This is a genomic window from Actinocrispum wychmicini, assembly GCF_004345645.1.
Classification (GTDB): Bacteria; Actinomycetota; Actinomycetes; order Mycobacteriales; family Pseudonocardiaceae; genus Kibdelosporangium; species Kibdelosporangium wychmicini.
Genome location: NZ_SLWS01000019.1, coordinates 115,344 through 162,005, shown reverse-complemented (window position 1 = coordinate 162,005; position 46,662 = coordinate 115,344). Strand labels below are relative to the sequence as shown.

The following is a 46,662-nucleotide window of genomic DNA, read 5'->3' as shown; positions in this document are numbered from 1 at the left end:
AGACCAAGCTGGACCCCACCTGACAGATGCGATTCCCTTGGGCAGGCCACACGGGAGGGAGACGCCACGATAAAACAACCCAACCACAGCAGCAAAAATACGACAACAGGCTCCCTCTTGGCGGCCTGCCCGAGCGGCGAGCGAACATCTTTTGACAGTCACGAAAGGAGGTCCACTCAGGACCGAACAAAAGAAGCCACGAAAGTAGCGCCAGGCGAACGGTCCGAAACGACGAGTGTCCCGCCGTTGGCATGGGCGATCTCGCGAGCGATAGCCAGGCCGAGCCCAGCCCCGCCGCTGGCCGAATCCCTGGACTCGTCAAGCCTGGTGAATCGTTCGAACACACGCTCGCGGTCCTCCGGAGCGATTCCGAGTCCATCGTCCGTGACTTCGACGGTGACGGCAAGGGGAGTGGACAGGACGGACACCGTCACCTCGGTTGCCGCGTGCCGTTCGGCGTTGTCCACCAAGTTGCGAAGTAGGCGGGTGAGTTGAGCGGGGTTGCCGGTCATTGTGGCGGGACCATTGGTGTTCAGGGTGGCGCGGCCCGCTGCCTCCGACTTCACCAGCTCAGTCAGGTCCAGTTCGGTGACACGTTGGGGCTGCGCGGAATCCAGTCGGGCCAACAGTAACAGGTCTTCGGCCAGGTCCTGGAGGCGTTGGGTGTCGGTCACGGCGTCGCGCACCACGGCTGGCCAGTCCGCGCGGTCCGGGTGGTCGGCGGCGACTTCCAACACTGTTCGTAGGCTGGCGATGGGGCTTCGCAGTTCGTGTGCCGCGTCCGCGATGAACTGGCGTTGTGCGGCAACTGACTTCTCCAGGCGGTCCAGGGTTTCGTTCAGGGTCACCGCCAGGTTGGTGATCGCGTCCCGGGTTGGCGGTACCGGCACGCGCACGTCCAGTTTGTGCGCGGTGATCACCTTGACCTGCTTGCGGATCCTCTCCACAGGCACCAGGGCGCGAGTTGTCGCCGCCCACGCGGTGAAGCCGACCAACGCGACCCCGGCAGGCACGCCGGGCCACAGCACCCGGTCGAGACCCGGCGCTGGGTTGACTGTCCGCCGCTCGGTCACGACACCGCCGGTGATGACGTACGAATCCGATGGAGGGATCGACTTCCCCAACGGCGAAGCGACCGCCAAAGCCTCGCCGGCGGCGAAGAACGCCTCGCTGTTGGCCATCATCCGCGCGGTGTAGATCTCGTCGATTGTGTGCCGCAGCCACAGGACGCCGCCGATGAACGGGCCCGCCGCGATCAGGCCCGCCGCGACAGCCGCGCGGGCGCCGATCGACCACCGGCCGAACCACGAGCGCGGCAACGGGATCCGTCGGTCCAAGGACGTGGCTGTGACCGCCGCGGTTTGCAGGCGGATCCGTTCGATTGGACGAAGTGCCTGCCGTGCGGCGATCCAGGCGACGAAGGCGATCAGCAGGGCCGCGCCCGGCACGCTCGGCCACAGCACGCGGTCCAGTTCGGGCAGGGGATTCTCGTCCGGCCGGGTGACGAACACGTTGATCCGCACCCGGTCGCCGAACCGTTCGGTCTGACCCGGCGGTGTCGGGATGGTCTCGGTCACCGCCGTCCACGCCGGCCACTGGTAGCCCTTGGTCTCGGTGACCACGTCCAGCCCGGCGGTGCGCACCACCTGAACCCCGGGGAACCCTTCGCCGTACCGCACGACCGGCTGGCCGAAGATCTCCTGCAGGTCACGCACGTCCCTGTTGTTCGACGGCAGGAAACGGCCGTTGGCGCCGACGATCTCATACGGCGTTTTCAGATCCGGCAACGGATTCCCGGCCCGCACTGTGTCCTCAAGCGCGGACAGCACAGCCCAGCCGCCGTCGATCCGGGCGGTGACCCGCGTCTGGTCCATGTCTGCGATCGACGCGCGCAGCCACAGCGCCCCACCGGTCAACAGGACCAACGAGATCATCCCGGCGGCCACCGCCGCCCGAAACTGGACCGGCAGCCGCGCCCACCACCTAACTGGCACGTCCCACCAATCTGTATCCCATCCCGCGCACGGTCTCGATGCTCCGCCGGCCGAACGGCTGGTCGATCTTCCGCCGCAGGGCGCTCACATGCACCTCCACCACGTTCACGTCGCCTTCGTAGTGCTCGTCCCACACGTGCTGCAGGATCTCCGACTTGCTCAGCACCAGGTTCGCCCGCCGGGCCAGGCACTCCAGCACGGCGAACTCGCGCGCCGTCAACAGGATTTGCTGGTCAGCGCGTACGCAGACACCGCGGGCCGGGTCGACCACCAGGTCGTCCACGCGCAGCTGTGCCGGCGCCGCGTGCCCCCGACGCAGCAACGCCCGCAACCGGGCCACCAGGACCACGTACGAGAACGGCTTGGTCATGTAGTCGTCCGCGCCGGTGTCCAGGCCTTCGGCCTCGTCGTACTCGCCGTCCTTGGCGGACAGAATCATGATCGGCGTGGTCACGCCGGCCCGGCGCAGCTCGGCGCACACCCGGTAGCCGTTCATCCCGGGCAGCATGATGTCCAGCACGATCGCCGAGTACGGCCGCTGCTCGGCCATCCACAACGCGTCGCTGCCGTTGTGCGCTAGGTCGACAGCGAAGCTGTTCGCCTCGAGGCCGCGCTTCAGCGCCGCGGCCAGCCGCCGTTCGTCCTCAACCACCAGTACCCGCATCGCGTCCCACCCTGCCACGGTCTCGATCCCGTTGCTGAAGCCGTCTTCAGCAACCTTCAGGTCCGGCTCAGCACCCCCTGGGCAGCCTGTCGGCGTGCAGCTCGCCTCACCTATCCGCATAGACGTGTCCGCCGCGCCGGAAAGTTGCCGGCCGCGTTCGCTGCCGTGGGCAGTGGGCGGTGTGTTCTTCGTGATCTACACCCTGGTCTCGGTCACCAACCATCTGAGACTCGGCACCACCGGGTACGACCTGGGGATCTTCGAACAGGCGATCCGGGCCTACGCGCACTTCGAGGCGCCGGTGTCGGACCTGAAGGCCCCGGGCTTCGTCCTGCTCGGCGACCACTTCCACCCGATCCTCGCCACCATCGCGCCGGTCTACCGGCTCTTCCCGAGCCCGATCACGCTGATGGTCGCGCAGGCTGCCCTTCTGGGCGTGTCCGCGGTGCCGATCGTCCGCGTGGCGCAGCGGCGGTTCGGCGCGCGCACGGCGACCGCCATCGGTGTCGCGTATGGACTGTCGTGGGGTTTGCAGACCACTGTGGACTTCGACTTCCACGAGGTCGTCTTCGCCGTGCCGCTGCTGGCGTTCTCGATCGAATGCCTGCTCACGCAGCGTTGGCAGGCGGCCGTGTGGTGGGCGGCGCCGCTGGTCCTTGTCAAGGAGGACCTGCCCTTCACCCTCGCCGCGATCGGCCTCTACGTGTTCTGCAAGGGCCAGCGCAAGCTCGGCCTGTGGACGATCGCCGGGGCGCTGGCCAGCTTCCTGCTCATCCTGCTGGTGATCATCCCGTCGATGAACCCCGCCGGGCAGTACGGGTTCACCCACGACCTGGGCAGTGGCGGCGGCCTGTGGGACCTCCTGACGAGCGCGCCCGAGCGCCTGGTGGCGCCCCAGCAGAAGCTGTTCCTGCTGGCCGCGCTGTTCGCGCCGACCGCGTTCCTGGCGTTGTTCTCGCCCGTCACCGCGCTCGTCATCCCGACGCTGACCTGGCGGTTCATCTCCGTGAACCAGAGCTACTGGGTGGTCGGCTTCCACTACAGCGCGGTGCTCATGCCGATCATCTACTTCGGCCTGGTGGACGCGCTCACGTCCGGGAAGCGGATGCTGCCCGAAGGGACCTTCCGACGAGTCCGCCGGGTCGCCGTCGTGGCATGCGTCGTGATGGCGGTCGTCGGGATCACCGGCGAGCCCGTCGGCAAGCTGCTCAAACCGCAGACGTGGCAGGTGAGCCAGCGCGCGACCGACGCCCAGCGCCTGATGGACATGATCCCGGACGACGCGGTCGTGGCCGCGTCCAACAACCTCGCCCCACACCTGACGAACCGTTGTCGGATCACCCTCTTCCCGCACCTGAACGCCAGCGAGCCCACCGAGGAGTGGATCGTGACGGACACGCGTTTCCCGAACTGGCCGTTCAGCGCCGAGTGGATGGCCAACGACCTGGCCCGGGTCCGGGCGACGACGTACCGGACGGTGGCCCAGGCAGGTGACTTCGTCCTCCTGCGCAGAATCTGACGCCGGCGGCTAATCGAGTTGACGGAGTGAGCGCTCACTCCGCACACTGGGGGCATGGAAGACACTGACGTAGGGGAGCCGCCGCGTCGCCGTGCGCCCGGCATGAGTCCGGAGAAACGCCGCGAGATGATCGTCAGCGCGGTGCTCCCACTGCTGGTCGAGTACGGCGCGGCGATCACCACCAGCCAGATCGCCCGCGCCGCCGGAATCGGCGAGGCCACGGTGTTCCGGGCGTTCACCGACAAGGACGAGCTGCTCGACGCCTGCGTGGCCGAGGCGGTCCGGATGGATCACGCACTGGACGCGATCGCCGCCATCCCCCTGGACATCCCGCTGGACGAACGCCTGGTCGAGGCCGCCTCCGCGCTGGCCGCCCACATGGCCCGGATGGGTGCGCTGTTCGGCTCGCTGCACGCGTCCGGCTACCACCGGGAACGCCGTGGCCGCCCGAAGGACGCCCGCCGCGAGTCGCTGCACGCCGTGCGGGACGCGTTGGCCGAGCTGTTCGAACCCGAGGCGGGCCGGCTCCGGCTGCCCGCGGCGCAGCTGGCCATGGTGCTCACCAGCCTGATGATGAACCGCGGCAGGTCGCCGGAGAACGCGCCGAGCACGGCCGAGTTGATCGACCTCTTCCTGCACGGAGCGCTCACATGATGCCTGGCGGTGGGGGCGGCATCGAGCAGTTCCTGATGCGCGGCAGGCGGCGGCGCCCGCCGAACGCGGTCCCGGACAGCGGCCTCACCGGGCCGGTCGGCGTCCCGGAGCCACGGCCGACGGACCAGCCCACCGACCTCAGGTCCCGGCTGAGGCGGATGCGTGAGTCGGTCAGCGGCACGGTCCGCGGGTTACCCAGGGTGTTCCGGCTGACCTGGGGCGCCAGCAAGCCGTTGACCGTCACCATCGTGGTCGCCACTGTCGTGAGTGGACTGGTGCCGACCGCGACCGCCTACGTGGCGAAGCTGTTGATGGACGCGGTCGTCCAGGCGATCCAGGTGCACACGACCGGCCGGCCGGACCAGGCGGTGCTCGGCGTCCCGCTGGTCGGCGACCTGTACCTGACGACCGAAGGCAAGATCATCGGGGTGGCCGTCATCCAGTTGGTGATCCTGACGGTCAGCTCGGTGGTCCGGTCGGTCATCACGATCAGCCAGCAGCTGCTGCAGGAACGGATGACGTTGACCATCCGCCACCAGGTGATGGCGCACGCCGCCCAGATGCACCTGGAGTTCTTCGAGGGCTCGACGTCGTACGACCTGATGCGCCAGGCGTCCCAGGAGGCGCCGTCGCGCCCGATGTCGATGATGAACTCGGCGCTGGGCCTGGTGCAGACGGCCATCACGTTCGCCAGCATGATCGCCCTGCTGGTGGCGGTGAGCCCGGTGCTGGCGGTGGTCGCCCTGCTCGCGCCCCTGCCCGCGTTCATCTCGCAGTCCCGCTACGGGGCTCGCTCGTTCTTTCTCAACACGCTGCTGTCGCCGATCAGGCGCCGGATGGACTATCTGTCCTCTTTGGTCACCACGGACACGTATGCCAAGGAGGTCAAGCTTTTCGGCCTCGGCGGCTACCTGACCGACCGGTTCGACAAGCTCGGCAAGGCGCACTACGCCAGGGAACGCAAGCTGATCCGCCAGCGGACCGTGGCCAGCACCGGCTGGAGCATGGTCAGCACGTTCGCCGGTTCCCTGATCTACCTGTACATCGCCCTGCGCGCGGTCACCGGCGAGCTCACCCTCGGCGACCTCACGCTGTTCACCACGGCCACGACCCAGGTGCAGGCCGCGGTCGGCGGCCTGTTCTCCGGGTTCTCCGGGATGTACGAGAACAACCTGTATCTGGACACGCTCTACAAGTTCCTGGCGACCAAACCGGAGATCACCGCCCCAGCCGAGCCGAAGCCGATGCCGGAGCCGCTGCGCGGGCACATCACGTTCGACCGGGTGTCGTTCGCGTACCCCGGGGCGGACGAGCCGGCGCTGCGGGACGTGAGTTTCGAGATCAGCCCGGGGGAGACGGTCGCCGTGGTGGGGCGCAACGGCGCCGGCAAGTCCACGTTGATCAAACTGCTGTGCCGGCTCTACGACCCGACCGAGGGGCGGATCCTGCTGGACGGCGTGGACATCCGCGACCTGGACCCGGCCGACCTGCGGGCCCGGATCAGCGCGATGTTCCAGGACCACGTGAGCTACCAGGCCACCGCGGCGGAGAACATCGGGCTCGGCGACCTTGACCACCTGACCGACCGGCCGCTGATCGAGGACGCTGCCCGGCGGGGCGGGATCGCCGACCGGATCGAACGCCTGCCGCGCGGGTTCGACAGCCCACTGGGCCGGTGGTTCGACGAAGGGGTCAGCCTGTCCGGCGGCGAGTGGCAGAAGATCGCACTGGCCAGGGCGTTCATCCGGGACGCGCCGATCCTCGTGCTGGACGAGCCGACCTCGGCGCTGGACGCCCAGGCCGAACACGACCTGTTCGCCCGGCTGCGCAAGCTGGCGGAGGGCCGGACCACGCTCTACATCTCGCACCGGTTCTCCACCGTGCGCCAGGCCGACCGGATCCTGCTGCTGGAACTCGGCCAACTGGCGGAACAGGGCACCCACGAGGAACTGATGGACCTCGACGGCGGCTACGCCGAACTGTTCACCCTGCAAGCCGCCGCCTACCTCGGCTAGGGCGTGTCCCGCCCTACGGCTTGCGGCCGACGCCGCCGAGGAGGAGGTACTCGCCGGTGGCCGGTTCGGTCATCCGCGGCCCGTCCGGCCACCACTCGAACAGGTACGTCAGGCCTGGTTCGACCATTTCCAGGCCGGTGAAGTAGCTCGCGATCCGCTCGCGGGTACGGAAGTGGCAGGAGCCCATCATCGCCATGTACTTGGCTTCGGACTCCTTGGCCAGTTCGGCCCGGTCGCTGCCGTCGTCCGGGTTGTGCAGGTGCGAGATGGCCACGTACGACCCGGACGGCAAACTGTCGATGTACGCGGCCATCACCTGGTTGGGCTGGTACTCGTCGGCGACGTGGTGGACGGTGTTGCTCTGGATCAGGCCGATCGGGCGGGTCCAGTCCAGGTACCGGGACACCACCGGGTCCTTCAGCAGTTCGGCCGGGTGGCGCAGGTCGCCGACGACGAAGTGGGTGCGGTCGTTCTCCTCAAGCAGGGCGCGGCCGTGCGCGGCGACCATGGGGTCGTTGTCCACGTACACGACCTGGGCCTCGGCGTTGATCCGCTGGACCGCCTGGTGGGTGTTCTCCGCGGTGGGCAGGCCGGAGCCGACGTCGAGGAACTGGTCGATGCCGGCGCTGGCGGCCAGGAACCGGACCACGCGGATGAGCCACGCGCGGCACTCCCGGCCGATCCGCGGCGCCTCCGGCGCGATCTTCAGGATCTCGGTGAGCACCTGCCGGTCCACCTCGTAGTGGTCCTTGCCGCCCAGGAACGCGTCGTACACGCGGGCGATGCTGGGCACGGTCGGATCGATGTCCGGCAGATTACGTGACACATCTTCAGATTAGCCGGAGGTCATGGTCATCTGTCCACGGGCATAAGGTGGGTCAATGAGTGAGGAACGGGACGGCGTGCCGCTCACCAACCTGGACCAGCCGGTGTTCGGCGGCGCCAGCAAACGGGACCTGGTCGACTATCTGGACGCGGTGAGTGACCGGATCCTGCCGGTGCTGGCCGACCGGCCGCTGACCGTGCAGCGGATCCTGCGCGGCCAGGAGCCGTTCATGCAGAAGAACCTGCCCAAGTACACGCCGGATTTCGTGCAACGGGCGACGCTCTGGGCGGACAGTTCCAAGCGGGAAGTGTCGTACGCGCTCTGTAACGACCGGCGGACGTTGATCTGGTTCGCCAACCAGCGCGCGGTCGAGTACCACCCGGCGCTCATGCCGGCCGGCTGGGACCACCCGACGCACATGATCCTCGATCTCGACCCGCCCGAGGGCGGCGGGTTCGACCTCGCCATTCGCGCCGCGCATCTGGTGCGAGAAGCGCTGGCGAACGACGGGTTGCGGGGCGCGGTCAAGACCAGCGGCGCCAAGGGCGTGCACGTGTTCGTGCCGATCCAGGCGCACGCGATCGAGGACGTGGCCGCGGCCACCCGCGCGGTCGCGGCCAGGGCCGAGCGGATCGACCCCGTCCTCGCGACGACCGCGTTCATCCGGGAAGACAGGCACGGCAAGGTGTTCCTGGACTCCACCCGCGCCGGTGGAGCGACTGTCGCGGCCGCGTACAGCCCGCGGCTGCGGGACGGCCTGCCGGTGTCGTTCCCGGTCGGCTGGGACGACCTGGACTCGGTCACGCCGGCCGACTTCACCGTGCGGACCGCGCCGGGGTTGCTGGGTGACCGGGACCCGTGGGCCGAGCACATGCCGCAACCGCAGGAGTTGCCCGCGGACCTGATCGCCGAGGGCCACACCATTCCGGTGGCCCGGGTGCAGGCGATGCACGAGGGGAAACGCCGGGCCCGCGCCCGACGTGAATGACCTAAGTGGACTCCCGGCGGAGGATCCAGGTCTGGCGCAGCGTCTTCTCGTGCGCCTCGGTGGTGCTGTAGTTGTCCTTCAGTCCGACGACGGCGAAACCGGCCGTGTTCGCCGCCGCGGTGATTTCCTCGACGTCGTACAGGCGCTGTTCGTGGACTTCCTCATGCCGGTCGTATCCGCTGTCCGCGGCCGTGAAAATCGTGATGAGGAAACGGATCCGCTGGTCCGCCAGCCGGTTGCGCCACACATAGGCGAACTCGCCGAAGTCGTCGCCGAAGTTGTTGTTGCCGTAGAACTCCCTGAGTTTGTACGGGGAGTTGGTGTCGAACACGTACAGGCCGCCGGCACGCAGTGAGGCGGCGACGAACCGGAACAGGCCGAGCAGATCTTCGTCGCCCACGAAGTAGTTGACGCTGTCGAAACAGGAAATCGCGGCATCCGCGACCGGATCCTCGGGCGGTGCGCCGGGCAGCCGCGCGTGGCGTAATCGTGTTCCCGGCGCGACATTCGCTTTGGCTTCCGCCAACATCGCCGCCGAACCGTCGACCCCGGCGACCTGGTAACCGAGGCGCTGCAACGGGCCGATCATCCGGCCTGTCCCACAGCACACGTCCAGAACTCGCGTGGTCGAGCCGGAACCGGTGAAACATTCATCGAGAAAACGGGCCCAGCGTTGATAGTCCGCTCGGGCGTTCCATCGGTCGTAGACCTGGGCGAGTGCTTCGTAAGGTGCCGTCACGGCCTGACGCTAACACTGGCGCGCGGCGACTTCGGCGAGTTGGGCGTGCGTTGCGAACCAGATGTCCTGGTGGGCAACGATATGGTCGATCAGCTCACGCAGGATCACCAGGCGTGACCGGTGTCCGATCACATGGGGGTGCATGGTGAGCTGGAACACGCCACCCGTCCGATAGGCCGCGTCGAACTCGTCCGTCCAGATCTCCAGGACATCCCGCGGTCGGGTGTACGGCCGCGACGAGCCGAACCTGTCCATCGTGAAATACGGCGCGTCGTCCCGGATCCAGTCCACCGGGATCTCCACGAGTCCGGTCGGTTCACCGTTCGCCAGCACCTCGTACGGTTCGTCATCCGCCATCAATGACGAGTCATAGTGGAAACCCAGCTCCAGGATGGCCGGCAGGGTGGTGGCGGAGAAATCCCACGACGGCGTCCGGATGCCGACCGGGAGCTGGCCGGTGATGTCGGCGAGGGTGTCCCGGGACCGTTCGATCAGTTTCTTCTCGTCCGCGCCGGTCAGTTGCGTGTTGCGCTCGTGAATCCAGCCGTGCACCCCGATCTCGTGGCCCGCCTCGACATATCCACGGGCTTCCGCCGGATGCAGTAACGCGGACACGGCCGGCATGAAGAACGTGGCCGGGATGTCGTGGCGCGCAAGCAGTTCCAGCACACGCGGCGCCGCGGTCCGTGATCCGTACTCGCCCGCGGCCAGCAGCCCGGGACTGGTGTGCCCGTCGCGCAGCGGAATTGTCTCGTGGTCCGAGTCGAAGGACAGCGCCACCACCGCCCTGGCGCCGTGCGGCCACTGTTCGGGCACAAGCGAACGACCCGCGCGGACCGCGTCGACATGCCCGCGCCACTCCGCTTCGGGCCATTGCCACGACGGCGAATTCTCGTTGCTCATTACAGTACGCTCCAGTCGTTTCCCGCCGAAGAATGGAGAACTCCACATGGGAGTCCCGCTTGTCGGGCTGGCCGTCTCGACAGCCCTGTCGTTGACCATCGCGGCGGCACAGCCCGTGTCGGCCGCGGAAGCTCAGGTCCTCGGCGCCGGCCGGGCCGGTGCCGTGCCGAACAGCTACATCGTACGGATCAAGGACAGCGCGTCGCCGAAATCCAGATCCTCGCTGACCGCGAGTGACCTGACCGCCAGATACGGCGGCCAGGTGAAGGTCGCCTGGCAGAGCGCCCTGAACGGATTCGCGGTCAGCATGAGCCCCGACCAGGCGCGCCGGATGGCCGCCGACCAACGCGTCGCGTTCGTCGAGCAGGACGCCCAGGTGCGGGCCACCGACGTCCAGCCCAACCCGCCGTCCTGGGGACTTGACCGCGTCGACCAACGTGACCTCCCGTTGGACAACTCCTACACGTACGACAACACCGCCGGCAACGTCCACGCGTATGTGATCGACAGTGGCATCCGGGTCACGCACAGCGCGTTCGGCGGCCGCGCGACCTGGGGGCACAACTCGGTCGACACGACCGACACCGACTGTTTCGGTCACGGCACGCACGTCGCCGGCATCCTCGGCGGCGACCCGTACGGTGTGGCCAAGCGCGTGCAGCTGGTCGCCGTGAAGGTCCTGGACTGCCGGGGCAACGGCACGTTCGCGCAGGTCGTCGACGGCGTGAACTGGGTGACCGAACACGCGGTCAAGCCGGCGGTGGCGAACATGAGTCTCGGCGCGGAAGGCGGCGACGCGGCCACCGAGGACGCCGTGCGCGCCGCCATCGCGTCCGGTGTGACGTTCTCGATCTCCTCGGGCAACTCCACCAAGGACGCCTGCAACTTCACCCCGGCGAAGGTGACCGAGGCGATCACCGTGAACGCCTCGGACCGCACCGACGCGCGGGCCTGGTTCTCCAACTTCGGGCCGTGCACCGATCTGTACGCCCCGGGCGTGGACATCGTGTCCGCGTGGAACACCGACGACAACGCCACCAAAGTCGACGGCGGCACGTCGATGGCCGCCCCGCACGTCAGCGGCGCCGCCGCGCTGTGGCTGGCCGCTCACCCCACCGACTCGCCCGCCGCCGTCCAGGCCGCCCTGCTTGATCACGCGACCGCCGGCAAGATCACCGACCCGGGCGTGGGCTCCCCGAACCGCCTGCTGTTCACCAACCCCGCCCTCATTCCCGTGATCGTCGTGCCCGGCCCGCGGACCGCGACCGTCGGCGCCCGGTTCGACCTCCAGCTCACCGCTTTCGGCGGCGACGGCGGGCCGTACACGTGGACGGCCGGTAACCTGCCGGACGGCCTCACGCTGAGCGACACCGGGTTGCTGTCCGGCACACCGACGACCCGCGGCACGTCCACGATCACTCTCACCGCGACCGACTCCACCGGCAAGTCGGGCACGGCCACGTTCCCCCTGACGGTGAAAGTGCCCTGCCAGGCCGGTCAGCTGATCGCCAACCCGGGCTTCGAGTCCGGCGCGGACTCCTGGATCGCGACACCGGGCGTGATCGTGCCGGGCACCCCGGCGCAACCGACCCACGGCGGAACCCAGTTCGCCTGGCTCAACGGCTACGGCAGTGTGCACGTCGACACCGCGGCCCAGGCGGTGACGATCCCGCTCGACTGCAGCGCCACGCTGTCGTTCTGGCTGCACATCGACAGCACCGAGCCGTCCACGACGACCGTGTACGACACGATGACCGTGCAGGCCGGGACCTCGATCCTGGCGACCTACTCCAACCTGGACAAAGCCGACGGCTACCAGCTGCGGACGTTCGACCTGTCCCAGTTCGCCGGCCTGCCCGTGACCTTGACCTACACCGGCACCGAGGACATCTCGTTGCAGACGTCGTTCGTCGTCGACGACGTGGCCTTGGCCGTCCGCTAGGTCGTGTTTCAGGTGTCCCGTTCGATGAGAGGCGGGATCGGGGCGGTTCCTGGCGTCGCCGCCGGTACGCCGCGAATACTGGTTGTCTTTGGGCGTGCCGGCGGTGGCGTCAGGGACCGCATCCGGCCCGGCTATCGCGATCGGGACACCTGAAACACGGCCTAGGCCGGGCGGCGGGGCCAGGAGGCTCGGCGCAGGATGTTCGTGAAGGCGTTGGTCCTCGGCTGGATCTCGGCCACGTAGTCGTCCAGGAGCCTGGGGTGGGCGGCGGGGTCGGGATCCAGCGGGCGGCCCGGGGTGATCCAGGCCAGGCCGTGCATCCGGACCGCCACTTCGGCCCACCAGCCCCGGATCTCCTGCTTGACCTTGGCCTCGGTGTCGGTGGCCGCGGCGATCGCCTTGTCGGCCGCGCGGATCTCCGCGACGAGCTCGACTGTCCGCTTGCGCTCGCGTTCGGCCAGCTTCCGGGACGCCTGCCTGGTGGCGTCCAGGATTTCCTTGTACTCGGCGACGGGGTCGGTCACGGCAGGTCCTGGGTGTCGAAGGGGATGATCACGTCCGGCGAGCTGTGCGTGGACTTGTCGAAGAAGATCGCCCGGCGCGGCCGCGGCGACCAGTCGATCACCTGGCCGGCCGCGAGCGTGCCGAGTTCGGCGCCCTGGACGTCCAACGCGACCCAGGCGCCGATGTCGTCGCCGCCGGCGAAGCCGAGGGTGTCCTTCAGCCGGCCGATCCCGCGCCACCAGCCGATGGTGTGCACGTGGTTGGCCGGCCCGTTGCGCAACAACGCGCGGAGATCGTCCAGTTTGGCCTTCATCAGCGGCGGTTCCTTGTGTTCCAGCCACTGGTGCGCCGCGTCCACCGCGAAGAACAGCACGAACCGCGGCCGTTCGGCCGACGCCGGTGTCAGGTCGGCGATGGTGGCGTCTGTGCGCAGGTCCACGGAATGTCCGGCGAGGGACAGTTTCGAGGCCAACGCGCAGACGCGGGTGGTCAACGCGGGCACCGCGCACCACACCGAGAAGTCGCACGAGCCAGGGGAGTGCTTGCGTGCCAACGACAGCGCCGAACTCTCCATAATGGACATCGCGTCCTCGGTCGCGGTGCCGATCACCGCGAGGTTGCGGCCGGGGACCGCGTCCAACGAGATCGTGGCCGCCCGGCAGGACACGTCGATGATCTGGCCGAGCAACGGACCCGTCGGGTTGGCGAAGTCCAGGGCGTCGGCCAGTGGCGGCTGGTGCGCGCCGTCGAACAGCTTGGGCGCCATCGAGTTCCCGGTCGCCCACAGCCGCGCCTGCAGGCTGTCGAACGTGCCCTTGGCCGAGGCGTCCGGGATGTGCGCGACCTGGTTGCCGTGCGCCACACCGGAATCGTGGTTGATCACGGCGTGCCAGCGCGGCAGGCTGAAGGCCGCGTTGTTGGTCTCGGCGAGCACCCGCTTGGCCTTCGGCATGGCGATCCGCAGTGTGCACTGCTCGAACACGGCCGGCTTGCCCCAGAACGCCTCGATCCCGGCGATGTCCTGGCTGGCCAGCACCAGGTGGATGCCCTGGGACCGGCCGCGCCGGGCGACGTCCTCCAGCAACACCGTGGCCTGCTGGGTGATCCGGTCCCGGCCGCTGAACAGCGCCTGGAACTCGTCGATCACCGCCACGATCCGCGGCCAGTGCCCGTCCGGGTCCGCCTCGCGCAGCTCGGCGAGCTTGGTGACCTCCTGCTGCTTCGCCGCCTCCGCGCGGCGGGCCAGCTCCTGGGTGAGGAACCGCAGCAGCGCCAGGCCGAACTCCCGGTCGGTGTTCACGTTCACGCCGACCAGCCGGGCCTGCGGCAGCCAGCTGGGGTCCTTGCGGCCGGGCGCGAGACCGGCGAACGACACGCCTTCCTTGAAGTCCAAAAGGTACAGTTCCAGCTCGGCCGGGGAGTACCGCGCGGCCAGGCCGCCGAGCATGGCGTAAAGGAAGTTGGTCTTGCCCGACCCGGACGGCCCGGCGATCAGCGCGTGCGGGGTCGCGTCCCCGAGCACGACCTCCACCGGCGCGCCGTCGGCGAACCCGACCGGCGCCCGCAGCTCCTCGTGCGAGGTGAGCTGTTCCAGCCGGGCCGGCAGCAGGTCCTCGAACGTCCGCGGCCGGCCCCGGCGGGCCACCAGGTCGGCGGCGATCGCGGTGGCCGCCCGGCTGGCCTGGGTGCTGTCCAGGGCGGGGTCGGGCCGGAACAGCACCCCCGGGCCGGTCAGGCTTGTGGTCGCGCGGTGCGGCTCGCCGAAGATGATCGTCTCCAGTGGACAGTTCGCGGACAGTGGCACGTCCACCGCGATCAGGTTCACCCCGGCGTCCAGGCCGGTGCGCGCGACCCGTTGCAGCTCGCGGTGCTGTTCGTCGGGGAGCCGTTCGCCGTTGCCGAACAGCACCACCACCCGCCACGGCTCGACGCGTTGACCTCGCGCGACGCAGACGGACCGCAGCGACGTCTCGCCCGCGCGCATCGCCTGGGCGTGCACCCGCCGGATGTGGCCGGCGAGGTCCGCCAGCAGGTCGTCCAGCCGGGTCGGGTCGTGCACGGTCAGCAACCCGGCCGACGTCAGCGGCTGCAGGTTCGGCAACGAGCCGGTCAGGTGCCCGATGTCCCACAGGTGCACCCGGACCAGGCCGGGGGTGAACGTGCTCAGCAGCCGCAGCAGCAGCGTCTCCACCAGTGAGTCCACAACGGACCGGCTGTCCGGTCCGGAATTCACCCGCAGGTGGGCGCGGTCCAACAACGGCACCGCGACCGGGAAGTCGTCGTCGCGCGGTGCCTGCTCGACGACCGCGGTCCCGATCCGCCACATCACCGGGGCGGTGCCGCCGGCGTCCTGGCCGAGCCGGCCCAGCCAGTCCTGCCACGGCCCGCCGGCCGTGCCCGGCGCGGACTCCGCGACGATCCGCCGCAGCCGGTTCGGGCCGTCCGGATGCCAGCCGGTGTAGATCTCGTCCCGTTCGGCGATGATCCGGTGCCACGTGTCGGCCAGCGCCGGCCGGCCACGGGCGTCCGTGACCTCCGGGTCGAGCCGGGCCTTGGCCAGGCCGAGCCGCAGCACCGACTGCTCGAACTCCAACTGGTCCTTGGCCGTCTGCGCGGCCACCCGACCGCCCTCGGCCGCGCCGAGGGCAAGCCGAAGGACCGCGCGCAGCTCTTCGAGCGCCTGCCGCGCGCGCTGCCGGCGTTCGCCTATGCCGAACATCTGGTTACAGCCTCATCAGGTAGTCCATGACCGACTGCCGGGCGCGGGCGATGAGGTCACCGGCCGTGCCCAGCTCCGCCATGGCGTGATCCAGCTCAACAGGGTTGTACCCGTTCGGCTCCTGTCGCACCACAAGCAGGGCCGCTTTGGCCTCCGCGAGTTGGGGCACGACACCCGAGGTGGTGGCCCGGGCCCGCTCCATCATCTCGGTGACGGCGCGCAGCGAGTCGGCCAGCTCTGAGATTGTCAAAGCCTGGCCGCGTAGCCCTCGGCGGAATTGATGCTGGCCTGGATCGACTGCTGCGCCCCGGCCAGCGTCTGCAGCGCCTCGGTCAGCAATCCTTGCGCCTGCGCGACATCGGCCTGGCTGCTGCCCTGGGTGGCCGCGAGCAGCGCGGTCCGCGCCTCGTCGAGCTGCAGTGAAGCCTGGGTGATCGCAGCGATCCCGGCCAGCGACTTCTCGTTCGCCAACGCGATTCCAGCTCGGATTTCCTCAACGCCCGCCATGCCCCAACAGACTAGTGATGATCATCTCCGGGCCTGCAACCGGGGCGGGCGTTAGGAGAGTTGATCGAGCAGGTGAGAGACTTCTTCGGCGGACCGTCGGTCGCCGCTGCGCAAATGGGCGTCAAGCGTAGTGGTGAGCAGCTCGTGCGCGCGTTCCCTGTCACCCGTTCGCAGGCATAGCTCTGCTGTGTGTTGTCGGGCGTACGCAACGCAATGGTCGTCACCCAGTTGTTGGAACGTCGCCGTGACCTCAGCGAGATGGTCGAGGGCGCGTTCCGGGTCGCCCTGCTCACCGCGTAGAGTCGCCAGACGCTGCAACGCGTGCGCCTCGCGGTGTTGGTCACCGATGTCCGCGGCCAGCTCGCGGGCTCCCGTGAGCCAGCCTTCGGCCGCGGGAAACCGTTGCTGCGCAAGCAGATCCACGCCGATGGCGATCCTGGCCACGGCTTCGAGGTTCGGTTCGGCCACCCGGACGAAGATCCGCCGCGCCCGGTGGTGCAGCGCGAGCGCGCCGCGGTACCGGCCGTGGTTCCGCAGCGTGGTCCCGATTCCCGCGAGCGTGATTCCCACGCCGCTGGCATCACCTGCTTCGGTGAACAGCCTTAGGGCTTCGTCCAGCGCGTGTTCGGCCGCGGGATAGTTGTCCTGGTACAGGTGGAGCTGGCCGAGGTTGCGCTGGACGATCGCCTCGCCGTGCCGGTCACCGGCCCCGCGGGCGCCCCGCAGCGCGATCTCGTGGGAGCGCTGCCAGTCGTCCCACCGGCCGCGCAGGTCGAAGAAGGGCGCGTAGACGGCAGGTATTCGCCACGCGTGGTCGTGCAGGCCGAGCTGGTTGGCGACGGACAGCAGGGCGGTCACCGTGGCACGTTCGGCGGCCAGCCACTCGACCGGATCGCCCGCGCCCGCCACGCTCGTCCCCGGCCGGGGCAGCAGGCCGAAGAACGGCACCGGGATGCGTTCGGCCGCATGCGTCGCCAGTGCGAGATAGGCGTCCAACACCCGCCGAGTCGCCGCTTGGACATCGTGCCGGGACTCGGTGTCAAGGCGCTCACCGGCGTAACTGCGGAACGGGTCGGGCAGGCGGTACCTGGGGGTGCTGCCGGCGACGTCGAGAAGGTTGGCGTCCACCAACGTGTCCAGCACGTCGTCGGCGTGCGGGCGGTCGAGCAGCGCGGCGAGTGCCCACCCCGGGAACGGGTCCGGCCCCAGCAGCCCGGCGAACCGGAACGCCCGGGCCGCCTCCGGCGCGAGCCGTTCATAGCTGTCGGTGACGCTCGGCCGGACCGCCATGCTTCCGATGGTCAGCTCGTCGAGCCGGCGGCGCTCGTCCCGTAGCCGGTGGGCCAGCACCCGGACCGGGACAGCGGGCCGGGTGGCGAGCTTGGCGCCGGCGACCCGGACGGCCAACGGCAGGTTGCCGCACGCGCGCAGCACTTCGGCCGCGTGGTCGGGTTCCTCGCGGACGCGCCGGCCGGCGATCCTGGCGAGCAGGTCACCGGCCTCGGCGTCGGACAGCGCCGTGATCGGGACGCCGACGGCGCCGGGCAGGTCGGGCATGGCCCGCCGGCCGGTGACGATCACCGCGGACCCACCGGATCCCGGCAGCAACGGTGTTATCGCGCCGACGTCGGTGGCGTTGTCCAGCACCAACAGGATCCGCCGGCGGGCCAGCGCCGAGCGGTACCGCGCCACCCGGACCGCGTCGGTCCCGCCGTCGTCGGGAATCCCGAGGGTGGCCATCAGGTAGGCCAGCGCGTCGTGCGTGTGCCGCAGGTCGACGTACAGCTGGCCGTCCGGGAACAGGCCGGCCAGGTGGTGTCCGATATGGACGGCCAAAGTGGACTTGCCGGCGCCGGGCGGCCCGGTCACGGCCGCGACCACCGGCTTCGGTCCACGCAGCAACTCGACCAGCCGGCGGACCGTGGTCCGCCGGCCGGTGAAGTCCGGGATGTCCAGCGGCAGCTGGCACACCGGGAACACACCCGCGTTGATCGCCGCTTGGTTGATGACAGCTTGGGCCCGCCGCAGGCCGAGGCCGGGCCGGGTGCCGAGCTCGGTCGCCAGGACCCGTTCGGCGTCGGCGTACGCGTTCAACGCCTCAGCCGCCCGGCCGGAGCGGTGCAGGCCGAGGACGAGCTGCCGCCACAGTTCCTCCCGCAGCGGGTGCTCGGCCAGCAGGCCGCGCAACTCGGGGATGACGTCGTCCCGGGTGGCCATCGACCGTTCGAGCACCGACAGGCGCAACTCCTCCAGGCGGGCGAGCGTCGGCTCCCACACCGGGCTGCGCGGCAGGTCGGCCAGCGCGCGTCCGCGCCACAGCGCGCTCGCCTCAGCCAGTCGGCCGGCCCGCGCTCGTACCTCGAACGTCGTCATGTCCAGCTCGTCCGGGGCGACCGTGATCTTGTACCCGCGCGACCGCGTGTGCACCCGGTCGCCGACCGCGGCCCGCAGGGTGTGCGCGTACGTCCGGACGTTCGCGACCGCCGACCGGGGTGGCCCGTCCGGCCACAGCACCTCGACCAGGGTGTCGACGTCCACGGTCGTGTTCGGGTCCAGCAGCAGCGTCGCCAGCAGCATGCGTGGCTTGCGGCCGCCCAGCGGCACCGCCCGGCCGTCGACCGTGACCTCGAGCGGACCCAGTATCCGATACGTGTCCACGCCGCACCCCCGGCCTGCTGTCCAGGACCAAGGCGTGTCCCGTGGATCTCGATCGCGATAGCCGGGCCGAGGCGGCCCCAGGAACCACCTCGCTGTAGCCCGATTTCGGCCTCCGGCCGAGGCAGACTCTCATCGACCGAGATCCACGGGACACGCCTGCACGCGGATGGTAAATCCCTGACGACATATCTGGCCAGAGTCGGTCAATAAATCACCGGGTGGCCGGTCTCCCGGAGGGTCCATTGCCCGCCACCGCAGGTCAGCCGGGTGTACGACAGCGGCGCCACGTCGATCCGCCAGAACGAGCGAGCCGGCGCCGACAACACGGTCACCACCGCGGCCCTGATGACGGCCGGGTGGGTCACCACGGCGACGCGCTCACCCGAATCACGCAGGCCCGCCAGCCACCCGTCCACCCGCTTCAGCAGGTCGTGGACGGACTCGCCGCCGTGCGGCGCCGCCTCGGGGTTGTTGAGCCACCGGACGGCGTCACTCTCCGGCACCTCGGCCAACGGCAGGCCACGCCACTGCCCGAAGTCCAGGTCCGCCAGTGCCGGCTCGACGACGGTCTCCGTCGGGTCCCAGCCGAGCCCGGCCGCGGTCTGCGCGCACCGTAACTCCGGGCCGCGCAGATACCGTCCCCAACGGCCCAGGTCCACCGGCTCCACCGAGTCCGTCCGTTCCAGCGGCTCGTCGTCCGGGAACGCGCTGCTTCGGGTCGCCGTGGTCGGCGCGTGCGACACCAGGACGATCCTTGTCGCGGCATTAGGGTGAGGACGGTCTCCTGGCGTTGACACGGTGAGTGGCTCCTGCCTACGTTCTCGCTGCCATTGGTCGGAGTAAGCCGGTGAGAATCCGGCACGGTCGCGCCACTGTATGCGGCGGAAAGCCGCGTAGTCAGACACTCCAGCCGCCCGCCCGCCTACCCATGGGTCGCGTCAGCCCGAGGAGGTCCTACCGGTGACAACCGCAGCCATTCCCGTTCCGGCTCCTGTTCCCCTCCGTATCCCGATCCGCGAGATCCTGCCGTGGGCGATCTTCGTGGGAGTCCTCGCGTTGATCCTGTTGTACTTCGTCGGCAGCGAGCAGGGCGCGATGTCGATCGTCTCGTCGTCGAACAACTACATCCACGAGTTCGTGCACGACGGCCGGCACCTCCTCGGCTTCCCCTGCCACTGAGATGCGCATGGGAAACCTGCTGGTCCGAGGCATGCTCGTCGGACTGGCCGCCGCCGCGTTGGCACTGATCTTCGCGTCGCTGTTCGGCGAGCCGTCGGTGGACAGCGCCATCTCCTTCGAGGGCATGCACTCACACGGCGCCGACGAGGGCCCCGAGTTGGTCAGCCGCTCGATCCAGAGCACGCTCGGCCTGGCCGTCGCGGTCGGGGCGTACGGGCTCGCGTTCGGCGGGCTGTTCGCCCTCGGGTTCGCGTTCGCTTACGGCCGGCTCGGCCGGCTCAACGCCCGCGCGACCGCCGAGGTGCTGGCGCTCGGCGCGTTCGTCGTGGTGTTCGTCGTGCCGTACCTGAAGTACCCGGCCAACCCGCCGTCGGTCGGCCAGCCGGACACCATCGGCTCCCGGACCGCCTGGTACTTCAGCATGGTCCTGGTCTCGGTCGTGGCCGGGATCGGCTCGACCGTGCTGGCCCGCAGGCTGCTGGCCAGGTTCGGGGCGTGGAACTCGGTGCTGCTCGGGCTGCTGGCCTACGTCGCGGTCGTGTCCGTCGCGTCGGCGATACTGCCCGTGGTCAGCGAAGTGCCTGAGCACTTCCCGGCGAGCGTGCTCTGGAACTTCCGGGTCGCGTCGCTCGGCACCCAGCTCGTGTTGTGGATGTCAATTGGACTGCTCTTCGGAGTCCTCACCGAGCGTCGTCTTCGGCGTGTCGCGGGTCAGGCGGTTACATTGTCAAGTTGACCTGGGGATTCCTACCCCTACCCAGCCTCGTGGCCCCTAGCTTCGAACCTAGTTTCGAGTGTGGGGCCTAATCCTGTGTCCGGCGTCACGTTTGGTCACGTACCATGGGTGACGGCGAACACGGGGATCGCTCGAATGGAGCAACAGGCGACTGTGGGGTGGAAGGGATATGACCGCAGGGGTAATGACAACGATGACGCAACCCGCGCCGGACTGGCTCAGGGAGCTGGCCGCCGCGCGGGCCCACTATGAGGAACTCTTCGGCTGGCCGGTGTCGGTCCAGGTCGGTCAGCGCCAGCTGGTCGTCGCCCTGGGCCAGACGCTGGACGCCATCACCATGCCGGCGTCCCTCGGCGCGCGGGTGCACGGCCAGCTCGGCATAGCGATGCTGACCGGACCGGTGATCGCGCACCCGGACAGCGCCCGCTGGACGTTCCTCACCCAAGGCGCGACCACGATGCCCGGGGAGATCGTGGACGGCCTCGGCAACCACGAAGTGCACCACGCGGCCTCGGGGGAGTACGCCGTGGTACCGACGGAATGCGGCGGCGGGGGCTGGTGCTGGATCCACGAGCCACGCCCGCACCAGATGCTGCCGTCGGCGTACGCGGTGATCGCCACCGCGCGCCGGCTCTGCTCGGCCGCGGTCGCATAGTTCTCGGCGAACACGAGGCGGCCTACGAACAGGCCGCCTCGTTTCGTATCCTCAGCTGCTGACGCATCGGTTTTTCCGAGGTGGGGTGCTGTGGGAGCGCGAACGGGCCAACTGGTCGGCGGTCGCTATCGGCTGGTGGCCGAGTTGGGGTCCGGGGGTTTCGGCCGGGTCTGGCGGGCCTACGACGACGTGCTGCACGTCGATGTGGCGGTCAAGGAGTTACGGCTGCCCACGACGGCGTCCGACACCGAGCAGGCCGACCGCCTCGCCCGGGCCGCGCGGGAGGCCCGCAACGCGGCGCCGTTGCGGCACCACCCGAACATTGTCTCGGTCCACGACGTGGTCATCGCGGACGACATTCCGTGGATCGTGATGCAACTGGTCGAGGGCTGCTCGATCGACGACCACGTCAAGTCGCACGGACCGTTGCCCCCGGACAGGGTCACGGACATCGCGGTGGCGCTCCTGCGCGCGCTCGGCGCGGCCCACGACGCGGGAATCCTGCACCGGGACGTCAAGCCGGCCAACGTGATGCTCGCCGCGAACGGCGAGGTCCTGCTGACCGACTTCGGGATCGCGATCCACCGGACCGACACCGTCCTGACCGCGACCGGGGTGTTCATCGGCTCGATGGAGTACGTGGCGCCGGAGCGTGCGTTGGGCGACGAGACGACCGCCGCGAGCGACTTGTTCTCCCTTGGCGCGACGCTGTATCACGCGGTTGAAGGCATCTCGCCGTTCCGCCGCGGTGAGGACGTCGCCACCTTGGGGGCCGTTCTCGCCCAGGACCCCGCGCCGCCCACCCTGGCGCCGCCGGCACTCGCCGCGCTCATCATGCGTCTGCTCGCCAAGGAACCCAAGCGGCGCCCCACCGTCCGGCAGGCGCTGGCGATGATCACCGAGCGGCCGACGGACCCGCACCGCACCGCGGACCACACGGTCCTGTTGACGCGGGCGGCCACGGTCATGAAGGCGGAACTGGCCCGCCGGCTGCTTGGTCTCGCGGCCGAGCACGGCATCGCGTTCACAGCGCCACCGGCCACGGCCGTGATACCGAAGAAGAAGCCGCCCACGCCGACGAGGAAACACTCGACCGCCAAGCCGGGTAGAAGGTGGACGTGGCAACGGGTCGGCGCGTACGTGATCCTGGTGCTGCTGCTGGCGATCGGGATCCACGGCGCCGCCGTCAACGACTGGGATCCGTGGAACCTGTGGACTCTCCTTGAGGAAGACCTCGGTTCCGTCGGCGGCGAGTTCGCGGACCACCCCGCCAACATATTCCTGCTGGTGTCCGGGTTCGGGACGTTCTTCGCGGTCGCGCTCCCGTTCGCCTTCCTGGTCGGCGGCCGGGCGGCCAAAGCCGTCGCCGCGGCCGGCAAGGTCGTGACCTTCGTGATCGGGCTCGTCATCGGGGTCGCCGGGTTGGGCCTCGGCGCGGCCGCCTCGTACTTCACCCTGGCCGGGCTCGCGGATCTGCTGAAACCGTTGCTGGACCGGGTCGCCGCCGACTGGACATCGCTCGTCGTCATCACGCTGGCCGTGATCATCGCCTACGAGTGGGGTTCCATGAAGGCCAAGAAGGCGGCTCCCGGCAGGAGCCGCCGTCCCCGGTGATCAGCCGTTCTTCACCGCGGTGACCAGTTCGCCGCTGGTGGTGTCACCGGACAGCTCCCAGAAGAAGGCGCCGCCGAGACCCTGTCCCTTGGCCCAGCTCATCTTCCCCGGGATGGTGCTCGGGGTGTCGTAGCTCCACCACTGCGAGCCGCACTTGGCGTACGCCGTGCCCGCGATGGTGCCGGTGCTCGGGCACCTGGTCTTGATCACCTTGTAGTCCTCGATGCCCTGCTCGTACGTGCCGGGCGCCGGGCCGGTCGCGGTGCCGCCGGGGGTGGCCTGGGTGACGCCGGTCCAGCCGCGGCCGTAGAAGCCGACGCCGATCCAGAGCTTGCTCGCCGGCACGCCCTGGGTCCTGAGCTTGGCGATCGCCTCGTTGGTGTTGAACCCGGACTGCGGGATCCCGGTGTACGACGTCAGCGGGGAGTGCGGCGCGGTCGGGCCCTGCGCGGCCCAGGCGCCGAAGAAGTCGTACGTCATCACGTTGAACCAGTTGAAGTACTGGGACGCGGCCGCGTAGTTCGACTTGTCGATCTTGCCGCCGGCCGACGCGTCCGCGGTGATCGCGGCGGTGACCAGCTTCGAGCCGAACTTGGCGCGCAACGCCTGGCCCAGCCGGGTGAACGCGTCCGGGCCGCTGGAGTCACAGCCCAGCCCGCAGGCGTTCGGGTACTCCCAGTCGATGTCGATCCCGTCGAACACGCCGGCCCAACGCGGGTCGTTGACCAGGTTGAAGCAGGAGTTGGCGAACGCGGTCGGGTTGGCCGCGGCCTGGCCGAACCCGCCGGACCAGGTCCAGCCGCCGAACGAGAAGATCACCTTGAGGTTCGGGAACTGCTTCTTAAGCTTGCGCAGCTGGTTGAAGTTGCCGCGCAGGGCGCCGGTGTCCCACGTGTCCGCCACACCGTCCACACTGGACCCGGCGTCGTAGAACTTGTCGTAGTCGGCGTAGGTGTCGCCGAGCGCGCACTGGCCGTTGACCACGTTGCCGAACGCGTAGTTGATGTGGGTCAGCTTGGCCGCCGAACCGCTCGTCTTGACGTTCTTGACGTGGTAGTTGCGGGCGTACACACCCCATTCGGTGAAGTAGCCGAGGACGTTGCCGTTCGGCGAGGCCGCGGCCGGCGTGGACAGGACGGTGGCGGCGGTGAACGCCGACAGAACGGTGACCAGCGCTGTGCCGAGCGCCGCGAGCTTGGTTCGCAACATGCGTTCTCCGAGGGTGGAGGCGGTGTGCGAGACACCGCACCAGCAGGGGAACCGCGGAGCCCGCGCCTGGCCCGGGGTTTGGTGAACCTTTACCAACGTAAGTGGACTAGACCAATACGTCAATGGTTTGTCCGAAAACGGACAATTCGTTCACCAGTGGCCGTCTTCCAGGACGCGCTTGAGCACCTTGCCGGTGGCGTTGCGCGGGAGGGTTTCCACGAAGACCACGTCCCGGGGGACGGCGAACCGCGCCAGTCGCTGGTGGACGTACGTCCGCACGCTGTCCGCGTCCAGCCTGGATCCCGGCCGCAGCACGATGTACGCGGCCAGGCGTTGGCCGTATTCGATGTCCGGCACGCCCACCACGGCCGCCTCGCGCACTTGGGGCAGCGCGGCCAGGATGTCCTCGACCGGCCGGGGGAACACGTTCTCGCCGCCGGAGACGATCATCTCGTCGTCCCGGCCGTCGACGAACAGCCGGCCGTCGGCGTCCAGGTACCCGCGGTCGCCGGTGTCCATCAGCGTGTGCCGCAGCGCCAGCTGGCCGCCGTCGGTGTATCCCTCGAACAGCATGTCGTTGCCCACGAAGATCCGCCCGGTGGATCCCGGCGGCACCGAGATCCCCTGGCTGTCAAGGATTCCGATCCGGGTGCCGAACGGCGGGTGCCCGGCGGTGGTCCGGGCCGCGCGCAGGTCCGCCGGATCCGCGATGGTCGCCCACGACACTTCCGTTGAGCCGTACAGGTTGTAGAGGACGTCCCCGAACGAGTCCATGAAGTGGTCGACCAGCCGTCCGGGCAGCGCCGAACCGCTGCTCGCGACCACGCGCAACGACGACGTGTCGTACCGTTCCCGCAGGCTGTCCGGCAGATCCATCATGCGCTGCAACATGATCGGCACCGCGAACATCGACGTGCACTTGTGGTCGACGATGGCGCGCAACGCGGACTGCGGGTCGAACCGGCGCTGTAGTACCAGAGTGGCGCGCAACGCCGTGCCCAGCTGCATCGCGGCGAGACCCCACGTGTGGAACAGCGGAGCCGACACCAGCATTTTCTCCCCGACCCGCAAGGGAATCCGGGACAGCACGGCGGCCGCGTCACCCAGTCCGCGTGGTGTCGGACGGCGCGCGCCTTTCGGCGAACCCGTCGTGCCTGAGGTCAGCACCACGATCCGGCCGGCGCGGCCGGGCGGTGCCAGCCGGTCCGGGGACCCTTCGGCGATCAGGTCCTCGACCGTGCGCACGTCACAGTGTTCGGTCTCTGGCCAAGTGCGGATTCTCGGCACATGCGCGGGCACGAACTGGCCGAGCCGGCCGAACTCGTCGTCCGCCATCAGCACGGCCGGCGTGTGCAGCCGGATCACCTCGGCGATCTGGTTGGCCGCCAGCCCGGTGTTCATCAGCACGACGTCCGCGCCGAGCTTCCCGCACGCGATCATCGACTCGATCATGGCGCCGTGGTTGCGGCACATCAGCGCGACCCGCGAGCCCGGCCCGACCTGGTAGCTCTTCAGGGCGTGCGCCAGGCGGTTCGTGCGTTCCTCGACCTCGGCGAACGTCCGCTGGGACCGTTCGTCCTGGTATGCCAGGTCGTGCGGCGCGCGAGCGGCCGACGCGCCGTATCCGCCCACGACAGTCGCGCCCCACCGCCCCAGCGCGGCCAGTTGGCGCACGGTCTTGTCCGGTCGGGCGGCGGTCAGCACACCCGCCTTGACCAGGACTTTCGCCACGCTCACCAGCGATCCGCGGGACGACGCCGGGTCGCGCGGCGTCGGCGGCAGGGGAGCGGGGACCCGGTCGAGCTGGTCGCTGAGCCGGTCGAACGCCTCCTCGACGCGGCGCCGGATCGCGGTCTCGCCGAGCGGCAGCTCCCGGTCCGGGGCGAGCAGCGTGAGCAGGACGTTGATCTCGGTGCCGCCGCGGGACGTCGGCCGCAGCCTGATCGACAGCCGGTGCTGCCGGGCGGCCACGCTCGACCACACTATGTGTTCGTCGCGCCGGTAGATGAGGACCTCGACCTCGTCGTCGCGGTCTACCCTCAGCAGGTATCGGGAGCCGCGGCCACGATGCGTGGTCACCCGTTCGCACCACGCCAGCCCGCGGACATACCGGGGATAGAGCTCGGGCTCGCCGATCACCTCCCACACCGTCGAGGGTGGATGGCTCACGACGGTCCGCACCTCAAAGCACTCGGATCGCATGGGGACCGGCCTCCTGAGACATAGCTACCGATGAGTAGCACTGTTCCGCTGACCGGTTCAAGCAATTGCCCCCTATTGGTCAACTTCTATCGCCCAGATGGAGTAGCGCGTCACGGCGCGTGCAGATCGAACCGGATCGCGCTGCGTGACATCGGCTCCAGACACAAGGTGCACCGCAGATACGGCACCAGCTCGCGCTGACAGATCGTGTGGTTGATGGTGATCCGGGTGTCCGGCGCCCCCGCGTACCACCGCTGCGCCCAGTCGACCAGGACCGAGTAAACCCCGAAGAACGCCTGCCCCTTGGTGGTGAGCCGGTACTCAAGCCCGTTCTGGTAGAACACATCCAGCTCGGTGAACCTACGTAATCGGTCACTGAGCACGGACGGCGGCGCCTTGAGCTTCGCCTCGAACTCCGAGAACCGCCGCATCCGCATGAACGCGGCGGCCAACACGACCGTGCTCCACCGGTCACCCAGAATCTCCATGGTCGCCGGCAGGTAGGACAACGCGTCCGTGGACACGTCCCGAACCGTCCTGCGATGCAACCGTGGCGCGCTGACATGCGCGAACGTCGTGTTCATGGCCCGAGTCATGGTCGTGTCCCTGGCCGCCACCGGCGCCTTCCCACACGAGGAACACCCCAACTCGACATCCCCCGACCGGCCACACCCCAGATGCACCAGATCCGGCAACGGATGCGGCCGCGTCACCCAAGCCCGTTCCCACGACCAGATCGACACCAACAACGGCCACAGGTCAATGGCCTTCTCGGTGAGCCAGTACTCGGTCCGCGTCCGCCCACTGCGATACGGCGCCGGCCGCAGCAACCCCCCAGCCACCATCTCCCGCAGCCGCCCGGCCAACACCGACTCGGACACCCCGAGCTCGGCGCGCCAGTCCGCGAACCGCCGGGTGTGCTTGAGGAAGGCGCGCTGAAGGATCAGCAGGGTCCACTGGTCGCCGACGGCGAGCAGCGCCTGTCCGATCGCGCTGGGCTCCACCTCGGCAACCCTAATCGCCGGTCGAGCACGGTGGCACGTCGCGGCCGTCGTTCGTGGACTCGCCGGGTCAGCTGATCGACTGGATGTCGCAGAACGGATAGATCTCCGTGCGCGCGTCGTCCATGGCAGGGACGCGGCCCGTGTGCGGAACTATCCACGTGTCCCGTTCTCCCGGCGCACACTCAGGAGTCGGCGGCGCCAGCTCCGGGACGACCGCCTTGTGCTGCTCGTCGTAGGTCATGAACCCGATCGTCGAGTCGACGAGGTCACCGCCGACGATCTTCCCACCCGCGTCCCGGAAGACCGCGCCCACCTTCGCCGGGTACAGCGGCCGGCAGTTGGCCGAGGTCTCGTGGTAGTCGACGCTGACCAGCGGCGGACTTCCGGGCGGACTGGGCCGGGTTCGGAGATATTTGGCGGTTACCGGCGAGAAGCCGCCCAGCGCGTCCCTGGGCAGCCATGTGGTCGTGCCGATCTGCACCTCGAGCGACGCCGCCTTCGGACTGTCCTGAAGGTCGCTGACCCCGGCGCCGACCCGCTGGCCGGGCAGCATCACCGGAATCACGGCGTCCGTCAGGTACGTCCTGGTGATCGGCGAATGGCCGGCGTCGAACAGCTTGTAGGTGACCCGCGTCCGGTAGGCCACCTTGTCACTGGTGTTCTCCAGCACCACGCCCAGGCTGAGTTGGCCGTTGTCGGCCTGGGGCAGCCCCTGGTCGACGACCCGGACACCCGAGGCTGCGGCCGTCGGGTCAACGTTGACCGACTGGGGAATGCCGCAGGAGTCGGGCGCGCTGGCAGGGGTGGACGAATCGCCGTCGATCCACGGCAGACGGCCACCGGAAACGAGGACAACCCCGGCGGCGATCACGACGACCACCGCGACCAACACCAGCGGTCCGGGTTTCGTCATGCGAAGAACCCCCGTTGTCGTCAACGTCCTCGCAGAGCCGCCGCGGCCCAGGAGCACCAGGCGGCCTGTTCCTCCTCGTACATCCGCCCGCGCGTTCCGGCCAGATAAGGGCCGATGTTCTCCGCGGTTCTCAGGTACTCCTCCTCGGACCTGCCCTCCAGCAATCTAGCCAACTGTTCAGCCAGATACTGGGCTTTCGTGCGCGATTGCTCGGCGCGCTGCTCCAGTTGGGCGGCGAGTTTCCCGGGGTCGGCGGCGCGGGCGGCGTAGGCCTTCACGAGGAGGTCGTCGCGGATCGAGGTGGGTTTGGTGGGGGCGAGGGTGAACCGGGTCAGTTCGTCGAGGCCGGCGTGGGTCAGCCGGAACACGCGCTTGTTGGGGCGGCCTTGCTGGACCACTTCGTGGCCGGTGAGCAGGCCGTCGGCCTCGAGTTTGGCGAGGTCGACGTACAGCTGTTGGGACGCGGCGTGCCAGAAGGAGGAGACGTCCAGGTCGAACAGCTTGGTGAGTTGGTAGCCGCTCAGCTCACGGTCGAGCAGTGCCGCCAGCAACGCGTGCCGCAGAGCCATGTGCCTCCCGTCTCTTGTGGCGAAGGTACTCAAGGATATGATTACTCAAGAAGTTGAGTATAGGAGGCTGTCGTGAAGCTCGGATTCCACACCGGCTACTGGTCGGCCGGCCCGCCTGAGGGGGTGCGGGACGCCATCGCCGAAGCCGAACGGCTGGGCCTCGACTCGATCTGGGCGGCCGAGGCGTACGGTTCGGACTGTCTCACCCCGCTCGCGTGGTGGGGGGCGAGCACTGAGCGGGTGCGGTTGGGCACGAACATTCTGCAGATGTCCGCGCGGACGCCCACGGCGACCGCGATGGCCGCGTTGACGCTCGACCACTTGTCCGGTGGGCGCTTTGTCCTGGGGATCGGCGCTTCCGGGCCGCAGGTGGTCGAAGGGTGGTACGGGCAGCCGTATCCCCGGCCGCTCGCGCGGACCCGTGAGTACCTGGACATCGTGCGCAAGGTTGTCGCCCGGGAACGGGTGGAATACCAGGGCGAGTTCTTCCAGCTGCCGTACCAGGGCGGCGCCGGGCTGGGCAAGCCGCTGAAGTCCACTGTGCATCCACTCAGGACGGACATCCCGATCTTCCTGGCCGCCGAGGGACCCAAGAACGTGGCGCTCGCCGCCGAGATCGCGGACGGCTGGCTGCCGATGTTCTTCTCCCCACGCGGCAACGACTTCTACCGTACCGCCCTCCAAACCGGATTCGACCGGCCAGGCGCCCGGCAGAACTGGGACACCTTCGAGGTCCCCGCGTTCCTGCCGGTCGTGGTGCACGACGACGTGGAGCAGGCCGCGGACTGGGTCCGGCCGATGCTCGCCCTCTACATCGGCGGCATGGGGGCCAAGGGCGCCAACTTCCACTTCGACGTGTTCGTCCGCCTGGGCTACCAGGCCGAGTGCCAGAAGATCCAGGAACTGTACCTGGACGGCCACAAGGCCGAGGCCGTCGCCGCGGTGCCGACCGCCATGGTCGAGGACGTCGCGCTTGTCGGCCCGTTGGCCAAGGTCCGCGACGAACTGGCTCTGTGGAAGGAAAGCGTGGTCACTTCGCTGCTGGTGAACACCGACGTGCCGACCTTGCGGGCGCTCGCGGAGATCGTCGGATGAGCCCCGCCGAGGTACTTGTCCCCGCGGAGGCGGCATGAGTACCGTCCCGGCTGAGCCGAGCGCACCCGGGCAGTGGGAAGCCTGGAAACGCAAGGAGTTACCTCCCGTCGAACGGGTCCGTGCGGGGCTCTGGTCGGTGCCGGTGCCCATTCCGCACAATCCGCTGCGGTACACGATCAGCTACATCTCCGTCGCGGACGACGGGCTGCTGGTGGTCGACCCCGGGTGGTTCTCGGACGTGACATGGGAGGCGCTGACCGCCGGGCTCGGCGTGATCGGCGCGTCAGTGTCCGATGTGGTGGGTGTGGTGGTGACCCACATGCACGCCGACCACCACGGGCTCAGCGGACGGATCCGCGAGGAGTCCGGCGCCTGGGTGGCCATGCACCCGGCCGAGGCCGACCAGCTGCCAGTCCGGTTCTTCCGTACCCTGCCGGAAACGGCGGACAAGGACTGGCTGAGGGCATCCGGGGTGCCGGACGACGTCGCCGAGCAGATGACGTTCTCGCTCGCGGCGATGAAACCGTTCATGGACATGGTCGAGCCGGACATCCTGCTGGCCGACGGTGACCTTGTGCCGCACGGCGACCGGACACTGCGCGCGGTGTGGACCCCAGGGCACACGCCTGGACACCTGTGCCTGCACGACGAAGCCACGGATGTGCTGCTGACCGGGGACCACGTGCTACCGAGGATCAGCCCGAACATCGGACTGGCGTTGGTGGACGAGGATCCGTTGTCGAACTACATCGCGTCGCTGAAACGGATCGCGGAGTTCGACACCGCGGAGGTGCTGCCCGCGCACGAGTACCGGTTCCGGGGGATCGCGGCCCGGACGGTCGCATTGGTCCAGCACCACCGGGAGCGTTGCGACGAGATCACCGCCGTGCTGACCGAAGCCGGTGCGGCCACGGCCTGGGAGGTCACCGAACGCCTGACGTGGTCGCGTGGCTGGGCGAAGGTCAAGGGGCTGATGCGCCGGAGCGCCCTCGCGGAAACGTGCGCGCACCTGCAGTACATGCGCAAGAACGGCACGGTCGACCTGATCGACGGCGACGTCCAAAGGTGGCAGCCCGCCCAGTGACCGGCGGACCCCCGGCCGCGTGGGCCGGGGGTCCGGTTGTGGTCCGTGGAGGCTCCGGCGCCGGGGCCCGGTGGTCAGGCTGGCCGGCGACGGGCGTTCGTCAGGACTCTTCGCCGAGGTCGGCCAGGGCCTGCTTGACCTTGGCCACCTCGGCCTCCAGTTCGCGCAGCCGGGACTCGTGCTGCTCGCGGGCCGCCGTGATCACCTCGTCGATCTTCTCGGCGATGTCCGGGTGCAACTCCTGGGCGGCCTTGGCGACGGCCGCCGCCGGCACGGACAGGCCCTGCACGACCCGGGTGGAGCCGTGCAGCAGATCGGCCTGCCACGCACCGTCCAGAGTCCCGGTCACCGTAAGCGTCAGCTCCACGGTCCGGGTCTTCTTCGCGGTGCTCTTGGTGCGGGCGCCGCGCTTGGGCTTGTCCTCGGCTTCAGCCGCCTCGGTCTCCGGCCCGTTGGTGCCCTGTCCGTTCGTCGTGGCAGGCACCTCCTCGTCACCGGGAGCGCTTGCCGCCTCGGCGGTGGGAGCGGTCATCCTGGTCCTTTCATGGTCACGTGGAGGGGGACCCACATCCTAGAACACGTGTTCGACCGTCTGTGTCCGAGGGGGTCGCCGAAGACACTATCCCGATAGGGTGCGGCGTGTGAGCGGAGCCCTGCTGGTGGCCGGCACGTCGTCCGACGCCGGCAAGAGCGTGCTGGTCGCGGGCCTGTGCCGGTGGCTGGCCCGGCAAGGGGTCCGGGTGGCGCCGTTCAAGGCCCAGAACATGTCGAACAACTCGGTGGTCACACTGGACGGCGGCGAGATCGGCCGGGCGCAGGCCCTGCAGGCCGCGGCCGCGGGCGTGCCGCCGAGCGTCCGGTTCAACCCGGTCCTGCTGAAGCCGGGCGGCGACCGGACGTCCCAGATAGTGGTCCTCGGCAAGGCGGTGGGTCACACCAGCGCCCTGTCCTACCGGGAGCGCAAACCGGAACTGTTCGAGACGGTCCTGTCGACACTGGCGGGCCTGCGGGCCGAGTTCGACGTGGTGGTGTGCGAGGGCGCCGGCTCGCCCGCGGAGATCAACCTGCGCGCCGACGACATCGCCAACATGGGCCTCGCCAGGGCCGCTGACCTGCCCGTTCTCATCGTAGGCGACATCGACCGGGGCGGCGTGCTCGCGCACCTGTACGGCACGGTGGCGCTGTTGTCACCCGCGGACCAAGCGCTTGTTTGCGGATTTGTGATCAACAAGTTCCGCGGCGACCCGGCACTGCTCGCTCCTGGTCTGGACCAACTCGGGGAGCTCACCGGCCGGCCGGTACTGGGTGTCATTCCCTGGCACCCCGACCTGTGGATCGACGCGGAGGACTCACTGTCCTATGTGGCCGACGGCGTGGTCGGCCGGCCGAAGCCGCCACTGGGCGAGTGGCTGCGGGTCGCGGTGGTCCGCCTGCCCCGGATCTCCAACGGGACGGACGTGGAGGCACTGGCCTGCGAACCGGGAGTGTCGGTGCGGTTCGTGACCGAGCCGTCCAGACTCGCCGACGCGGACCTGGTGGTCCTGCCCGGCTCCAAAGCAACGGTCGAAGACCTGAAATGGTTGCGCGACAACGGCCTGGCCCAAGCAATCCAGGAACACGCCCGGCGCGGGCCGGTAGTGGGGATCTGCGGCGGCTACCAGATGCTGGGCCGGAAGATCACCGACACAGTGGAGTCCGGTGCCGGTACGGTCGACGGCCTCGGCCTGCTCGACATCGACATAGAGTTCACAGTGGACAAAACGCTGGACCGCCCGGACGGCACAGTTTTCGGCGCCCCGGCAACGGGTTACGAGATTCACCACGGAACGGTCACGCGCCGGTCGTCGACCCTTGTCCCCCTCGTGACTCTCCCCGACGGCACCCCCGAGGGTGCGTTGACAAACACCATCGCGGGCACCCACTGGCATGGCCTGCTGGAGAACGACGCGCCACGGCGGGAACTGCTCCGGTGGGCCGCGGCGGTTGCCGGTCGGAACTTCGTGCCCGCCATGGACACACAGTTCGCCGTCGTTCGCGAGGCTCAGTTGGATCTTCTGGCCGATCTGGTGGCGGACAACCTGGACACCGATGCTCTCCAGGCTCTTCTGGCGACGGGCGCTCCTGGGGGGTTGCCCGTGCTTCCTCCTGGTGCGCCTTGAGTTTCGCTCTCGGTCTCCCCACACCTACCATCGGCTCCATGGCGGGTATGGCGCCGTCAAACGGACGCGTCGCCGCCCGGGATCCGTTTCCGCCAGTAGGCGATGTTGCTCCGGGTGGTCAGCGTGTGGGGGTGGTCTGCGCCCAGCACCCGCAACTGGTCGACAAGCAGCTCCTCAAACGCGGCCGCCGCCCCAGCCGGATCCCCCGCCTGCCCACGCCAATACGCAATATTGTGACGAGTGATCAGCGTGTCGGGATGGTCTGCGCCCAGCACCCGCAACTGGTCGGTGAGCAGTTCCTGCAATGCGGCCATCGCCCCAGCGGGATCCCCAGCGTGCCCACGCGAGCGGGCGATGTTGCTCCGGGTGGTCAGTGTGTGGGGGTGATCTGGGCCCAGCACCCGCAACTGGTCGGTGAGCAGTTCCTGCAATGCGGCCGCCGCCCCAGCGGGATCCCCCGCCTGCCCACGCCAGTACGCAATATTGTGACGGGTGATCAACGTGTCGGGGTGGTCGGCACCCAACACCCGCAACCGGTCGGTGAGCACCTCCTCAAACGCGGCCATCGCCCCGGCCGGATCCCCAGCGTGCCCACGCGAGCGGGCGATGTTGTGACGGGCGGTCAGCGTGTGGGGGTGGTCGGCACCCAACACCCGCAGCCGGTCGGTGAGCAGTTCCTGCAATGCGGCCATCGCCCCGGCCGGATCCCCAGCCTGCCCACGCCAGTAGGCGATGTTGTGACGGGTGGTCAGTGTGTGGGGGTGATCTGGGCCCAGCACCCGCAACTGGTCGGTGAGCAGTTCCTGCAATGCGGCCACCGCCCCGGCCGGATCCCCAGCGTGCCCACGCGAGCGGGCGATGTTGTGACGAATGGTCAGCGTGTCGAGGTGATCAGGGCCCAAGCGATCAATAACGGCAGTGTGGAGCCGTTCGAAGTAGTCCCGGGCTTGGGCAACCGCGCCACTGTCCCCCAGGCTGTTTCCGGCCCGGAAACACACCCGATGCACATCCGATGCCCACAGGTGCGATCCGCCGGCCTCGATGAGTGCTTCGGTGTTGGTGCGCAGTACCTGTCCCAGGACGGTGTCGCGCTCGACGTTCGGCCACACGTGTAGTAATGCGTCCGCGACCGCACGGACCACCACGGGAAGCTGGCTTTCAGGGAGAGCGTCGCCGGTGACCCGCTGCACCAGCGCGTGCACGCGGATCGCCCGCGACGATGCGCGCGGGTCCAGGGTGATCAGGCTCAGCCGCTGCAGACACCCCAACCCATCCACCGCGTCCTCCGCGCTGACTGGACGGCCGGTGCTGGTCGCGATCCACTCCAGGATGGCCGGGTCGGTGAACACGTCGCGTGGGATGCCGTTGGCATCCAGCAGGCTGGCGACCTGCAGCAACGGCTCCGCGACCCCAATCGGCCGCAGGAGATTGGCCTGCTCGACCGACAACGACCAAGTGACCGCCACCGTCGCCCGATGCTCGTCGGGCAGTCCGTCGCTCTCGGGCAGCAGCGACGCCAACTCGCGACGTCGATCCGCCAGCCGTGCCCGGTAGTCGGCGCAGGTCAGATTGCGGTCGCGTAGGTAGGCATTGGCCTGGGCCAGCGCCAAGGGCAGATATCCCAGCTCCTTCGCCAGGTCCCGGGCACCGTCCAGCAGGTGCGGTTGGTGGGCGAGGGCGCCGTCGAGGTAGGCGTGTGCTTCGGGTGGGGTGAACACGCCGACCTCGATCAGGTGGCGATGCGGGCCGTGCAACGCGGCATCCCGGCGCCGGGTGGTCACCACCACCCGTCCGGCGGACGTGGTCGGCGGCCAGAGTCCGCGCAGATGGGCCGGCGACTGCACGTCGTCCAGGACCACCAGCCACCGTGCCGACATGCCGCCGAGCCGCTCCAGCAACCGTTGCGCGCCATGGTCGGGATTCGGGTCCACGATCCCGGTCAGGTCGGCAGCGACGCGGGCGTAGCTGGCCACGATCGCTTCCCGCGACCCCGCGGCGACCCACACCAGTAAATCCAGCCGACCAGTCGCCCACAGCCGTTCGGCATAGTCGACCGCCAGTTGGGTCTTACCCACACCCCCAGCCCGGTCACCACACCGGAGGTCAACACCGCTGTGTCGCCCTGATCCAGCACCCGCGCCAACTCGTCGGCGTCCGCCCGGTCCTGAAACGACAGGGCACGTGGCGGTGCGATCCCGGCCCGGTGCGGCAGGGCGACCACAGGCCGGGTGGGCTGGTGGTAGTGCACTCCGCCCTCGATCGTGCCCGCTTGCACCACCGACCCGATGCTGTCCGCGTGCGCCGCGTTGTCCTGGCCGTGCGCGGGAGTCTCGGCGCCCTGGTCCATCCGCTGATTATCGCCGCGAGCCCCCGGCCGGTAGCCGGGGGCGCCAGGAGTAACCCGAATGGCACAACTCACGGCAGCGCACGACGGAACGCCTCGCGGTCCTTGGCGTCTTCGAGGGGATTGGCGAGGGACCACTGGCCGGGGCCGAAGCGTTTCGCGCGGGCCAGGGCGAGTTCGGCCGAGGCGAGGACGTCTGTCGCGGTGGTGTGCCGTTGGGGGCGGTGCACTATGCCGATGCAGGCCGAGATTTCGTTGAGTTCCGCGGCTATTCGGGCGGCCATCTCGTGGGGGTCGGGTGGGTTTTCCAGGAGGAGGGCGAATTCGTCGGCGTGGAACCTGGCCACCATCGCCTTGGCGTCGGCCACCACCGTGGTGAGGCGGTGGGCGGTCAGGTTCAGGAGGTGGTCGCCGGATTCCCGGCCCAGGCCGTGGGTGACGTTCTTGAAGCCGTCCAGGTCGAGGTGGTATACGGCCAGGGCGGTGCGGGTCAGGGTGCTTTCCAGGGTGCTGGTGAAGTACTGGCGGTTGGGCAGCCTGGTGACCATGTCGTGCAGGGCCTGGTGGGTGAGTTGGCCGTGCAGCAGGTCCAGTTCCGAACGGTCCTCCAGGATGATCACCCATTGGTCGCCGACGGACTCCAGGGATCTCAGGGTCACCTGGGTGGTCTCGCCGTCCTTGCGCACGACGGTTTGGTTCTTTCGGCCGGTGAGGAGGTCTGGCAGTACGTCGAACACCGTCAGGCCGGCGAGTTCCGTTTCCGGGTAGCCGAGGATGTCGGCGAGTTTCCGGTTGGCGCGCAGGACGTGGCCGTGCTGGTCGGTGAGGGCGACACCGCTGGCTGAGCCGGCCACCACGTGGTCGAACTGGGTGGTGACCGTGCGCAGGTTTCGTTGGACCTCGGCGAGGGTGCGGCGCAGCACCACGCTCATGGTTTCCTGTTGGGCGAACGTGAGCCGGCGCAGTTCCGCGGCGTAGCCGGCGGCCATCGCGCCGAGGGTCTGCACGACCTTGTCGGCGAGCCGGTCGGTCGGGCGCAGTTCGGGCAGGGTGAGCAGGCCCGGCCCCAGGGCGTCCATTGTGGACTGGATGGACACCGGGTCGGTGCAGCCCGCCTCGACCAGTTCGGCGCCGCAGTCGACGGCCAGCCTTGGGTCGCTGCGGACGATGTCGACCAGGTCGTCGAGCATGTCGGCGAGCCGTTGCTCGAACTCGGCGGGCGGCAACGGGACGTGACTGGTCGACGTCACGAGGCTCGCCCACCGCCGGACGAGCCTCTCCCGCTGGCGTGACCCGCCGGCCGGCGCTGGGTCCTCGGGACGTGGCGCGATCATCAGAACGAATGCTCGTCCATCCACGCTCGGATCGCCTCACGGTGGTCCGCGGCGTTCGTGGACAACGCGACGGCGTGCCCTGCCTGTGGGGTCAGATGCACTTCGAGCGGCGCGGTGAAGTACGGGCTCTCTGCCGCGCGCAGTGTGTCCTCCGACGCGCACACGAAGGCGCAGAACAGTCCGTCGCTGGCGCCGTTGGCGATCAGCACAGGCACGTTGATGGACCGCGACAGCGGGCTTTCGAACGCCAACGTCAGCAGGTCCGGTACCACAGTCGCGGCGACCTGGTCCTTGGTCGTCTCGTCGGCGGCCAGCACGCCCGGCTCGACCAGGCCGGGATTGTGGAACACCTGACGCGTGCCCGGCATGGTCGTCACGTACCCGGGGTCGCTCGACCGCTGGGACAGCACCGGGTCCAGCAACGCCGGGCGGACCCCGTCGACGAAGACCCCGGTCAGCGCCAGCAGGTCCATCGAGTGGGTCATCCCGGTCAGCACCACGCCGTCGACGTCGTGGTAGCCGGTGGCCTCCAGGACGGTGACGCCGGAGCCCATCGAGTGGCCGACGATCACCACCCTGCTGAACTGGCTGCCGCCGACCGCTCCCGCCCGCAAGGCCTGGATCACCTGGTGCATGGCGGACGCCTCGGTGGTGCCGGTGATGAGCTCGCTCAACGGCTGGGTGCTGCGGCCCGAGCCGAGCGCGTCGACGGCGAACGTGGCCACGCCGTTCGCGGCCATGTCTCGTTGGTACGAATAACTTCCGTTGTTGTACGGGATGTCCCAGTAGTAACGGTTGTACGTTCCACCGTGCACCAACAGCTGTACGGTGTTCGTTGTGGTCGGAGGCACGCACAGCTGCCCGTGCACAGTGCCGTGGAGCAGCAGCCCGTACGTGACAGGGACATCGGTCTCACTGCAGCGCACCTGGGTGTCAGCGGAGGCGCTGGTGACACCGGCGGACAGGACGAGAATGGTGATCGCGATTCTGGCGAGCGTTCGGCGCGGTCGCACTTGATCCTCTCCCGGATGGGGAACGTGAAAGCGAGGGACGCATGCTACTGCGGGTAGATCAGAAACTCGGGCAGGGTCATCCGATCGGGCTAACTTCCCGGCCTGACTGTCCGGTAGGCGAGTAGTTTAAGGTTCTTTGCGAATTCTTCCGATCACCTCTGTGTCCTCGAGGGAAGTGTGCGCGATGAGCGGTCAGGTCAGCTGGATACCGACGGACATCGATCTGAAGCGGGCCAGCCCGGCCAGGGTGTACGACTACCTGCTCGGCGGAAGTTGGAATTTCGACGTCGACCGGATGATGGCCCAGCAGGCGATCAACGCCATGCCGTGGGTTCGTGATCTCGCGCGCTACAACCGGCAGTTCCTCGGTCGCGCGGTGCGTTTCTGCGCGTCAGACGGGGTGCGGCAGTTTCTCGATCTCGGCTCCGGCATGCCGACCGCGAAAAGCGTGCACGAGATGGCGGGTGAAATAGCGCCCGACAGTCACGTGGTCTATGTGGAACAGGAACCGGTCGCGATCGCGCACAGTGAACTGATCCTCGCGCCCGTCGAAGGCGCGGACATCGTGGCCGCGGACATGTGCGACGTCCTGGGCGTGCTCGCCGACCCGACCACCGGGAGCCTGATCGACCTCACCGAGCCGGTCGGGGTGATCATGGCGTCCTCGCTGCACTACGTGCTCGACGCCGCGCAGGCGTCGGCGACCGTCGCCGCGTACATGGACGCCGTGGCGCCGGGCAGTTACCTGGTCCTGTCGCATATCGCGGACAACCAGGGCGACGGGTCGGAAGAGGTGCAGGGCTTGGTGGAGCTGTCGAAGACGACCTCGGCGGCGGGTGTGGCGCGGTCGCGTGAGTGGATCGCCGGGCTGTTCGACGGGCTGGACATGGTCGAGCCGGGCCTCGTCTACACGTCCCAGTGGCGGCCGGACGACGGGCTGCGGCTGGTCCGCGACCTGCCGGCGCACGCGTCGCTGCTGGCCGCCGTCGCCTGCAAGCCGTAGCCATGGCGGTCGCGGCACCGCCGGTCGCGCCGAAACACATTCCGGTTCTCGGGCATGTGTTGTCGCTTACCCGCGACCCGATCGGTTTCCTGCAGAACCTGCGTGCCCACGGCGACATCGTCACGTTCTATCTCGGCACCCGGCCGGTCCACCAGATCAACTCGCCCGAACTGATCCGGCAGGTCCTGGTCACCGACGCGCGCCACTTCAGCCGCGGCAAGATCTTCGCCAAAGCGCGGCAGTTGTTCGGCGACGGGCTGGCGACCGCCGACGAACCCGCTCACATGCGGCAACGCCGCGTGATGCAGCCGGCGTTTCACCACGACCGAATCGCCGGTTATGTGAACGTGATGCGTGAACAGATCGACGAAACAGTCGGCGGGTGGGTGCCGAACAAACCGATCATGCTGGAGCAGGAAATGGCCGGACTCACTCTCCGGGTGACGGCCAAGGCGTTGTTCCAGGCCGATCTTGGCCAGGCCGCGGTGGCCGAAGTGTACCGTTCGCTCGACCCGATCCTGAACGGCCTGGCGAAACGTTCGATGATGCCGGTGGAACTGTTCGAACGAATTCCCACACCCGGCAACAGGCGGTTCGACGCGGCCCTGCGCCGACTCCTCGCCGTTGTCGACGATGTCATCGCGGCCTACCGGGCCGGCGGGGTCGACCACGGCGACCTGCTGTCGATGCTGGTCACGCACGTCGAAGACGACGACGAGGTGCGCGCCCAGGTGCTGAACATCCTGATGGCGGGCACCGAGACGACCGCGACAACGCTGTCGTGGGCGTGCCACGAACTCGTCCGGCATCCCGACGTGGCCGACCGGGTGGCCGCCGAGGCCGAAAGTGTCCTCAATGGACGGATCGGCGGCGCCGACCCTGACCGGATGACGTACGTTGACCGGGTGCTGACCGAGACGCTCCGGTTACACACGCCGATCTGGCTGCTGATGCGCACGGCCACCGCGACCGTGCGGCTCGGCGACGTCACGTTGCGGCCCGGCGCCGAGGTGATGGTCAGCATGCCCACGCTGCACCGGGATCCGGCGCTGTTCCCTGACCCGACGCGGTTCGACCCGGACCGCTGGCAGGGACAAGGGGCGACGGACCTGCCGCGGATGAGCTTCATCCCGTTCGGGGCGGGCGGACACAAGTGCATCGGCGAGAAGTTCGCGTGGGCCGAGATGACCGTCGCCGTCGCCGCGGTCTGCGCCCGCTGGCGGCTGCGGCTGCGGCCCGGCCACCAGGTCCGGGAGGTGGCGCGGGCGTTCCTGCGACCCAACGGCCTGCCCATGATCCCTTGTCTGGTGGACACGGCCGGATCAGCTGTTTGACCCGTGCGGTGGATTCCACTGTGGTCACAAAAATGCGAGGATCTGTGTTGACAACGTTGTCAACCCTCCGGTTCCCCTGCAGGAGGAACACCATGCGCGCACTCGCCGCGACCGCCGCGTTAGCAGCGGCGTTGACCTTCACTGTCATTCCGGCCGGCACAGCCGCGGCCGTCACCGATCCGGCCCAGTACGTCAACGCCTTCGTCGGCACCCGACCGGGTGGTCCCGACTTCGGCAACGGCGGCGGGGCCGGGATGACGTTCCCCGGCGCGGACGCGCCGTTCGGGATGTTGCAGTGGAGTCCGGACACCGTGACCCACCAGCACGGCGGCTACACCTACGACGACAACCGGATCAAGGGCTTCAGCCTGACCCACATCTCCGGGCCGGGCTGCAGCGACTTCGGCAACATCCCCTTCCTGCCGACCCTCGGCAGCAGCCCGGTCAGCCAGTACACCTTCAACCATGCCAACGAGTCCGCGTCACCCGGCTACTACGCGGTGACGTTCGACAACGGGCTGAAGACCGAGTTGACCACGACCCAACGCACCGGCATGGCCCGGTTCACATACCCCGCCGGCCAGCGCGCGTCGCTGAGCGTGGACGCGGGCAAGGCGTTCAACGCGGCCAGCGGCTCGATCACCATCGGCACCAACTCGCTGACCGGGTTCACCGACGGCGGCGGCTTCTGTGGCGCCGGCAACCGGTACCGGATCTACTTCACCGCGACCTTCGACCGCCCGTTCGCCACGTCCGGGGTGGCCGCCGCGGACGGCAAGGTCGACACCACCCGTAAGTCCATCAGCGGCGCGAGCAAACAGACCCTGCCGGCGTCACCGAAGACCGCCCAACAGCAGTCCGGTGTGGACACCCGCAAGGCCCCGGCACCGTCGGAAGCGGCCGCTGACCCGGCCATTCAGGCGGCAGCGGCGTTCGTCTCGTTCGACACCAGCTCGAACCCGACGGTGACCGCTCGGGTGGCGATCTCGTTCGTCAGCCTCGCCGGCGCACAGGCCAACCTGAGCAGTGAGCAGGGGAGCCGCAGCTTCGACGACGTCCGCTCCAGTGCCCGCGGCACGTGGAACGGCCTGCTCGGCCGGGTCAACGTCACCGGCGGCACCGACGCGCAGCTGCGTACACTGTACACAGCGATCTACCACTCGTTCCTGCACCCGAACGTCTTCAGCGACGTCGACGGCAGGTACATGGGCTTCGACAACCAGGTCCACTCGGCCGCGAGCGGGCACCAGCAGTACGCCAACTACTCCGGTTGGGACGTCTACCGCTCCCAGGTCGCCCTGGTCGCGCTGCTCGCGCCCAACGAAGCCGCGGACATCGCCCAGTCCGCGATCAACCAGGACACCTACGGCGGCTACTTCGACCGCTGGACGGTGGCCAACGGCGGCACGGGCGTGATGAACGGCGACCCGGTCACAGCCATCATCTCGACCATGTACGCGTTCGGCGCGACGAACTTCAACGCCTCGGACGGGCTGAAGCGGATCGTGACCGGTGTCAACGATGTCCGGGAACGGCCGGGCTGGCTGCAGTACAACCAGTTCGGGTACGTGCCGACCGGCCTGTCGGACGTGTGGGGCTCGGCGGCGACCACGCTGGAGTACACCAGCGCGGACTTCGCGATCTCGCAGCTCGCGGCCCGGCTCGGCGACACCGCCAACGCGGAGTACTTCCTGCGCCGCGCGCAGAACTGGCGCAGTCTGTTCGAGTCCGGCAGCAAGTACATCCAGCCCCGCAACACCGACACGACGTTCCCGGGCTTCTCGCCGACCCAGCAGGACCAGTACACCGAGGGCAACGGCGGCCAGTACACGTGGATGGTGCCGTACAACTACCGTGGCCTGTTCGACGCCATGGGCGGCAACGCGGCCGTGACACCCAGGCTGGACGCGTTCTTCACGGACCTCAACGCCGGTCCGGACAAGAACAACGCGTACCTCGGCAACGAACCGACCCTGGAAACCCCGTGGGCGTACGCGTACGCGGGCGCGCCTTACAAGACGCAGGACATCGTCCGGCGCGCGTTGACCACGAACTTCAAGCCGCTGCCCGAGGGTATGGTCGGCAATGACGATCTCGGCGAGATGTCCTCGTGGGCGGTGTGGGCGATCCTCGGCATGTACCCGGAGGCACCGGGCCGTTCGGAACTGGTCCTGGCCAGCCCGCAGTTCCCGGCGGTGACGATCACCAGAGGCAACGGCAAGACCATCACGATCAACGCGCCCGGCGCGTCCGACTCCGCGAAGTACGTGCAGAGCCTGAAGGTCAACGGCCAGACCAGTACGAAGGCGTGGCTGCCGGAGTCCTTTGTGGCCAATGGCGGCACGCTGGACTACACCTTGGGCACGGCACCGAACACGTCGTGGGGCGCCGCAGCGGCGGACGCACCGCCGTCGTTCGACGTCGGCCCGGCGCCCGCGCGGACGGGTGCGGTCACCGGCCTGGCCAGCAAGTGCCTGGACGGCGACCCGAGCCAAAGCGGCAACGGCGCCGCGGTCCGGCTCTGGGACTGCAACAGCTCCGCGGCCCAGCAGTGGACGCTCGCGTCGGACGGCACGGTCCGGGCGTTGGGTCGGTGTCTGGATGTCAGTGCCAGCAAGCGGGACAACGGCACCAAGGTCCAGCTGTGGGACTGCAACGGCACCGGCGCCCAGCAGTGGTGGCCGAAAGCCGGTGGCGCGCTGGTGAACTCGCCGGCCGGCAAGTGCCTTGACGTGCCGAACAGCAACACCGCCAACGGTATCCAGCTGCAGATCTACGACTGCAACAGCACCGGCGCCCAGATCTGGCGCCTGCCCTAGGAAACGAGGTGGAGGTCGCCGCCGACAAACCTGCTCAGGTCGGCGACCTCCACCTCCAAGGCGGTCCGGTCGAGTTGTTCGAACGGCTCGATCTCGATGTCGCCCGAACGCCTGCGCCAGGTTCCGGCGATCCGCCCGTCCACCACGATGGTCGGCCGGATCATGCCGCCGCCCGCGTTGACGCGCTTGGCGAACTCCTCAGCGACCGGCCGGTTCTTGTAGCCCAGGACGTACGTGTCGAACGCGGGCAGCAGGCGCAGGCCGTGCTGGACCGTGTCGCTGTCGGTGGGCTCGACCTTGCGGGCCTGGCCGAGCGGAATGCCGGCCCAGAAGGCGAAGTCCTCGGCCGACGCCGGGCCGAACGCCTGGTGGTAGCGCCGGCCCAACTCTTGCAGCGGATCGTCCGGGGTGAAGCGGTCGGTGACCCACTCGTCGAGCAGCACATAGGACGGTTCGTCCCTGGCCAGCTCCGGGCCACGGCAGATCAGCCCGTGGGTCGCCGCGTAGAACATCATGTGCGCCGGGGCCTGCCCTTTCGGGTCGACTTCGATGCCCCGCCGGTTGAGCTGCTCCACAATGGACGAACGGCTCAGCGCGTTGCCGGGCAGGATGTCCTGGAGGGCGGGCAGGGCACGGGCGCAGATGTCGTCGGTCAGGCCGAGTTCGGCGCGTCGGCGGCGCTGGCCTCGAACGAGGGAAGGCCCGAAGAACGACACCATCCAGTGCACGTCCTTGGCCGCGACCATGTGCAAGGTGCCGCGCATCAACCACGTTCTGACAACAGTTCCGTCAGCGCACGCCTTGGTGACGTCCTCGGCGGTCAGGCCGGACGTGCGGGGACGCACCGACAGCCGGCAGGCCGCCGTGTCCTGGGCCTGCAGCCCGGCGGCGGCGGCGACCGCGGTCAACACGTCGGTGGCGTGCCCGCCCAATCCCTGGGCGTGCATCCGCCGGGCCAGGACGGTCATTTGAGCAGTTCGATCACCGGTGCGAACGCTTCCATCCAGGGCTCGCGCCTGTCGTCGGTGGGGATGACCATCTGGACGAGCAGGTTCGACTCGTAGTCCCGGCCGTCGGCCGCGGCCCGCGCGAACGCCACCCGCTCGTCGATCTCGTCGGTCGTGATCGTCGACAGCCGGCCGTCGGTGGGGGCGGACCTGAGGCCGGCGAACGCGACCACGTCCCGCGCGAGCAGAACGGGGTTGTAGAAGCCCGCGTTCAACACAAACGTCCCGAGCCGCACGGAATGTGTGGCCTCAGCGGCGAGCACCAGCGACGGAAACGGCGCCGGCATCCCCAAATGGTCCGGAACCAGAACGACGTCGTAGCCCAGTTCCTCGGCCCGCTGGCACTTCGCAGTCCATCCGGTACGGTCCGTTGCGGCGGTCATGTTGAGGCCGAACCGAAAAGCGCGACTCATGGTGTGAAGCTACCAGTGTGGCCTACGTCATCGGGGATGATCTCAGGGTTGATCCCGATGTGGCTCAGGGCCGGATTTCGGGACACTAGCCCCGCGAGGGGTCGGTGCTGACCCCGTTGGGGACGCTCACACACGTCATACCGGGGAGATTCAGCATGGCCACGTCCGTCGATACCGCACGTCCGTCACCGCCGCCACCGCCGAGAACCAGGACCCGTCGGCTGCGCTGGATCCTGCCGGCCCTGCTGGTGATCGCCTGGCTGGTGATCGGCGCGGTCAGCAGCCCGTACCAGGGCAAGCTCAAGGACGTCCTGACCGACTCGAACGCGGCGTTCCTGCCGAAGTCCGCCGAGGCCACCAAGGTCAACGACCTGATGACCAGGTTCACGGTGGACAAGGACATCAGCGCGCTCCTCGTGTACGAACGGCCGGCGGGACTCACCCCCGCGGACGGCGAGTTCCTGCAGGCGAAGGCGGCCGCGATCGCCAACTTCCACCAGCCCGACCTGGACGGCGCCGGGGGCATCGCCGGCCGGGTCTCCCCGGTGATCACGTCGAAGCAGGACAACCAGGCCGCGCAGATCATCGTCGCGCTGCCGGAGTCGTTGCGGGACAAGGTCGGCGACATCGCCAAGGGCCTCAGGGAGACCGCGGCGGTCAACCTGCCCGCGGGAATGAGCCTGCACCTGACCGGCGAGGCCGGGATGTCCGCGGACTTCTCGGACGTGTTCGGCGACATCGACGGGATGCTGCTGTGGGTGACGATCGCCGTGGTCGTCGGGATCCTGATGCTGATCTACCGGAGCCCGCTGCTGCCGATCGTGGTGCTGCTGTCCGGCGGGTTCGCGCTGACCGCCGCGTCCATGGTCGTGTACTTCCTCACCAAGGCCGACGTGATCACGTTGAACGGCCAGAGCCAGGGCATCCTCATGGTCCTCGTGCTCGGCGCCGCCACGGACTACGCGCTGCTGCTGGTGTCCCGTTACCGCGAGGAACTGCGGCGACACGCCAGCAAGTACGACGCGATGCGGGTCAGTTGGCGGGCGTGCGTCGAGCCGCTCGTCGCGTCGGCCGGCACGGTCATCATCGGCCTGCTGTGCCTGCTCCTGTCCGACCTGAACAGCAACAAGAGCCTTGGCCCGGTCGCGGCCGTCGGCATCGCGGCGTCCCTGCTGACCGCGTTGACGTTCCTCCCGGCGCTGTTGATGCTGCTCGGGCGCGGCGCGTTCTGGCCGTTCCGGCCGAAGGAAGGCACCGTCGAGCGCAAGGGCGTGTGGGGCCGGGTCGCCGGTGTGGTCGGCAGGCGGCCGCGTTGGGTCGGCGGCATCACCGCGGTGATCCTGCTGGGCTGCCTCGCGTTCCTGCCCCAGTTCAAGTCGGACGGGCTGCAGTTCTCCGACAGCTTCACCAAGAAGACCGAGTCCATCAGGGGGATGGAGGTCTTCGCGGCGCACTTCCCGGCGGGCCAGGGGTCGCCGACGGAGATCGTCACGCACCCCGGCATGGCCCAAGCCGTCGCCGACGCCGCCAGGAACGTGCCCGGGGTGGCCGACGTGAAGGTCAACCCGAGGGTCGTCGACGGGCTGCAGGTGGTCGAAGCGACCCTGACGAACGACCCGTCGTCCAAGGCGGCGCAGGCGACAGTGCAACAGCTGCGCACGGTCGAACACGCGATACCCGGGGCGGACGCGCTGGTCGGCGGCTCCACGGCGGCATGGCTGGACATCCACGACACCGCACAGCGGGACCTCAAGGTGATCATCCCGGCGGTGCTGATCGTGATCCTGCTGGTGCTGGCGCTGCTGCTGCGGTCGCTGGTGGCGCCGGTGCTGCTGACGCTGTCGGTGGGCGTGTCGTACGCGGCGACGCTCGGGGTCGGCGCGTTGGTGTTCAACCACGTCTTCGACTTCGCGAACGCCGACCCCAGCCTGCCGATGCTGGCCTTCGTGTTCCTGGTGGCGCTGGGCATCGATTACAACATCTTCCTGATGACGCGGGTCCGTGAAGAATCTCTTAAGGATGGCACCAGACAGGGCACCCTGAAGGGGCTGTCGGTGACCGGTGGGGTGATCACGTCCGCCGGCGTGGTCCTGGCCGCCACCTTCGGGGCGCTGGCGATGCTGCCGATGGTGACGCTCGTGCAGATGGCGTTCCTGGTGGCGTTCGGTGTGCTGCTGGACACCCTGATCGTCCGGTCCCTGCTGGTCCCCGCGCTGACCCTGCAGATCGGCCGGAAGATCTGGTGGCCGAGCGCGTTGTCCCGCGGCAAGCCTTAGGACCTCGATCCAGGCCCTAGGGGGATACGATGCCCGAGGCGAGGGTGTGGAGGAAACCGGTGTGAGTC

Annotated in this window: 39 protein-coding genes and 1 riboswitch (1 of these 40 cut by a window edge); of the genes, 16 read left to right on the top strand and 23 right to left on the bottom strand. The window is 68.9% G+C overall.

Translation table 11 applies throughout. From position 1 onward, the window contains the following. Positions 1–176 precede the first annotated feature (176 nt). Positions 177–1,994 carry a sensor histidine kinase gene (locus EV192_RS50750; protein ID WP_132126008.1) on the bottom strand — a complete coding sequence of 606 codons (1,818 nt, stop codon included), beginning with the start codon at positions 1,992–1,994 and terminating at the stop codon, positions 177–179. Beyond that, positions 1,984–2,658, bottom strand: coding sequence for a response regulator transcription factor (locus EV192_RS50745; protein ID WP_132126007.1), 675 nt, complete (start codon positions 2,656–2,658; stop codon positions 1,984–1,986). The genes EV192_RS50750 and EV192_RS50745 overlap by 11 nt, the downstream gene beginning before the upstream one ends. A gap of 124 nt (positions 2,659–2,782) precedes the next feature. Between EV192_RS50745 and EV192_RS50740 the strand changes: the two genes are divergently transcribed. The 3 genes from EV192_RS50740 (at position 2,783) to EV192_RS50730 (ending at position 6,846) form a co-directional block, all read left to right on the top strand. Beyond that, on the top strand, positions 2,783–4,177 hold the full coding sequence (locus EV192_RS50740) for a DUF2079 domain-containing protein (protein WP_165961020.1): 1,395 nt from the start codon (positions 2,783–2,785) through the stop codon (positions 4,175–4,177). A gap of 102 nt (positions 4,178–4,279) precedes the next feature. Next, positions 4,280–4,831 carry a TetR/AcrR family transcriptional regulator gene (locus EV192_RS50735; protein WP_132126023.1) on the top strand — a complete coding sequence of 184 codons (552 nt, stop codon included), beginning with the start codon at positions 4,280–4,282 and terminating at the stop codon, positions 4,829–4,831. Next, positions 4,831–6,846, top strand: coding sequence for an ABC transporter ATP-binding protein (locus tag EV192_RS50730; protein WP_424923454.1), 2,016 nt, complete (start codon positions 4,831–4,833; stop codon positions 6,844–6,846). The genes EV192_RS50735 and EV192_RS50730 overlap by 1 nt, the downstream gene beginning before the upstream one ends. A gap of 13 nt (positions 6,847–6,859) precedes the next feature. Here the strand turns inward: EV192_RS50730 and EV192_RS50725 are convergent, their stop codons facing one another. Next, entirely contained in the window at positions 6,860–7,672 is an 813-nt protein-coding gene (locus EV192_RS50725) for an SAM-dependent methyltransferase (RefSeq protein WP_132126004.1), read from the bottom strand. Between the two features lie 55 nt (positions 7,673–7,727). On the opposite strand from EV192_RS50725, the gene EV192_RS50720 reads away from it, so the two are divergent. Then, positions 7,728–8,660 carry a DNA polymerase domain-containing protein gene (locus EV192_RS50720; RefSeq protein WP_132126003.1) on the top strand — a complete coding sequence of 311 codons (933 nt, stop codon included), beginning with the start codon at positions 7,728–7,730 and terminating at the stop codon, positions 8,658–8,660. 1 nt (position 8,661) lies between these two features. Here EV192_RS50720 and EV192_RS50715 read toward each other — a convergent pair whose 3' ends face one another. Together EV192_RS50715 and EV192_RS50710 are read right to left on the bottom strand one after the other, a co-directional pair. After that, positions 8,662–9,399 (bottom strand): class I SAM-dependent DNA methyltransferase, encoded by a 738-nt coding sequence (locus tag EV192_RS50715; protein WP_132126002.1) that lies wholly within the window; start codon positions 9,397–9,399, stop codon positions 8,662–8,664. A gap of 9 nt (positions 9,400–9,408) precedes the next feature. After that, positions 9,409–10,302: a polysaccharide deacetylase family protein gene (locus tag EV192_RS50710; RefSeq protein ID WP_132126001.1), complete on the bottom strand. Its 894-nt coding sequence runs from the start codon at positions 10,300–10,302 to the stop codon at positions 9,409–9,411. A gap of 46 nt (positions 10,303–10,348) precedes the next feature. Between EV192_RS50710 and EV192_RS50705 the strand changes: the two genes are divergently transcribed. After that, positions 10,349–12,244: a S8 family peptidase gene (locus tag EV192_RS50705; RefSeq protein ID WP_132126000.1), complete on the top strand. Its 1,896-nt coding sequence runs from the start codon at positions 10,349–10,351 to the stop codon at positions 12,242–12,244. A 161-nt stretch (positions 12,245–12,405) separates the two neighbouring features. On the opposite strand, the gene EV192_RS50700 is transcribed toward EV192_RS50705, so the two are convergent. From EV192_RS50700 to EV192_RS50675, 6 genes are all read right to left on the bottom strand, one after another. After that, positions 12,406–12,768: a hypothetical protein gene (locus EV192_RS50700; RefSeq protein ID WP_132125999.1), complete on the bottom strand. Its 363-nt coding sequence runs from the start codon at positions 12,766–12,768 to the stop codon at positions 12,406–12,408. Next, positions 12,765–15,467 carry an FtsK/SpoIIIE domain-containing protein gene (locus tag EV192_RS50695; protein WP_132125998.1) on the bottom strand — a complete coding sequence of 901 codons (2,703 nt, stop codon included), beginning with the start codon at positions 15,465–15,467 and terminating at the stop codon, positions 12,765–12,767. The genes EV192_RS50700 and EV192_RS50695 overlap by 4 nt, the downstream gene beginning before the upstream one ends. A gap of 4 nt (positions 15,468–15,471) precedes the next feature. Beyond that, positions 15,472–15,717: a hypothetical protein gene (locus EV192_RS50690; RefSeq protein ID WP_132125997.1), complete on the bottom strand. Its 246-nt coding sequence runs from the start codon at positions 15,715–15,717 to the stop codon at positions 15,472–15,474. Beyond that, positions 15,714–15,974: a hypothetical protein gene (locus EV192_RS50685; RefSeq protein ID WP_132125996.1), complete on the bottom strand. Its 261-nt coding sequence runs from the start codon at positions 15,972–15,974 to the stop codon at positions 15,714–15,716. The genes EV192_RS50690 and EV192_RS50685 overlap by 4 nt, the downstream gene beginning before the upstream one ends. Before the next feature lie 51 nt (positions 15,975–16,025). Further along, positions 16,026–18,632, bottom strand: coding sequence for an AfsR/SARP family transcriptional regulator (locus EV192_RS50680; protein WP_132125995.1), 2,607 nt, complete (start codon positions 18,630–18,632; stop codon positions 16,026–16,028). Between the two features lie 203 nt (positions 18,633–18,835). Then, positions 18,836–19,375: a histidine phosphatase family protein gene (locus EV192_RS50675; RefSeq protein WP_243727601.1), complete on the bottom strand. Its 540-nt coding sequence runs from the start codon at positions 19,373–19,375 to the stop codon at positions 18,836–18,838. Between the two features lie 217 nt (positions 19,376–19,592). Between EV192_RS50675 and EV192_RS50670 the strand changes: the two genes are divergently transcribed. The 4 genes from EV192_RS50670 to EV192_RS50655 all read left to right on the top strand — a co-directional run bounded on the left by EV192_RS50670 (position 19,593) and on the right by EV192_RS50655 (position 22,816). Then, positions 19,593–19,811, top strand: coding sequence for a CbtB domain-containing protein (locus EV192_RS50670; RefSeq protein WP_132125993.1), 219 nt, complete (start codon positions 19,593–19,595; stop codon positions 19,809–19,811). Positions 19,812–19,818: 7 nt separating this feature from the next. After that, positions 19,819–20,547 carry a CbtA family protein gene (locus tag EV192_RS50665; protein ID WP_132125992.1) on the top strand — a complete coding sequence of 243 codons (729 nt, stop codon included), beginning with the start codon at positions 19,819–19,821 and terminating at the stop codon, positions 20,545–20,547. A 193-nt stretch (positions 20,548–20,740) separates the two neighbouring features. Continuing rightward, a complete protein-coding gene (locus EV192_RS50660; protein WP_132125991.1) occupies positions 20,741–21,202 on the top strand; it encodes a hypothetical protein in 462 nt (153 codons plus the stop codon). Positions 21,203–21,292: 90 nt separating this feature from the next. Continuing rightward, the gene (locus EV192_RS50655) at positions 21,293–22,816 is read left to right on the top strand and encodes a serine/threonine-protein kinase (protein WP_132125990.1); all 1,524 of its coding nucleotides are present in this window, start codon (positions 21,293–21,295) and stop codon (positions 22,814–22,816) included. Here the strand turns inward: EV192_RS50655 and EV192_RS50650 are convergent, their stop codons facing one another. The 5 genes from EV192_RS50650 to EV192_RS50630 all read right to left on the bottom strand — a co-directional run bounded on the left by EV192_RS50650 (position 22,817) and on the right by EV192_RS50630 (position 28,713). Then, the gene (locus EV192_RS50650) at positions 22,817–24,025 is read right to left on the bottom strand and encodes a glycoside hydrolase family 18 protein (RefSeq protein ID WP_132125989.1); all 1,209 of its coding nucleotides are present in this window, start codon (positions 24,023–24,025) and stop codon (positions 22,817–22,819) included. Positions 24,026–24,175: 150 nt separating this feature from the next. Then, positions 24,176–26,227 carry an AMP-binding protein gene (locus EV192_RS50645; RefSeq protein ID WP_132125988.1) on the bottom strand — a complete coding sequence of 684 codons (2,052 nt, stop codon included), beginning with the start codon at positions 26,225–26,227 and terminating at the stop codon, positions 24,176–24,178. Positions 26,228–26,337: 110 nt separating this feature from the next. After that, a complete protein-coding gene (locus EV192_RS50640; RefSeq protein ID WP_132125987.1) occupies positions 26,338–27,231 on the bottom strand; it encodes a winged helix-turn-helix transcriptional regulator in 894 nt (297 codons plus the stop codon). A gap of 67 nt (positions 27,232–27,298) precedes the next feature. Continuing rightward, positions 27,299–28,144, bottom strand: coding sequence for a hypothetical protein (locus tag EV192_RS50635; protein WP_132125986.1), 846 nt, complete (start codon positions 28,142–28,144; stop codon positions 27,299–27,301). A gap of 20 nt (positions 28,145–28,164) precedes the next feature. After that, positions 28,165–28,713 (bottom strand): PadR family transcriptional regulator, encoded by a 549-nt coding sequence (locus EV192_RS50630; RefSeq protein WP_132125985.1) that lies wholly within the window; start codon positions 28,711–28,713, stop codon positions 28,165–28,167. Positions 28,714–28,785: 72 nt separating this feature from the next. On the opposite strand from EV192_RS50630, the gene EV192_RS50625 reads away from it, so the two are divergent. Then, positions 28,786–29,808, top strand: coding sequence for an LLM class F420-dependent oxidoreductase (locus EV192_RS50625; RefSeq protein WP_132125984.1), 1,023 nt, complete (start codon positions 28,786–28,788; stop codon positions 29,806–29,808). Positions 29,809–29,842: 34 nt separating this feature from the next. Then, on the top strand, positions 29,843–30,892 hold the full coding sequence (locus tag EV192_RS50620) for an MBL fold metallo-hydrolase (RefSeq protein WP_132125983.1): 1,050 nt from the start codon (positions 29,843–29,845) through the stop codon (positions 30,890–30,892). A 100-nt stretch (positions 30,893–30,992) separates the two neighbouring features. On the opposite strand, the gene EV192_RS50615 is transcribed toward EV192_RS50620, so the two are convergent. After that, complete coding sequence (locus tag EV192_RS50615) at positions 30,993–31,424, bottom strand: DUF6319 family protein (protein ID WP_132125982.1); 432 nt, start codon at positions 31,422–31,424, stop codon at positions 30,993–30,995. Positions 31,425–31,533: 109 nt separating this feature from the next. On the opposite strand from EV192_RS50615, the gene EV192_RS50610 reads away from it, so the two are divergent. Then, positions 31,534–33,051: a cobyric acid synthase gene (locus EV192_RS50610; RefSeq protein ID WP_132125981.1), complete on the top strand. Its 1,518-nt coding sequence runs from the start codon at positions 31,534–31,536 to the stop codon at positions 33,049–33,051. 56 nt (positions 33,052–33,107) lie between these two features. Here the strand turns inward: EV192_RS50610 and fxsT are convergent, their stop codons facing one another. The 4 genes from fxsT to EV192_RS50595 all read right to left on the bottom strand — a co-directional run bounded on the left by fxsT (position 33,108) and on the right by EV192_RS50595 (position 37,742). Next, a complete protein-coding gene (fxsT, locus tag EV192_RS50605; RefSeq protein ID WP_243727604.1) occupies positions 33,108–35,087 on the bottom strand; it encodes an FxSxx-COOH system tetratricopeptide repeat protein in 1,980 nt (659 codons plus the stop codon). Then, a complete protein-coding gene (locus tag EV192_RS56580) occupies positions 34,991–35,398 on the bottom strand; it encodes a hypothetical protein (RefSeq protein ID WP_243727600.1) in 408 nt (135 codons plus the stop codon). Before EV192_RS56580 ends, fxsT begins: the two co-directional genes overlap by 97 nt. 68 nt (positions 35,399–35,466) lie before the next feature. Further along, positions 35,467–36,729 (bottom strand): GGDEF domain-containing protein, encoded by a 1,263-nt coding sequence (locus EV192_RS50600; RefSeq protein WP_132125980.1) that lies wholly within the window; start codon positions 36,727–36,729, stop codon positions 35,467–35,469. Next, complete coding sequence (locus EV192_RS50595) at positions 36,729–37,742, bottom strand: alpha/beta hydrolase (RefSeq protein WP_132125979.1); 1,014 nt, start codon at positions 37,740–37,742, stop codon at positions 36,729–36,731. Before EV192_RS50595 ends, EV192_RS50600 begins: the two co-directional genes overlap by 1 nt. 184 nt (positions 37,743–37,926) lie before the next feature. On the opposite strand from EV192_RS50595, the gene EV192_RS50590 reads away from it, so the two are divergent. The 3 genes from EV192_RS50590 to EV192_RS50580 all read left to right on the top strand — a co-directional run bounded on the left by EV192_RS50590 (position 37,927) and on the right by EV192_RS50580 (position 42,898). Then, complete coding sequence (locus tag EV192_RS50590) at positions 37,927–38,745, top strand: SAM-dependent methyltransferase (protein ID WP_132125978.1); 819 nt, start codon at positions 37,927–37,929, stop codon at positions 38,743–38,745. Positions 38,746–38,747: 2 nt separating this feature from the next. Beyond that, positions 38,748–40,079, top strand: a complete 1,332-nt coding sequence (locus EV192_RS50585; RefSeq protein WP_132125977.1) for a cytochrome P450 — start codon at positions 38,748–38,750, stop codon at positions 40,077–40,079. Positions 40,080–40,171: 92 nt separating this feature from the next. Continuing rightward, a complete protein-coding gene (locus tag EV192_RS50580; RefSeq protein WP_132125976.1) occupies positions 40,172–42,898 on the top strand; it encodes a lectin in 2,727 nt (908 codons plus the stop codon). Here EV192_RS50580 and EV192_RS50575 read toward each other — a convergent pair. Next, positions 42,895–43,866 (bottom strand): winged helix DNA-binding domain-containing protein, encoded by a 972-nt coding sequence (locus tag EV192_RS50575; RefSeq protein ID WP_132125975.1) that lies wholly within the window; start codon positions 43,864–43,866, stop codon positions 42,895–42,897. The genes EV192_RS50580 and EV192_RS50575 overlap by 4 nt on opposite strands. Next, on the bottom strand, positions 43,863–44,318 hold the full coding sequence (locus EV192_RS50570; RefSeq protein ID WP_132125974.1) for an LLM class flavin-dependent oxidoreductase: 456 nt from the start codon (positions 44,316–44,318) through the stop codon (positions 43,863–43,865). The genes EV192_RS50575 and EV192_RS50570 overlap by 4 nt, the downstream gene beginning before the upstream one ends. Before the next feature lie 155 nt (positions 44,319–44,473). Between EV192_RS50570 and EV192_RS50565 the strand changes: the two genes are divergently transcribed. Then, positions 44,474–46,594: an MMPL family transporter gene (locus tag EV192_RS50565; RefSeq protein WP_132125973.1), complete on the top strand. Its 2,121-nt coding sequence runs from the start codon at positions 44,474–44,476 to the stop codon at positions 46,592–46,594. 49 nt (positions 46,595–46,643) lie between these two features. Further along, positions 46,644–46,662: riboswitch (cobalamin riboswitch) on the top strand; it runs 53 nt beyond the window's last position.

What these genes read in the sequence shown, in the direction of transcription:
- EV192_RS50620 (WP_132125983.1), top strand. Translation starts at nt 29,843, where the DNA reads ATGAGTACCGTCCCGGCTGAGCCGAGCGCACCCGGGCAGTGGGAAGCC.
- EV192_RS50585 (WP_132125977.1), top strand. Translation starts at nt 38,748, where the DNA reads ATGGCGGTCGCGGCACCGCCGGTCGCGCCGAAACACATTCCGGTTCTC.
- EV192_RS50730 (WP_424923454.1), top strand. Translation starts at nt 4,831, where the DNA reads ATGCCTGGCGGTGGGGGCGGCATCGAGCAGTTCCTGATGCGCGGCAGG.
- EV192_RS50645 (WP_132125988.1), bottom strand. Translation starts at nt 26,227, where the DNA reads ATGCGATCCGAGTGCTTTGAGGTGCGGACCGTCGTGAGCCATCCACCC.
- EV192_RS50650 (WP_132125989.1), bottom strand. Translation starts at nt 24,025, where the DNA reads ATGTTGCGAACCAAGCTCGCGGCGCTCGGCACAGCGCTGGTCACCGTT.
- EV192_RS50735 (WP_132126023.1), top strand. Translation starts at nt 4,280, where the DNA reads ATGAGTCCGGAGAAACGCCGCGAGATGATCGTCAGCGCGGTGCTCCCA.
- EV192_RS50600 (WP_132125980.1), bottom strand. Translation starts at nt 36,729, where the DNA reads ATGATCGCGCCACGTCCCGAGGACCCAGCGCCGGCCGGCGGGTCACGC.
- EV192_RS50705 (WP_132126000.1), top strand. Translation starts at nt 10,349, where the DNA reads ATGGGAGTCCCGCTTGTCGGGCTGGCCGTCTCGACAGCCCTGTCGTTG.
- EV192_RS50630 (WP_132125985.1), bottom strand. Translation starts at nt 28,713, where the DNA reads ATGGCTCTGCGGCACGCGTTGCTGGCGGCACTGCTCGACCGTGAGCTG.
- EV192_RS50580 (WP_132125976.1), top strand. Translation starts at nt 40,172, where the DNA reads ATGCGCGCACTCGCCGCGACCGCCGCGTTAGCAGCGGCGTTGACCTTC.
- EV192_RS50575 (WP_132125975.1), bottom strand. Translation starts at nt 43,866, where the DNA reads ATGACCGTCCTGGCCCGGCGGATGCACGCCCAGGGATTGGGCGGGCAC.
- EV192_RS50710 (WP_132126001.1), bottom strand. Translation starts at nt 10,302, where the DNA reads ATGAGCAACGAGAATTCGCCGTCGTGGCAATGGCCCGAAGCGGAGTGG.
- EV192_RS50685 (WP_132125996.1), bottom strand. Translation starts at nt 15,974, where the DNA reads ATGGCGGGCGTTGAGGAAATCCGAGCTGGAATCGCGTTGGCGAACGAG.
- EV192_RS50720 (WP_132126003.1), top strand. Translation starts at nt 7,728, where the DNA reads ATGAGTGAGGAACGGGACGGCGTGCCGCTCACCAACCTGGACCAGCCG.
- EV192_RS50570 (WP_132125974.1), bottom strand. Translation starts at nt 44,318, where the DNA reads ATGAGTCGCGCTTTTCGGTTCGGCCTCAACATGACCGCCGCAACGGAC.
- EV192_RS50590 (WP_132125978.1), top strand. Translation starts at nt 37,927, where the DNA reads ATGAGCGGTCAGGTCAGCTGGATACCGACGGACATCGATCTGAAGCGG.
- EV192_RS50635 (WP_132125986.1), bottom strand. Translation starts at nt 28,144, where the DNA reads ATGACGAAACCCGGACCGCTGGTGTTGGTCGCGGTGGTCGTCGTGATC.
- EV192_RS50565 (WP_132125973.1), top strand. Translation starts at nt 44,474, where the DNA reads ATGGCCACGTCCGTCGATACCGCACGTCCGTCACCGCCGCCACCGCCG.
- EV192_RS56580 (WP_243727600.1), bottom strand. Translation starts at nt 35,398, where the DNA reads ATGGACCAGGGCGCCGAGACTCCCGCGCACGGCCAGGACAACGCGGCG.
- EV192_RS50695 (WP_132125998.1), bottom strand. Translation starts at nt 15,467, where the DNA reads ATGTTCGGCATAGGCGAACGCCGGCAGCGCGCGCGGCAGGCGCTCGAA.
- EV192_RS50660 (WP_132125991.1), top strand. Translation starts at nt 20,741, where the DNA reads ATGACGCAACCCGCGCCGGACTGGCTCAGGGAGCTGGCCGCCGCGCGG.
- EV192_RS50745 (WP_132126007.1), bottom strand. Translation starts at nt 2,658, where the DNA reads ATGCGGGTACTGGTGGTTGAGGACGAACGGCGGCTGGCCGCGGCGCTG.
- EV192_RS50615 (WP_132125982.1), bottom strand. Translation starts at nt 31,424, where the DNA reads ATGACCGCTCCCACCGCCGAGGCGGCAAGCGCTCCCGGTGACGAGGAG.
- EV192_RS50665 (WP_132125992.1), top strand. Translation starts at nt 19,819, where the DNA reads ATGGGAAACCTGCTGGTCCGAGGCATGCTCGTCGGACTGGCCGCCGCC.